Genomic DNA, 55,176 nt, shown 5'->3' with positions numbered 1-55,176 from the left:
CGAAGGGTCAGAAAATGAACTTGTCCAACGCAGAGCGCAATGAGCTCAAGACCATTCTGGACGGCCTCGCCACTGATTATCGCCGGTCAGCGAGCACACTCGCCGCCAACCTGAGGAGACCGAAATCATGAGCGATTCAGGAAAGAGGCTAATCGCGGCAGCCCGTGAAGCCCGCGCCATCGCGCGTGGGGAAATAGAGCCGGCGCAGGTCCATGCACCTGTTGAGATTGATGTCAGCGCGATCCGGGCGCGGACAGGCCTGTCGCAGAGCGCCTTTGCAGGAAGCTACGGGTTCACGCTCAATCAGGTGCGTGACTGGGAACAGAAGCGCTCGCGACCCCTGGGTGGCGTGGGCGCGTATCTCATGCTGATCGGCGAGGATCCGGATGCCATTCGCCAGATGCTGATGAAGAGCCAGTCGGGTCAGGCTGCATAAGGCGCGAAGCCTGGCGGAGCTTAGCGCCCGCGGCCCGCTCGCGCCCGTTTCGAGCCGGCCGGTCCGGCGCGGACATCGCGCTCGAACAGGCCGGCCAGCTGGTGTGTGATGGCGCCGGCCAGCTGATCCACGTCCACGATGGTCACCGCCTTGCGGTAATAGCGCGTCACGTCATGGCCGATGCCGATGGCCAGAAGTTCAACATCCGAGCGGCTTTCGATCATCTCGATCACCTCGCGCAGATGCTTTTCCAGATAGGCGGGTGAATTGGCCGACTGGGTGCCGTCATCCACCGGCGCGCCGTCGGAGATGACCATCAGGATGCGCCGCTGCTCGGGCCGGGCCAGCAGGCGCGAATGGGCCCACAGCAGGGCCTCGCCGTCGATATTCTCTTTGAGCAGGCCATCGCGCAGCATCAGACCCAGATTGGGCCGCGCCCGGCGCCAGGGCGCATCAGCGCCCTTGTAGATGATGTGGCGCAGATCATTGAGCCGGCCCGGATGGGGCGGCTTGCCCTGGGACAGCCATTCCTCCTTGGAGCGTCCGCCCTTCCACGCCTTGGTGGTGAAGCCCAGAATCTCGGTCTTGACCCCGCAGCGCTCCAGCGTGCGCGCCAGAATGTCCGCGCAGGCCGCCGCCACCAGAATGGGCCGGCCGCGCATGGATCCGGAATTGTCCAGCAGCAGCGTGACCACCGTGTCGCGGAACGCCATCTCCTGTTCCTGCTTGAAGGAGAGCGGCTGCATGGGGTCCATGATGATGCGCGGCAGGCGCGCCGGGTCGAGCACGCCCTCTTCCTGATCGAACGCCCAGGAGCGCTGCTGCTTGGCCATCAGCTTGCGCTGGAGGCGGTTGGCGAGCCGGCCCACAGCCGCCTCCAGCCCCTTGAGATGCTGGTCGAGATTGCGGCGCAGCCGGGCCAGCTCCTCGCCATCGCACAGATCTGACGCGTGGATCACCTCGTCAAAGGCGCGGGTGAAGACCTTGTAGGCGTTGGGATCCTCGCCGGACGCCTGAACCCAGTTGGGCCGCGAGGCCTGACGCGCATCGCCGGGCTCGTCATCGGCCTCGATGCGGGTCTGGCTGTCCTGGGCGTACTCAATCTCATCACTGTCCGACGCCGTGCCGCGCGCATCTTCGGGCTGGTCGTCCTCGCCGCTATCGGGTTCGGATTGCCCGTCATCATCGCCGGACTGGGGGTCCTGTTCGACCCCGGAATCATCGTCGGTCTCGTTGTCTTCGTCCTCGTCGGCCTCCTCGCCGAGCTCGTCGGTGAGGTCGAGATCGCGCAAGACCTGGCGAAGCGCTTCGGCGAAGCGGGTCTGATCGCCGGCGCTCTGCGCCAGCGCGTCCAGCGCCCCGCCCGCAGCCGCCTCCACATCCTCGCGCCAGACCTGCATCAGCCCGCGCGCATCGTCCGGCGCCGGGCGGCCGGTAATACGCTCGCGCACCAGCATGGACACGGCTTCGGCCAACGGCGCGGTCTGGCGGTCCTCGGCCTGGTTCCAGCCCTCGCGCTTGCAGCGCGCGATCAGGGCGGCGTCGAGATTGCCCGCCACGCCGCGCATGTCGCGCGCGCCCAGCGCCTCGACGCGGGCCTGTTCGGCGGCGTCATGGATGCGGCGCGCCCGCGCGCCCGGCGGGGCGGCTTGCTGGTGGCGGGCCGCATCATGCAGCGCCAGCCTCAGCGCCATGGCGTCCGCCTTGCCGCGCAAGAGCGCCGCGTCTTGCGGCGTCAGCGCTTCAGGCGGGTTGGGCAGAAGGACCTTGCCCTTGGCCAGCACATCCTTGTCGCCGCCGAATTTCACTTCCAGCTCGCGCGCACCCGACAGGGCGCGCGTCGTGGCGCTCAGGGCGCGTCTGAAGGTTTCAGCGGGACTGTCTTCGCTCATGAGCACACACTTAGCGCCCGCGCGCGCACTTGCGAACCCGGCGCGGCGCCGCAGCGCATCATTGCCCGGCCAAACCGTAGGCGCCGTGCAGCGCGCGCACCGCCCGCTCCACCAGATCGCCATCGACCAGAGCCGAAATCTTGATCTCGCTGGTGGCGGCCATGCGCACGCTCACGCCCTCGCGCGCCAGCACGCCATAGAGCGTGCGCGCCACATCGGCCCGTCCGCGCAGGCCCGTGCCCACCACGGACACCTTGGCGAGGCCGGTTTCGGAGCGGATATCGAGCCCGTCAAAGCGCGCCGCCAGTCCTTCTGCGAGCGCCAGAGCGCGCGGCAAATCGCGCCCGCTGACTGAACACTCCACCACCGACCCGCCGGCGCGCGCGCGGGCCTGGACGATCATGTCCACCGCCACATCGGCCTGCGCGAAGGCGGCGAACAGGGCTTCGGCCGCCTCCGCCCCCGGCGCGCCGTGCAGCGACAGGCGCGCCTGATCACGCACATAGGCGACGCCTGACACGACCCGGCGCTCAGCCAGGCGCGCGTCGTCCACCACGTCGGTGCCCGCGCTGGCGCCGGGCGCCAGAAAGCTGGATTTGACGCGCAGGGTCACCGCCTTGGCCTTGGCGTATTCCACCGACCGGGTCTGCAGCACTTTCGCCCCCATCGCGGCCAGCTCCAGCATGGCGTCGTGACTGATGCGCTCGACCCGCGCCGCGTCTGGCGCAATGCGCGGATCGGTGGTGAACACCCCGTCCACATCGGTGTAGATGTCGCATTCCGCGCCCACCGCCGCCGCGACGGCGACGGCGGTCAGGTCCGTGCCGCCCCGCCCCAGCGTGGCCAGGCGCCCGTTGGCGTCGAGGCCCTGATAGCCGGCCACCACCGGAATGATCCCGGCGGTCATCATCGCGTCCAGCACATCTCCGTCGATGGCGGTGATTCGCGCCGCGCCCGGCGGGCCGTCCACCAGTATGGGCAGGCTCCAGCCCATCACGGCTTCGGCCTTCAGCCCGCGGGCTTTGAGCGCCAGCGCCATCAGCGCCGCGCTCGCCTGTTCGCCGGCGCCCAGCACGGTATCGGTCTCCACCTCGCCCAGACCCCCGCCCAGCGCTTCGGCAAGACCCAGCAGCCGGTCGGTCTCACCGGCCATGGCCGAGACCACCACGGCGAGCTGACGCCCGCTGGCGGCCTCATGGGCGACGATGGAGGCTGAATGGGCAATGCGCTCAGGCCCGCCCATGGAAGTGCCGCCGAATTTCACCACCAGACGCGTCATGCCTGCTCCCGCCCGTTACCCATACTTGGCGCCGGACCGGGACGTAACCGCGCACCCGGCTCGATTCCGGGCGCGCGAGCGCCCATATTGCGTCACCTATACGTAAGCGCCCCGCGCGCGCCAACGCCGCACCGGAGTCACACATGGCCCAGGCCGCCGCCCCTGACCGTCTTGTATCCCCATCCATCGATCCCGATGAGGTGGAGAAATTCTCCCGCATCGCCGGGGAATGGTGGGATCCGGCGTCGAAATTCGCGCCGCTGCACAAATTCAATCCGGCGCGCCTGACCTGGATTCGCGAGCAATTGTGCGCCCATTACGGGCGCAGCGGCGCGGCGCCGCTGGAGGGGCTGACGCTGCTCGATATCGGATGCGGCGGCGGGCTGGTGAGCGAACCCATGGCGCGGCTGGGCGCGTCTGTCACCGGCGTCGATGCGGCGCAGGCCAATATCAAGACGGCCATGGTGCATGCCGAAGAAACCGGGCTGAACATCGATTATCGCTGGGGCGTGGCCGAGCAGTTGCTGGAGCAGGACGGGCCGGGCCAGTTTGATGTGGTGCTCAATCTCGAAGTGGTCGAGCACGTGGCCGACCCGGACGCCTTCCTGCGCGATTGCGCACGGCTGGTGAAGCCTGGCGGGATGATGATCATGGGCACCATCAACCGCACGGCCCGCGCCTTCGCCACGGCGATTTTCGGCGCGGAGTATGTGCTGGGATGGCTGCCGCGCGGCACACACCGTTTCGACAAGCTGGTGCGCCCTGACGAGGCGCGTGCAGCGCTGGAGGCTGAAGGGCTGGAGGTGCGCACGCCGGTGGGCGTGAGCTACAACCCGCTGAAAGACCGGTTCTTCATTTCCGGAGATGCGGGCGTGAATTACCTGATGGCGGCGGTGAAGCCGGCCTAGCGGCGCAGCGTCAGCGAGAAGGCGGCGAAGCCTTCATTCGTGTCCCAAGACTGGGCGGGAAGCGAATACGTGGTCTCGCGCCGCACATAGGCCAATGACAGATCCGCGCCGCCCAGACGCATGGCGATGCCGGCCTGCGCGTCGCCCACCATGGCGTAAGGGGCGACGGTCATGGCGCCAAAGCGCGTGAACCCTGAACCGGGATCGTACAGCAGGGCCTGACGATCCGCGCCAGCGAAGAACCACCAGGCCGGGCGCGACCAGCCGGCATCCTCGCCGATGAAACGGCCCAGACGCACGGTGGCGCCCGCTTGCGCGGCGGGCCCGTAATCACCGACCGACACGCCCGCGCGCGGTGACAAACCGATATCCAGACCGTCCTGGCCCGGCGCATCAAACGCGCCTTCATAGCGCAGCGTCATGCGGCGCGGACGGTCGCGCTCGCCGGCCAAAGCGTACCCGGCCGCTTCGGCATAGTCGTCGCCAAAGGCCAGTGTCATGGCGCTGGGCTCTTCGCCATTCAGGAAAGACACAGTGAACCGTCCGCCCGCCGGCGTCGCCGCCAGCAAGGTTTCGGAGGTTTCAAATCCCGCGAGCATGTCGCGCGCCACGACCGGGGCCCGCGCGCCCAGAAGTCCGGAGGCGAGGCGTGACGCGCGCGGGCGCACGCTTGCGCGCACCGTCGTGAAGCCTTCATCGCGCGCATCAAACCGCAGACCGGACACGGGCGCGCTCGAATCAAGCGCCTGGAGCGTCGCCGATCCCGGCTGGGGAGATGCGCCCAGCTCTTCAAGCAGGGGCGCGATCACCGAGGGGCGCAAATCGCCGGGAGAGGCGTGCGCAGCAATGCCTGTCAGGCCCGCGGCGAGGGCCGCGGCGCTCAGGCTGGAAGCGATGATGCGCAGAATGGTCATAGCGACCACAATCCTTCCAAAGTTCGTTCCCCGGCACGCTTGTCTGTATAACACGATCCTCGGGGCTATACAGCTGATCTGGACAAGTTTTTGGTTACCAAAATCTGAACTCGCATAGACGGCTTTGGTTCCATGCAAATCTGTCTGAAAGCCTATGAACCAGCCCTGAACCTGCCGCACAACGACCGGCGCCCCGGCCGTCGCGGCCGGGGCGCCTATCAGTCAGGCAAGGCGCATGGGCGCTATTGGCAGCCGAGGCATTCCTCGTAATCGGTGGGCGCGGCCTGCTCCATGCTGCGCTCGATCTCGGACTTTTCGCCCGAGCCGGCATAGCCGGCGCGCTGCACCGATTTGGACCGGCAGTAATACAGCGACTTCACGCCCTTCTCCCACGCCGTCCAGTGCAGCATGTGCAGGTCCCACTTATTGACGTCGCCGGGCAGGAAAATGTTCAGCGACTGGGACTGGCAGATGAACGGCGTGCGGTCGGCGGCATGTTCGATCACCCAGCGCTGGTCGATCTCGAAGGCGGTCTTGAAGATCGCCTTCTCGTCCTCGCTCAGGCAGTCGAGATGCTGGACCGAGCCTTCGTGCTCGAGAATGCTGGACCAGACGGTGGCGGTGTTCTCGCCCTTCTTGTCCAGAACCTCTTCCAGATACGGGTTCTTCACCGTGAACGAGCCCGACAGGGTCTTGTGGGTGTAGACATTGGCCGGGATCGGCTCGATGCCCGCGCTGGTGCCGCCGCAAATGATCGAGATCGAGGCGGTCGGCGCGATGGCCAGCTTGTGGGAGAAGCGCGCCTTGACGCCCTGCTCGGCGGCATCCGGGCACGCGCCGCGCTCTTCGGCCAGCTTAACCGAGGCGATGTCCGCCTGCTGGCGGATATGCTTGAACAGGATGCGGTTCCAGGACCGCGCCGTGGAGGATTCAAACGCCACGCCCAGCTTCTGCAGGAAGGAGTGGAAGCCCATCAGCCCCAGACCCACGGACCGCTCGCGCCAGGCCGAGTAGCGCGCACGCTCCATCTCGTCCGGCGCCCGGTCGATGAAGTCCTGCAGCACATTGTCCAGAAAGCGGAACACGTCCTCGATGAAGTCGGGATCGCTCTTCCATTCCTGATAGGTCTCGGCATTGATCGAGGACAGGCAGCACACCGCCGTGCGGTCACGGCCCAGATGGTCGAGACCCGTGGCCAGCATGATTTCCGAGCACAGATTGGACTGGCGCACCTTCAGCCCCAGCTTGCGCTGGTGGGCGGGCATATTGTTGTTCACCGTGTCGGAGAAGATGATGTAGGGCTCGCCGGTCTGCAGGCGCAGCTCCAGGATTTTCTGCCAGAGCTTGCGGGCGTTGACCGACTTGACCACTTCGCCGGACTTGGGCGAACGCAGTTCGAAATCGGCGTCGTCGCGCACCGCCTCCATGAAGGCGTCGGAAATATTCAGCCCGTGATGCAGGTTCAGGCTCTTGCGGTTGAAGTCGCCGCTGGGCTTGCGGATTTCGAGGAATTCCTCGATCTCCGGGTGGTGCACGTCGAGATACACCGCCGCCGAACCGCGGCGCAGCGAGCCCTGGCTGATGGCGAGGGTCAGCGAATCCATCACCCGGATGAACGGGATGATGCCGCTGGTCTGGCCGTTCTGGCCGACTTTCTCGCCGATGGAGCGCACGCCGCCCCAATACGTCCCGATGCCGCCGCCATTGGACGCGAGCCAGACATTCTCCGTCCAAGTGTTGACGATATCGCCCAGCGAATCATCCACCGAATTGAGGAAGCAGGAGATGGGCAGGCCACGGTCAGCGCCGCCATTGGACAGGACCGGCGTGGCGGGCATGAACCAGAGCTTCGACATATAGTCGTATAGTCGCTGGGCGTGCGCCACATCGTCGGCATAGGCGCGCGCCACCCGGGCGAACATGTCCTGATAGGATTCGCCGGGCAGCAGATAGCGGTCGACCAGCGTTTTCTTGCCGAAATCGGTCAGAAGCGCGTCCCGCGACGGGTCGGTCTGGACCGAGTCCACCAGGCGCAGCTTCACGGCCTTGGGCTTGCCATTCTGGGCCGGCGCACGCTGGGCGGCGGCGGTGGCGGAGACGTGGTCAAACGGCGTCATGGTCGAAGGCTCCTTCGAGGACAGCAGCGGCGCAAGAGGCCCTTGCGGCGGACGCAAAGTCCCGCGCGCTGCATGAGAATTTCAATACATTGTGTGCGGCCTCCCCGAGAGACCGCAACATATAGTGCTGAGCCTTCGCACAGGCGTCAACGCCCCAAACCGTCCGAACGCGAACTTTTTGGTAAACAAAACCTTACCAGACCCACGCCCGCGCGCAGACTCATTAAGGAAGCTGAGTGCGGCCTTAAGGCGCCGTTACCTGTGGAAAGGCGCCTTGCGCTTGGCGGCGGGCGCCGGGGCGGCTAAGAGGCGCCATGATCTCGTCTGTTTGCATCTATTGCGGCTCAAGCCCCGGCGTCCATGACGCCTATGGGCTGGCGGCGCGCGCCATGGGCGCGGCGCTGGCCCGGCGCGGCGTGCGCCTGGTCTATGGCGGCGGCCAGGTCGGGCTGATGGGCCAGCTGGCTGATTCGTGCCTCGACGCCGGCGGCATGGTCACGGGAGTGATTCCCGACTTCCTGTTCCACAAGGAAATCGCCCATGGCCGCGTCAGCGACATGCGCGTGGTCGCGTCCATGCATGAGCGCAAGCAGGTGATGGCCGACGAGTCCGACGCCTTCATCGCCCTGCCCGGCGGGCTGGGCACGCTGGAGGAATTGTTCGAGGTGTGGACCTGGTCCCAGCTTGGCCGCCACACAAAGCCGGTGGGCGTGCTCAACGCCCACGGCTATTTCGACCAGCTCCTGGCCTTCCTTGACCACATGCAGAGCGAGCAATTCGTCGAATCACGCCACCGCGCCATGCTGATCGAGCACGGCGACCCTGATTCGCTGCTCGACCGGATGGCGGCCTTCCAATACCCCGGCGTCATCGCGACTCTGACCCGCCATCAGGTGTAGGCGCGTCCAGCAGGGCGTTCAGATGGTCTTCCATCACGGACAATTCGCGGTCCCCCAACCCCCACAGAATCGCCGGATCGACCCGCGCATAGGCATGCGCCAGAATATTGCGCGCGCCCATAATGCCCCGCCAAGGCACGCCCGGCGCGCGCTGACGCACCGCCTCGGGTACATGCTTGGCCGCCTCACCGAAGATTTCAACGCAGCACGCAACAGCGTGCTGTGCCTTGATATCTGAAGCGAAGGCGGTTGCGTCCAGCCCTTGCACATGGGCGCGCGCATACCGGCTGTGAACGATCATGTCCGTGACCGAGACCCGCCAGTCACGGTCAGGCATTTACCGCCTCCCGGGTGATCTCTGCGCGCAATGCCGGGTGCAGAGAATCAGGCGTGAACAGGTCCACAGCGGCGCCAAGTTGCGCCTCGAGATCGAGCTTGAGGCCAGCGAATTCGAAAAGGCCCGGAACGCGCCCGGGCGCGAATTCGACAATGAGGTCAATATCGCTGCCGGGGCCCGCATCACCGCGCGCCTGGCTGCCGAACAGCCGCACATGCGCTACACCGCGGCTGGCCAGCCAAGGCTTGAGAGCGTCGATCCGGCTGATGAGACTGCGCTGCGTCATACGTGCAGTGTCTCATATCCTGCGGCCAGCCCCAAGCATCGCCTTGATGTCCCCGGGAACGAATCTCCACAACGCGGCTTTTCCTGATCCCTCCATGGCGATCCCGCAAAGGAGATGACGATGGACGTCCGTTGTCTGATCTGGGCCTGGATTCTGATCGCGCCGATGGTGCTGCTCTCCGTAATGTCCATGATGAAATAAGCGTCCGCGCATGATCGGGCGGTTCGCGTGGGCGCGGCGCGCCGCGTGCAGGTCCTGCGCACGCAGGGGCTTTCGCGCAGCCGCGCGCTGGCGTAACTGAAACGCCATGAGCATACAGACCGCCAAGCTGGATCAGGTGATCGACCGGTTCGACCAGGTCGAGGCGCGCCTGTCTGCGTCCACCGATTCCACAGAGATCGTGCGCCTGTCCAAGGAGCATGCCGAGCTCAAGAAGGTGGCCGACAAGGCCCGCGAGCTGAAAAACGCGCGCAGCGAGATGGCCGAGGCCGAGACGATCATCGAGGAAAGCTCTGACCGCGACATGACGGCGCTCGCCGAAGAGGAGCGCCAGCGCCTGAAAAAGGCGATCCCCGCGCTGGAACGCGAGCTGCAGCTGCTCCTCCTTCCCAAAGACCGCGATGACGAAGCCTCGATCATTCTGGAGATTCGCGCGGGCACGGGCGGGGACGAGGCGGCGCTGTTCGCCGGCGATCTGTTTTCCATGTACCAGCGCTACGCCTCGCTGCGCGGCTGGCGCATGGAGGTGGTCGACGCCAGCGAATCAGAGATTGGCGGCTACAAGGAAATCATCGCCAGCATTGACGGCGCGGGCGTGTTCGGGCGGATGAAGTTTGAGTCCGGCGTGCACCGGGTGCAGCGCGTGCCGGCGACCGAAAGCGGCGGGCGCATCCATACCTCGGCGGCGACAGTGGCGGTGCTGCCGGCGCCCGAAGAAGTGGATATCGTCATCCGCGACGACGATATCCGCATCGACACCATGCGCGCCTCGGGCGCGGGCGGACAGCACGTGAACAAGACCGATTCGGCGGTGCGCATGACCCACATCCCCACCGGGATCGTGGTGATCAGCCAGGAAAAATCCCAGCACCAGAACCGCGCCATCGCCATGCAGGTGCTGAAAACCCGCCTGTATGACAAGGAGCGCGCCGAGCGCGACGCCGAACGCGCCGCCGAGCGCAAGGGCCAGGTCGGGTCGGGCGACCGGTCTGAACGCATCCGCACCTATAATTATCCGCAGGGGCGCGTCAGCGATCACCGCATCAATCTCACCCTCTACAAGCTTGATGAAATCATCACCGGCGACGCGCTGGACGAGGTGATCGACGCCCTCATTGCCGAGGATCAGGCCGCGCGGCTCGCGGCGATGGAAGAGGCTTGAACGCGCTGACCCGGCGCGAGGCGCTGCGCGCCGGCGCGGCCCGGCTGCGCGGCGCAGGGCTTGGCGATGAGGCCGACAGCGATGCGCGCCGCCTGCTTGAAGCGGCTGGCAAGCTCAACGGCGCCGGCCTGATGGCGCGGCTGAACGAGGCGCTGCCAGAGGCGGAGGCCGCACGCTTTGAAACCCTGATCGCCCGGCGGGCCCGGCGCGAGCCCCTGTCTCACATCGTAGGCTCCGTGGGCTTCTGGACACTGGATCTGATCGTCACCCGCGACGTCCTCACGCCGCGCCCGGATACCGAGACCATCGTGGAGGCCGCGCTGGCGTCGGTGGCTGACCGCAATGCGCCGCTGGACATTCTCGACATCGCCACGGGCTCGGGCGCCATCGCGCTGGCCCTGCTCAGCGAACTGCCCAATGCCCGCGCCGTGGCCACGGATATCTCCGCCCCTGCCCTGGCCGTGGCGCGCGCGAATGCGGCGCGCAATGGTCTGGCGAAGCGCATCACCTTCATCGAAACCAGCTGGGCGGACGGGGTCGACGGCCCGTTCGACCTTCTGGTGTCCAACCCGCCCTATATCGCCAGCGCGGTGATCGGCGCGCTGGAACCGGAAGTGAAGGACTATGAGCCGCGACTGGCTCTGGATGGCGGACCGGACGGGCTCGCGCCTTACCGTCACCTGTTCGCCGAGGCGAAGCGGCTGCTCAAACCGGGCGGAACCGGCGTGTTCGAGATCGGCTTTGACCAAGGCGAAGCCGCGCTGGCGCTCGCGCGGATGAACGGGGCGCCGGACGCCACGCTGAGACGTGACCTCGCCGGGCGGGACCGCGCGGTTGTGTTCAATTGCAGTTGACCCGCGCCATGTAAAAAAGCCTTGGAATCGCCTCACGGATGCGTCTAGGGTGCGCCACGTCAGAGGCGCGGTGCGGGCCGGGATGGGGCTGCTCCGGGATTTGAGGCGGATCGCCCGCATCTGATGGTTTAGACTCAGACATGGATGCAAGCGCTGCGGCGGCCAGAGAGCCGTACAGGCCTTGCCGCCGGCGCAGCCGGTGTTTGCAAACCGGCCGTCCCGACATTCACTCCCGCCCGAAAGAGATCAGGTTTTGGCAATGAAGCGTCAACGCGGCCGCGGCCGGAAGCCCGGCCACCAGAATAATTCAAACCGGGCGTTCGAGAGCAACGGACCGGATGTGAAAATCCGGGGCAATGCCCAGCACATCTACGAGAAATACCTCCAGCTGGCGCGCGATTCCTCGTCGTCCGGCGACCGGGTGATGGCGGAAAACTATTTCCAGCATGCCGAGCACTATCTGCGCATCGTGCAGCTGACCCAGCCCCGGCGTGACGAGAGCGACAATGACGACGACCGTCAGAATGATCGTCAGCAGGATCGTCCAAACGACCGGCAGCACGAGCGTCAGAACGAGCGCCCTTCCGGTCAGCAGGCCCAGCGCCATGAACAGCCGCGCTTCGACCCCCAGCCCCGCCCCGATCATCAGGACCGCGCCGAGCGCCAGGATGGCGAGGGCAATCGCGCCCGTGGCAATGGCAACGCCGCCAACGGCCATGACGGGCAGACCGCCGCGCGCGAAGACGCGGAGTCCGCAGAGAACGCCAACCGCCAGCGCCGTCAGCGCGGCCGGCGCCGGCGTCCCGAGGACGACAATGACAACACCGGCTCCGATCCGCTGGCCGTCGTGGACCCGGAAGCCGCCAGCGCCTCGGCGCAGGCGGACAGCAAGCCTGAACAGGCCGAAGAGCCCGCCAGCGAACAGCCAGCGCCCAAGCGCGCCCGCACCCGGCGTCCCCGCAGCGACGCGGCGGCGGAAGACGCCCTGAAGGCAGCAGAAACCAAGTCAAGCGGCGGCGCCGCCGCCTGAGGTTGGACCCATCCGATTGAAACAAGGCGCGGGCGGTCCTTCAGGACCGCCCGTTTGCGTGTCAGGCTGGCCGCACATGCGCAGCCAGCGCGTCGAGGCGCGCATTGGCTTCGGCCAGACGCTGGACCGACACGGTTCCGGCCGCCATCGCCGCCCCCACCCAGTCCACCGCCCGGCGGGCGAGATCGGGATCGGGATTGGCGGAGTTGGAGATCAGGATGAGGTCATTGCCCGCCGCCAGTGCGCCGGTCAGGGCCTGTTCGCGGCTGTAGTGATTGCGGATCGCGCCCATATCGAGATCATCGGTGATCATCGCGCCCTCATAGCCCATCACCTCCCGCAGCAGCCCGTGCAGCACGCGGCGCGACAGGGTCACGGGCAAACCATCAGGATCCAGGCGCAGGTTGACCAGATGGGCGCCCATCATCAGATGCGCCCGGCCCATGCGCATCAGCCGGCCGAACGGCGCGGCTTCTTCAAAACTCCAGGTGCCGGTGATGTCGACAAACCCGTCATGACTGTCGCCGCGCGAGCGGCCATGGCCGGGGAAGTGTTTGACCGCGCAGGCAATGCCTTCCGCCTCGAACGCGTCGATGAAGGCAGAACACCATTGCGCGACGTCGCCCGCGTCGGCCCCATAGGCGCGCCCGTACTGTCCGATGGCGTTATTGCCCGCATCATGCAGGTCGGCGATGGGGGCGAGATTCATGTTGAAGCCCGCTTCGCGCAGCTCGCGCGCCGCCGTCCCGAACAGGGGCCGGGCCGCGTCGAGCCCGGCCTCGGCCAGCGCGCTGGCGCGCGGGATGCGGGTATAGCCCATATCGCCGGTCAGGCGCTGGACGACGCCGCCTTCCTGATCAATGGCGAGCCAGGCGTCGGGGGCCGCCTCGCGAAAGCGCCGGGCCAGCCCCTCCACACCCTCGCGCGTGCGGGCGTTGTGGCGCAGGAAAAGCACCCCGCCTATCCGGCCCGCGGCCAGATCGGCTTCGATGGCGTCCGCACTCGGCGCGTCAGGCGCATCGCCCAGAAACCCTAGGATCAGCGTGCGCCCGACCAGCGCCTCCATCGGGCGCAGCGCATGGCGCGCAAGCGCTTCAGCAGGCAGGCCCGCGCTGGCCGCGGCGGGCGCAGCCGCGCTCGCCGCCAGGGCGCCCATGATGTGGCGTCGCGTCAGCATGATGTCCGGATGTCCCCTTATTTCCCCAACCAACAGCTAAGCCTTATGCGGCCGCGCTGTCCAGCCGGCGCAAAAAAAGCCCGGCGTCTTGCGGCGCCGGGCGTCAATTTGGTTGGTCGACAAAGAGACGTCTCCTCCCCAGAGACACCGCTTAGAGACAAGACGGTCAGGCCCTGTCAGGTGAAAACGTGACCTAACTGTCATGTTGGCGTCAACCCCCCAATGTCATGGGGCTTTGCGCCGCCCCCGGTCAGGCGCGCTTCAGGGCGTCCAGGATGGCGCGCACGAACCCGTCGCGCGGAACGGCGAATTGCTGCTTCTGTTCCTTCCACTCATCGCGGTCGGTCATGGCTTCGGCGAGCTCCGCGCCCAGCTTCAGATCCTTGATCTGCACCTCGCCGCGGGCGCGCTCTTCCTCGCCCTCGATGACCGCGAAGGCCGCGCCGCGCCGGTCGGCGTATTTCAGCTGCTTGCCCATATTGCCTGAGCCGACAAAGGCTTCGGCGCGCAGGCCCGCCGCGCGCAGTTCGGCCGCCATGGCGAAATACTCGGCCATGCACGCCTTGTCCGCGGCGATGACGATGACCAGCGGCGCCGCTTGGGCCGCATCCAGCCGGCCCAGCGCCGACAGGGCGGCGGCAAAACGGCTGACACCGAAGCTGAAGCCCGTGGCGGGCACGGCCTGACCGGTGAAGCGCGCCACCAGATCATCATAGCGCCCGCCCGAGGCCACAGAGCCGAACTGCATCGGGCTGCCGTCCGGATAGGTCGGCGTGACCAGAAGCTCGGTCTCGAAGACCGGGCCGGTGTAATAGCCCAGCCCGCGCACCACGGACGGGTCGAACACCGCTTCGCTCTCGCTGACGCCGAGCGCGGTCAGGATGGCGTTGATCTCGCCCAGCGCCTCCACGCCCGCTGCGCCCGACCCGGCGGCGGCAGAGTTAAGGCGTTCCGTGATCTGCGCGCGCGTGCCTTTAGCCTGCGCCGCTTCGAGGAAGCCCAGCACCGTGCGCGCGCCAGCCGCATCCAGCCCGGCGCCTTGCGTGAAGTCGCCGCTCTCGTCCTTGCGGCCCTTGCCCAGCAATTGCTCCACACCTTCAAGGCCCAGCCGGTCGAGCTTGTCGATGGCGCGCAGGACCCGCATGCGCCGCGTATCGTCCGCCTGGCCAAGGCTCTCCAGCACACCGTCCAGCAGGCGGCGGTCATTGACCCGGATCACAAACTCGCCGTCTTTCAGCCCGGCCGCGCGCATCACCTCGGCGGCCAGCGCGATCATCTCCGCATCCGCCGCAGGACCGGCCGCGCCGACGCTGTCAGCGTCGCACTGCACGAACTGGCGGAAGCGGCCGGGCCCGGGCTTTTCATTGCGCCAGACCTCGCCGAACTGATAGCGGCGGAAGGGTTTGACCAGATCCTGGAAATTCTCCGCCGAAAAGCGCGCCAGCGGGGCGGTCAGGTCATAGCGCAGCGCCATCCACTGGTCGTCATCGTCCTGGAGCGCGAACACGCCCTCATTGGGCCGCTCCTCGTCGGGCAGGAATTTGCCCAGCGCATCGGCGTATTCAAACGCCGGCGTCTCCAGCGGCTCAAACCCCCAGCGCTCATAGACGGCGCTGGCGGCGCTCACCAGGGCGCGCTCGGCGCGGATGACGCTGGCGGTGCGATCTTCAAACCCGCGCGGACGGCGCGCCCTGGGGCGGAAGGCCTTGGCCATGAACACTCTCGCTGCGCTGTGGGGGCGCGTGAGCCGCGCCGTGAAACCGGTCCGGGGCTTAGCCGCCTTGAGGCGGGCGATCAAGCGGCCCGCGCCTTGCACGCCAGAGCCTGAACGCCCCCAAGGAGACCACCCCATGTCCCTGATCGCCACACTTCTGGCCGCCCTCGCCCTTTTGAGCACGCCGGACGCATCCCAATTGCAGCACACCGCCGCGGCGCTGGAGGCTGAAGCCTCCACGCGCGCCGAGTTGCTGGCGGCGTCGCCGGGAGCGCCCGCAGAGGCGCTGCCCGCTGGCGATCCCGTGCTGGAGGGTCTCGATGCGCTGTCGCTGGCGGCGGCGCGCCACGCCCGCGCCATCGATGCGGCGGGCGGCGCGCGTGATCTCGCCTGCATTTTCCGGGGCATGAGCGCGGATGCCGCCGCCTGGCCGGAGCAATTGGCCGGCATGGACCGCGCCGCCGATCAGGCGCGGGCCTATCGCGAGATTGCGCGGCTCGCCAACCACGCCGCCCGTCTGGCGCAAGAGGATATCCGGTCGGCGGCGCCCGCCTAGCGTTCCGGCAAACGCCGGAAGACCCCTCGCCGGATCGCCGCCGCGCGCTATCATCACGTGGATGATCACAGCGGTGCTTTTGACTCTCTCCCTCGCCCTGTCTGCGCCCGATCCCGGCGCACAAACAGCCTATGAGCGCGGCGCCTGGGCCGAAGCCGAGGCGGCGGCCATTGATGGTTCGAGCGCCGAGACCCGCACGCTCGCCTCCCAGGCGGCGCTCACCCCGCTCATGCTGGGTGACATGTCCGGCGCCCCCCGCGGCGACCGGCGGGCGGCCGCAAGGCGCGCGCAAGACCATGCGCGGGCCGCCATCGCCGCGGACCCGGGCTATGCGCCGGCGCATTTGCGCCTCGCCGCCGCGATCGGCTTCGAGGCGCGCTATATCAACCCTGTCCGCGCGGCGATGATGGGTCTGCCCCAGGAGGGAAAGCGCCATATCGAGACCGCCCTGTCGCTGGATCCGGACGATCCCTGGGGCGAGGGCATGTTGGGCGCCTGGCATATGGAGGTGGCGCGCCGCGCCCGGCCGGGCATGTTTGGCTCGGATGCCGGCGAGGGCCGCGAACGCTACCGCGCCGCCGCGGCGCGGGCGGGCGCTGATCCGTCCATCGCCTTCCATTTCGCCCTCGCCCTGATCGCCGCCGACCCGCACGCCCATGGCGACGAAGCGCTGGCGCTGCTGGATCAGGCCCGGGCAGCCGCTGCGCCCGGCGCGTTTGAAGATGCGATCCGGGCTCAGGCGGGCGCACTGCATGCGCTGCTCGCGCGCGACCGGGACGCTGCTCAGACCGAAGCGATCCGGCGGCTGGAGGAGTAGGCCTTACCCGCCCGTCAGCTGCAAAGCGCTGAGGCGGGCGTAGAGGCCGCCGGCCTGGGTGAGGCTGGCATGGTCGCCCTGTTCGGCGATGCGGCCCTGATCCAGCACATAGATGCGGTCCGCCTTGCGCACGGTGGACAGGCGGTGGGCGATGACCAGCGTGGTGCGCCCCTCGGCGAGGCGCTCCAGCGCCGCTTGAACCCGCGCCTCGGCTTCGGCGTCGAGGGCGGAGGTCGCTTCGTCCAGCAGCAGGATCGGCGCGTCTTTCAAAATGGCGCGGGCGATGGCGATGCGCTGGCGCTGACCGCCGGACAGGCTGGTCCCCTTGGGGCCGACGCGGGAATCATACCCGCCGGGCAAAGCCATGATGAAATCATGGGCGTCGGCGGCTTTGGCGGCTTCGATCACCGTGTCGGGGTCCGCGTCAGGGCGGCCCAGCGCGATATTGGCTGCGACCGTATCGTCAAACAGGATGATGTCCTGGCTCACCAGCGCCGCCGCGCCGCGCACGCTTTTGAGGCTCGCCTCCCGGATATCCTGACCATCAATGAGCACACGGCCCTGCGACGGGTCATAGAGCCGGGCGGCGAGGTTCAGCAGCGTGGTCTTGCCTGAGCCCGACGGCCCCACGAGGGCCACGGTTTCGCCCGCCCTCGCCTCCAGCGTGACGCCGTCAATCGCCGCGCGCACGCCGTCATAGCCGAAATGCACGTCCTCGAACCGCACCGCGCCGCCGTTGAGGACCAGAGCGGGCGCGCCGGGCGTCTCGGTGACTGTATCTGTCTCGTCGATCAGGGCGAAGACCCGGTCGAGCACGGCGAAACCTTCCTGCATCACGCCGGCCAGCGAGGCGAGGGCCCGCGCCGCCGGGCTGACCACCAGGATGGCGGCGATAATGCCCAGAAGCTGGCTGATCCCGCCCTCGCCCTGCAAGGCGCGCCAGCCCAGAATCACGAACACGCCAGCCAGCGCGATCATGCCGGCGATCTCCATCAGCGGCTCGATGCGCGCGCGCTGGCGGATCATGGACAGGAGCAGGCGGAAGCGCTCGGCGAAGCGGGCGCGGGCGCGGGCATTGACCCAGTCTTCCAGGGTGAAGCTCTTGATCATACGGGCGCCGGACAGGCTTTCATCGAGAAAGCTGGTCACATCGCCCGCCTGGGACTGGACCGCGTCGGCGCGCTTGCGGATCGCCTGGCCGATGCGCAGCACGGGCTGGCCCACCAGCGGCAACACCACCAGCACGTAGAGCGCCAGCATCCAGTCGATCCAGAACATCCAGGCAATGCCCAGGATCACCATGAACAAGTCACGGGTGAGATTATTGGCCGCGCGCACCAGGCTCTCGCGCAGCATGGTGATGTCATTGGTGAAGCGCGAGATCAGCGAGCCGGTCGCCTCGCCCTGCAGCCGCGCGAAATCGGCGGTGATGAGGCGGGCGTACATGGCGCTCTGCAGATCGCGCATGATCGACAAGGCCAGCTGATTGGTGGCGATGGTCTGGCCGTAGAGCGAAGCGGCGCGAATGATCCCCAGCGCGCCGATCAGGGCCGGCGCAGCCCACAGCACGCGCGGATCGGCCGCCTCGATCATCTGACTGGCGAGATGCACCGCCCCGGCATAGGACGAACCGGCAGCCGCCGTGATCAGGGACAGGACCACGCCCCAGCCGAACAGGGCGAACCGGCCCGGCATGAAGTCGCGCCACAGCCGGGCGGCCAGGGCGCGCGCGCCGGACCGGGTGGGCGCCGGCGGCGCAGGCAGGGCGGGCGGGGCGCTCAGGACGCCCCGCTCCGGCCCGGATCGAGCAGCTTGTGGGCGTGGATCACGAAAAAGCGCATATGGGCGTTGTCCACCGTGCGCTGGGCCGCCGCGCGCCAGGCATTGCGGGCGGATTCGTAATCGGGATAGGCGCCGACGAACTCGACGTTCGACAGATCCTTGAATTCGTGGGCGCCGGGTCCGAGGTCTTTCAGCTCGCCGCCAATGACGAGGTGCAAGAGCTGGGGCGAATCATGGGCGCTCATGGCGCGTCCTCCTGTGCGAGCCGCTCTAATAGCAAGGCATGCAGCGCCGGGCCAGCGGCCAGCGGCGCAGGCTGGCGCGGCGGGTCGCCATCATAGCGCAGCGTCACGCCGGCCCGGTCGGTGATGCGGCCGCCCGCCTCGGTGATCAGAAGATGCCCGGCGGCCAAATCCCAGTCCCATTTGGGCCGCACCGCCACCACGCCGTCAAACAGGCCCGACGCCGCCAGCGCGAGGCGCAGGGCGGCGGAGTTCACCGTGGAGGCCGTGGCGCCGATATCGCGCAGCGCCGTCAGCCGTCCCGGATCGCCCAGAATGCGGGCGCCGGCGATGGCGCCATGGCCGCTCATGCGCACCGGGCGGCCATTGAGCCGCGCGCCAAGGCCCCGCACAGCGTCCCACAATCGCTCGGTAGAGGGGTCATAGATGGCGGCGGCCACCGGAATGCCGTCCTCGATCACCGCCACAGACACCACGAACTCGGGCCGTCCCTTGATGAAGGCGCGCGTGCCGTCGATGGGATCGACCACAAACGTGCGGGCGGCGCTGAGGCGGGAGCGGTCGTCGGCGGTTTCTTCCGACAGCCAGCCATAATCCGGGCGGGCGGGGATCAGATGGTCCTTGAGCAGGGCGTCGGCGGCGAGATCGGCGTCGCTGACCGGATCGCCCGGCCCCTTGTCCCAGGCGCGCAGGCCCCGGGCGCGGAACGCCAGCGCCAGCTGGCCCGCATCGCGCGCCGCCCGCGCGATCAGGTCGCGATCGGCCTCATCGCCCGCCAATCGACAGGCCTTCGACCAGCACGCTCGGGGCGTTGACCGAGCCTTCAAACTCCAGATCCGAGCCGGGGATCAGGCGCGCGAAGATATCAACCAGATTGCCCGCCACCGTCACCTCGCTGACCGGACCGGCGCGCTTTCCACCCTCGATGGCGAAGCCCGCCACCCCCACCGACCAGTCGCCGGTATTGGCGTTGAGCGAAGGGCCGAACATTTCGGTGACCAGCAGGCCGTCGCCCGCTTCGGCGATCAGCTCATCCAGGCTCGCCTCGCCCGGCTCAAGATGGACGTTCGCTGCGCCAACGCCCGGCGGACCGCCCAGGCTGCGCGACGCGTGACCGGTGAGCGCCATGCCCAGCTGGCGGGCGCTGGCGGCGTTCATGAGCCAGGTGGTGACCACCCCGTCCTCGACCAGCGCGCGCGGGCGGCAGGCCACACCCTCACCGTCGGCCGCGCGGGCGCCAAAGCTCCAGTCGCGCAGCGGGTCTTCAATGATGTTGATCCCGTCGGCGAACACACGCTCGCCCAGCCGGTCGCGGAGGAAGGATGTGCCGCGCGCAATCGCCGGGCCGGAGATGGCGCCGAGCAGCGCTGATACGAAGACGGACGATTCGCGCCGGTCAAACACCACGGACCGCTTGCCCGACGCCACCTTGCCCGAACCGAGCCGCGCCACGGCGCGCTCCCCGGCGCTGCGGCCAATGGTGTCCGGGGATTTCAGATCGGACAGGCGGCGCGATGAATGGGAATCGTAGTCGCGCTCCATGGCCTCGCCCCGCTTGGCTATGGCGGAGACGCCGAGGCCATAGCGCGAGCCGCGCCGGGCGATCTCGAACCGGTTGGAGGCTGCCGCCGCCGAGGCGCCTGAACCCAGGCTCGCGCCCGCCGAACTCACCGTCGTGACGCCGTCCACCGACCGGGCGGCCGCTTCCAGCTCCAGTGCGGCGGCTTCAAGGCCCGCCTCATCAAGACCCGCCGGCTCATACGTGGCGATATCGGGCAGGCGGCGCGCCAGGGCGCCCGGCTCCAGCAGACCACAGTACGGATCCTCGGGGGCGATGCGGGCCATGGCGATGGCGCGCTCGATAGCGAGCGCCTGACCGGCCGCGGACAAATCGGAGAAGCTGACCCCGGCCTGACGCTGCCCGATGAACACGCGCAGCCCCGCCTCGCGATTTTCCGACCGCTCCAGGCTTTCCAGCGCGCCATCGCGCACGCTGGCCTCCAGCGATCGCGATTCGCTCAAGGCCGCCTCGGCGTGGTCGGCGCCGGCTTTGAGGGCCGCGTCGCGCAGGGTGCGGGCAAGGTCAAGGAGCGCTTCCGGATCGGGCGCGCCCTCACGGGTCGATTGGGAGGTCTGGCTCATGCCCGCCACATAGCCCGCGCAGGCGCGCGGAGCAATGCAGCCCGGTCAGGTCAGAGCCGTCAGATCAGGGCGTGGACGGCCAGCCCGGCCCCCAGCACGATATAAACGATGAGGGTCAGCAGCGCGCCCAGCACCCGGCCAAAGCTGCGGCCTGAATTGCGCGACAGGCCCCAGCCATGCAGGACGCGCCCCACAGTCAGCATGCCGCCCAGCACATGGATGGCGATCACCGGCGCGCCGAGGGCCGCCGCCGCCACCAGGCCGATCAGCGCCGCCGGGGTCCATTCGGAGCCGTTGGCGTGGGCGCGCGAGGCGCGGATCAGCCCCGCGTCGCCGCCATCGCCAATGCCCACTTGCGACTTATTGCGCCGGGCCATGACCAGCAGGCCCAGCACCAGCAGAATAAGAAGATTGAGGCCCACATAGAGCCCTGCCGCTGTCATCGCCGTCATGATGTTACCCCCTGTTGAGCCGGTCAGTCCTGTGACGCCGGTAATTTGGCCGCCTCGGCTATGGCGCCGGCCAGCACATCCGGCGCTTCCGCCCCGGACACGGCAAACCGGCCATTGAAAATGAAGCAGGGCACGCCCTGAACGCCCAGCGAGCGGTAGAATTGCTCTTCGCGCTGGACTTCAGCCGCGTCGCGGTCGGTGCTCAACAGATCGCGCACGACCTCTGCGTCCATGCCCGCCTCACCCGCCAGCGCGGCCAGCACGTCCGGCGCGCCGATATCGCGCCGCTCTTCAAAGAAAGCCTTGTGGATGAGGTCCAGAACGGTCTCGCCGAGTGCCTGACCCTGCGCCCAGCGGATCACGCGGTGGGCGTCCAGCGTGTTGGGACGGGTCTCGATGGCGTCGAAGTTGAAGACGATGCCGACGCCGGGCCCGGCCTGTTCGAGATGCGCGCGCATGGCCTTGAACCTGTCCGGCGCGCCGGGCGAGGCGGCGGCGAATTTGCGCGCCATGTAATCGCCATAAGGCACACCCGCGCGGGGCACGCCTGCATCGAGCTGAAAGGGCCGCAGCACGGTCTCGGTGACGGCATCAGGCTTCAGCGCCCGCGCCTCGCGCCAGTAGCGCAGGCCCAGCCAGCACCAGGGACAGACCGGATCGGTCACCAGATCAACGGAAACGGGGGCAGCGCTCATGGGTGTGAACCTAGCGTGATTGCGGCGGGAGGGAACAGGGCTTGCGCGCCGGTCAGGCCGGGGTTTCGCCCGCCCGCTCCAGCTTGATCCGTTCGCTGGCGCGCAGCTTCACGCTTTCGCTCTTGAGCTGGCCGCAGGCGGCGAAGATGTCGCGGCCGCGCGGCGTGCGCACCGGGCTGGCGTAGCCGGCACGGTTCACCACATCGGCAAAGCGCTCGATGGTCTCCCAGTCGGAGCACTCATAGGGGCTGCCGGGCCAGGGATTGAACGGGATGAGGTTGATCTTGGCCGGAATGCCCTTGAGCAGGCGCACCAGCGCCTTGGCCTCGGCCAGCGAATCGTTGACGCCCTTGAGCATCACATATTCGAACGTCACCCGGCGGGCGTTGGAGAGGTCGGGATAGGCGCGGATGGCGTCCAGCAGCTGGGCGATGGGGTATTTTTTATTCAGCGGCACCAGCTCATTGCGGAGCTCATCGTTGGTGGCGTGCAGGCTGATGGCCAGCATGGCGCGGGTGCGCTCGCCCAGCTCGGTGATTTTCGGGACCACGCCGGAGGTGGACACCGTGGTGCGCCGCCGGCCGATGGCCATGCCATCGCCGTCTGAAATAATGTCGATGGCGTCGCTGACCGCGTCGAGATTATACAGCGGCTCGCCCATGCCCATGAAGACGATATTCGTGATCTTGCGATCTTCGTTGGAGGTGGGCCATTCACCCAGATCGTCGCGGGCGATCATCACCTGGGCAGCAATCTCGGCAGCCGTCAGATTGCGCACCAGCTTCTGGGTGCCGGTGTGACAGAAAGTGCAGGTCAGGGTGCAGCCCACCTGGCTGGACACGCACAGCGCGCCCGAGCGGCCCACATCGGGGATGAAGACCGTCTCGGCCTCCACGCCCGGCGCAAAGCGGATCAGGTATTTGCGCGTGCCATCCACGCTGACCAGGCGCTCCACGATCTCCGGGCGCTCCAGCGTGAAACAGGCTTTCAAAGCGGCGCGCAAATCCTTGGACACATTGGTCATGGCGTCAAAATCAGTGACGCCGTAATGATAGATCCAGCGCCACAGCTGATCGGCGCGCATCTTCGCCTTCGTCTCGTCCACGCCGGCACGGGCGATTAGCGCGTCGCGCAGTTGCGCGCGCGTCAGCCCGGCCAGGCTTTGCGGACCGGGTGCGGGACGGTTGGCGAAATCAAGGTTCAGCGCTGTGCTCATGGCCGCGCGGTATAGTCCAAACGCGGCGAAAATGCGAGAGCGCAGGGCGCACCCTTGAAAGCGCGCGCGGCTTGGCGTCAAGTGCGGCCCATGAAGCTCATCTGCCATCCCCTTTCGGGCGACGCCCCGCCTATCCGCCCCGCCTCACAGAAGCGCCAGTGGATGGACGACACGCCGGAAGGCTTCGCCTATCGCTGCCTGCCGCTGGTGGTGGCCAACCAGCATGGCTGGGAGGTGTTTGCGCCTCACGGCCTGAGAGCGCGCTGGAATGGCGGCGTGCGGGTCGAGGATGTCGAGGTTCTGCTGGACCAGCCGCTGTCCATGGGGCGGTCCGGCTCGGCCATGGCCAATTTCGGGTCCGGCATCCTGACCTTCGAGATGGGATTCCTGCTGCGCACCCCGCCGGGCTGGAATATCTGGGTCCAGGGCCCCGTCAACCAGCCCAAGGACGGAATCTCGCCGCTGACCGGCGTGATCGAAACCGACTGGAGCCCCTACACCTTCACCATGAACTGGCGCTTCACCCGGCCCGGCGAGGTTCGGTTCGAGGCCGGCGAGGCCGTCGCGCACCTGTTTCCGGTGCGCCGCGATCTGTTCGAGCGCGTGCAGCCGGAATTGCGCAGCGTCCATGCCGATCCCAAGACATCGGCGCAGATGGATATCTGGCGCGAGAGCCGCACCGATTTCATGAAACGGCTGAAAACCCATGATCCCCAGGCGGCTGAGGAGAAATGGCAGAAAGGCTATTTCCGCGGCCTCCTGCCCGACGGCTCCAAGGGTCCGGCTGATCACAAGACCAAGCTGAAAGTGAAGCCGTTCACGCCGGCGCCGGACGCGGGACCGCCGAAGCGGCGGCGTTAAGCGGCAGTGGTTCAGAGGCGGCGCGGGCCGGACGATATTCGGCTTCCCTGCTTTTGAAAATTTTCCTATATTCGGCTCATGAGAGCAGTTCTTTCCCTATTTGCGTGCGCTTTGTATTGGGCGCAACCCGCAGTGGCGCAGGACATCCCCGGGCCGGTGCCGGCGGAGATTCTGCATATTGTGGATGGGGATACGGTGGGCGTGCGCGCTCATACCTGGCCCGGTCAGTATGTGGAGATCCGCGTGCGCCTGCGCGGCGCCGATGCGCCGGAAGTGCGCCGCGTCGCGTGCGAGGCTGAGCGGGCGAGAGGGCATGAGGCCACTGAATTCACGCGCGCCTGGCTGACCGCGCCGGATGGCGAGGGGTTTGCGCCGGTCATGCTCACCGAGATCGGACCGGACAGTTTCTGGGGCCGGGTGGTGGCCCGCCTGGTGCGCGCCGGGGACGGGGCGGATCTGTCAGACGATCTGATGGCGGCGGGTCTGGCCGTGCCCTTCCGTCAGCGCGGGCCGTGGTGCGACGCGCCGGAGGATGCGCCAAACGGGACAGACCCGTCTTTGCCCTGAGGGACGCCACCCTGACGCTCCGTCCGCGCCCAGACGCGCTCGTTCAGCACATAGGCGAATGTCTGGACCACCGGCTCGATCAGCCCTACCGCCAGCGCGGCGCGCCAGTCGCGGGTCAGCGCAAACACCACCGCCATCGCCACGACCATGTGGGTCAGGCCATAGCTCAAGGTCTTGAGCAGGCCCCGCGGCACAGCCGGAAAGCGGACGGGCTCAGGCGTGTGAAACAGGGCGCGGGCAAGGGCGGTCATGGCAAACCTCTCTTCTCTGTGAGAAATGAGAATGGATCGCAATTGCGGCCAGAACAAGCGCAGACGCCCTATGGGCCCATGAATAATAAGGATCGGGGCGATAGAGCGCCGCTATGGCGATCCGCCCGACCCGCGCTTAGCCCTTCAGGGCCTCGCTTTGCGCCGCGCACAGCGCTGTGACGCCGTGACGGGCGAGCGAGAACAGGGCGTCAAACTCCGCCTGACTCATGGGCCGGTCTTCGGCTGTAGCCTGCACCTCCACCACGCCGCCCGCCGAGGTGAGGACGAAATTGGCGTCGGTTTCGGCGACGCGGTCTTCCTCGTATTCCAGATCGAGGCGCGGTTCGCCCGCGATGATGCCTGCGGAGACGGCGGCGAGCTGGGCGTGGACGGGGTCGGTCTTGATCACGCCCTCCTCCACCAGCCAGAGGCAGGCCGATTTCAGCGCCAGCCAGGCGCCGGTGACCGAGGCCGTGCGCGTGCCGCCATCGGCCTGGAGCACGTCGCAGTCGATGAGAATCTGGCGCTCGCCCAGCGCCTTGAGGTCGATGCAGGCGCGTAAGGAACGGCCGATCAGGCGCTGTATCTCCTGGGTGCGGCCCGACGGCTTGCCGGAATTGACCTCGCGCCGGGTGCGCTGATGGGTGGCGCGTGGCAGCATGGAGTACTCCGCCGTCACCCAGCCGCGCCCCTGCCCGCGCAGCCAGGGCGGGGTCGCCTCGTCCACGCTGGCGGTGCACAGCACATGGGTGTCGCCCATCTTCACCAGGCAGGAGCCTTCGGCATAGGGGCTGAAGCCCATTTCGAACCGGATCGGACGCAGGGCGTCGGGCTGGCGGCCATCAGGGCGCATGTCAGTCTCCATCATTGGTGTCGAGGCCGTGGTACCGGGCCGAGCCCCAAAAGAAAAGCGGCGCCGGGCAGGTGCCCGGCGCCGCTGATGGCAGGCTTGCGCCTGACGCCGCCTAGAAGCGGGCGCGCAGGGTCAGGCCGTAGGTGCGCGGGTCGCCCGGATAGACGTTGATCGAGCCGGGCTGGCCCACCGATTCGAAATTGCCCTGCTGATACTCTTCCTCGAGCACGTTGCGGACCCAGAACTGCATCTGCCAGGCCCCGTCGGTGGCGCCGAAGCCCACCGAGGCGTTGACCAGGTCCACCGCGCCGACCGCGCGCTGCGGGTTGAAGTTGCCCGCAAGGGTGCGCTCGCTCGTGTAGGAGTAGTCAGCCCGCACGAAGCCTTCCAGCGTGTCGCTGAGCGGCTGGGTGTACATGGCGCTCAGCACCGCCGTCAGCTCAGGCGTCTGGCGATCCTGACCGGACGAGTTCTGCGTCGTTACAGGCAGGCCGGTCACGGCGTTCAGCGAGCGGCCGCACTGGCCAGGCGGCACGTCGGCCGGCGACGGGAAGATGCCCGCGACAACAGTCTGGGACGGATAGCAAGCGTTGGAGTCGAAGGAATTGAACACCGACTCGAACATGTAGGTGAAGCCACCCGACAGGGACAGTCGATCGGTGGGACGCGAGATGAACTCGAATTCCAGGCCGGTCAGCTGCACTTCACCCGCGTTTTGCAGGCCGAAGCCCGAGCCAGTGAAGATGTTCGCCTGGAAGTCTTCCAGGGTCTGCCGGAACAGCGCAACATTGACCTGGGTCGTGTTGTTGAAGACGAGCGCCTTGGCGCCGATTTCGATCGACGTCGAGATTTCCGGCTCGAACTCGAACACGCCCGTCAGCGCCGCGTTGGCCGAGACGTTGAATCCGCCCGCCTTGAAGCCGCGCGAATAGCTGGCGTAGACATTGGTGTTGTCGCTCAGCTGATAGGCGAGGATCAGATTGCCCGAGATGTTGTCCTCGGTGCGGTCATCGGTGAAGCCCGGCGCCGGCGGGTTGAACTGCAGCGGCGTCAGAGCCAGGAACGGGTTGACGGCCGGATCGGTGGAACCGGCGGCGGCGAAGGCCTGGATCGCGGCGAACTGGGCCGGGAAGTTGGCGGCGAAGAAGGCGATGTTGGCCGGGGTCGGCGCCAGACCGGTCTGGGTCTGGAACGCCTGGGCGAAGATCACCTGCTCGCCCAGACCGACCAGGTTGATCGAGGACCACGGATCGAAAATATCGATATTGGCGACGATGTCCTTCGTCTCGCGGGTATAGCGCAGGCCGCCCGTGACGGTGAACCGGTCGGTGACGTGGTAGTCGACCTGACCGAACACCGACCAGGAGGTGGTGTTGTACACATAGTCCTCTTCGCGCAGGCCCTGGCCCTGGGCCAGGAACAGGCCCGGAGGCGCGCCCACAAGCGCTTCCACCGCGGTGATGCCGCCGCCGGTCAGAGCGTCCGCGAAGGGACGCAGCTGCGACCCGTACGGCGTCTGGTTGTTATGGCGCAGCGTGTTGTCATAGTAGAATGCGCCCGCCAGCCAGTCGAACTGCCCGCCGCCATCAGACGTCAGGCGGATTTCCTGGGTGAAGGTGTCGTAGCGCTGGGTGATCAGACGGTCGCCGGCCAGATCGAGGTCGGTGAAGTCCGCGTCGATGTTCTGGTGTTCGAAATAGTTCCGGAACGCCGTGATCGAGGTGAGGGTGAAGCCCTCGAACTGGTGATCGATCTGCGCCGACACGCCGCTATTGCGGTTCTGCGTGAACACGTCGTTGTCGATCGCGATCTGATAGTTGAACGGATCGGGCGGCAGGAGCGTCCCGCCCAGAGCCGGAATCGCGCCCAGCGAGGCCGGAGCGTAGAAGGAGAACGGCGCCGCGCAGCACTGCTCGTCAATTTCCGAATAGTCCCCGATGAAACGCACCTGTGTATTGTCGGACACTTCCCAGAGCAGCTGGGCGCGGGCGCTCCAGCGGTCCCGGTCGTTGAGTTCACGCCCGTCGGTGACATTATCGACAAAGCCGCCGCGCGTATTGCGGTTGCCGTCGATGCGGAACGCCAGACGATCCTCGACCAGCGGGCCGGTGACGGTGGCGCGCAGGATGCGGCCTTCATAATTGCCGAAGGTCACCTCGCCCTGGCCGCCGAACTCAAATTCCGGGGCGCGGGAGACGAAGCTGATCACGCCGGCGGGCGTGTTGCGGCCGAACAGGGTCGACTGCGGGCCGCGCAGCACTTCGATCCGCTCCAGCGAGAGGAAGTCGTTGATCGCGGCGCCCTGGCGCGCCATGAACACGCCGTCGACGAACACGCCCACCGACGCCTCGAGACCCGGGTTGAACGTATCGGTGCCCAGTGAGCGGATGGTGAAGGTCTGGTTGGTCGAGGAGGCGGCCTGACCGACTTCGAGAGACGGCACCAGGAATTGCAGATCGCGCGCATCGCGGACCTGCGCCACTTCAATGGTTTCGCCTGTGACCACGGCGACCGCGACAGGCACTTCCTGCAGGGTCTGCTCGCGCTTCTGGGCTGTCACGGTGATGACATCGACCTGCGCCTGAGCGGCGGTGGTGACGAGGCCAGCGGCCAGCGCGGTCGCGCCAAGCACGCCCGCTTTGGTGAATCGATTCATGTCGGGCTTCCTCCCCCTGATGATGGCGCCGGGGCAACCGTGAACCGGCTGTTCTCCCGTACATCACAAATCCTAAGCAGGCTTTACACCATTGTCATGCGCTCATCTTGCGCGAGCGCCTTTATCCATGCGCGCCCCGGCGCGACCGTGGCGCAAAGGCCACAGCCTGCACGCACTCCACCGGCAGGCGTTAACCTTGACGCAGGGCAGGCCTATCGCTTCCGAGCCAGCGCCGCGTAGATCAATCCGGCCAGACCGCCCAGCGCCGCCTGGGCGGCCTGACCGGCCAGGCTGCGGGCGCCGGCGATGGGTTGAATCCCGAAGAAGACCGGCTCCATGGCCGCCAGCATGACGCCCATGGCGATCAGCCCGGCGCCGCCATAGACCAGCAGGCGCGGCAAGGGCGTGAAGCGGACGACCAGCCCGCCCGCCAGAAAGGCGATGGCGAAGGCGATGGCGATGAGCGCGCCATAGATCGGCGCAAGACCCGCGATGTCAGCCGCGATCATGCCCAGCGCGTCGCCGCTGGTGACCGGGGCGCCGATATCTGCCAGCGCGGCGAGCACGAAGCCGGTCTGGGCGGCGGTTCCCGCCAGCGCCATGAAGACAACAGCGGCCAGCCAGGCGGCGGCGATGCGGATGACGCCCATGACGACAGTCTCCCCGAAAATCGGCGCGAACGGCAGGTGCGCGCCCGGCTCCACCGGTCTATGTTGGACCAGATGACGCGAAAACGGAATGCGTTGGCGCGCTGAACGTGCGCCTGACGTGCTCGAAGATCCGGGAGGCCCGCCATGAACAGATTGTCCTGCGCCCTGACGGCGGTCGCACTGGCCCTGATTGCGGGCGCCTGCTCCCAGCCCGCTGCGGCCCCGGCGCCGGATGCAGACCCGGCCCGCTATCAGGTTGAGGTCTTCGCTCAAGGCCTGAATTTCCCCTGGGGGCTCGCCTTTCTGCCCGGCGGAGGCCTTCTGGTGACCGAGCGCAATGGCGCGGTGCGGCTGGTTGCTCCGGATGGATCTATTGCCGCTGAACCCGTGTCAGGCGGACCGGACGATGTATTCGTCGGCGGACAGGGCGGGCTGCTGGATATCGCGCTGGCGCCGGATTTCGATGAGAGCGGCCTGGTCTATCTCAGTTATTCGGCTGGGACCGGCGCCGCCAACCATCCCGCGCTCTATCGCGCCCGGTTCGACGGGACGGCCCTTGTCGAAGGCGAGACAATATTCCGCGCGGTCCCGGACCGGTCTACCGAGCATCACTATGGCGGGCGCATAACCTTCCTGCCCGACGCCAGCGTAATCCTGACCCTGGGCGACGGCTTCGCCTATCGCGAACAGGCGCAGGTCCGTGATGATCATCTGGGCGTGATCGTGCGCTTGGGCCCCGGTGGATCGGCGCCGTCCGACAATCCCTTCTTCGCAGACGGCGGACCGGCATCCTTCGTCTACAGCTATGGCCACCGCAATGTGCAGGGCGTCGCCCATGACCCGGAAACGGGCCGGCTCTGGTCGCACGAGCACGGACCGCAGGGCGGCGATGAACTCAACCTCGTCGAGCCGGGCGTCAATTATGGCTGGCCCATCGTCAGCCAGGGCCTCGACTATACCGGCGCGCTCATCAGCCCTTACAGCAGCCTGCCGGACTATCCGGCGCCGGCTCATGTCTGGACGCCTTCCATCGCGCCCTCCGGCCTCGCCCTGCATGAGGGCGATCTCTACGTCACCGCGCTGGCCGGGCAGGCCCTGCACCGGCTGGAAATTGATGGCGATGGCGCGGTGGTGCGCGAAACCCGGCTGCTGGCCGAGCGCGGCGAGCGGCTGCGCCACGTATTGAGCGGGCCGGACGGCGCGCTATGGGTTCTGACCGATGCCGCGGACGGGGCTATCCTCCGGGTGCGCCTCAGCGAATAAGCTGCGCGCCAGGACTGACTGGTGTTTCTTTCGTGAAAGGTGTTCACTTCCGCGCCGCACGACTCGCCAGCACAAGGCGGGCGCAAGGGGGAGGATACTTATGCTCAAACGGATCCTGATCGGCGCGCTGGCGCTGGTGCTGGCCGCCGCCATCGCCGGCGCCGGCTGGTATTACCGGCCCTGGTCGCCCTATTCGCCCGCGAGCATTCGGGCCATGGACAATCCGGACGCCTATCCGCAGACCTTCCAGCGCTTGGACTCCATCCTGCCCTCTCGCCCCATTGCGGCGGCAACGCCTGCGCCCTTGCCCCGCGCGGTCGCGCCATTGGCGCTGTCCTATGAGTGGATGGGCGAGGAGAAGGCCCTCGAAACTTACTTCGAAGAGGCGGACGTCATCGGCCTGACGGTCCTGCGCGACGGGGTCGTCACAGCGCAGGAGTTTCGTCTGGGCGCAGATTCCAGCACGCGCTTCACCTCCTGGTCGGTGGCCAAGACGGTCATCGCCGTGCTCATCGCCAAGGCGATGGAGGACGGGCTGATCGACAGTCTGGATGATCCGGCTGGCCAGTATGCGCCGCAGTTCGCCGGAACCGATTATGGCGCGGTGAGCCTGCGCCATTTGCTGATGATGTCGGCAGGAGTGGATTTCAACGAGGAATACTCGCCCGAGCGGCCCTCTGATGTGCGCCCGCTTTTCTTCAACGCCTTTATTCTGGGGCGCAATGTGGATGCGATGGTGGGCGAGATCGCCAGCAATCGCGCGCCCGGCGAGGACAATCACTATGTCAGCCCGAACTCCCACGTGCTCTCGGCGGTGGTGCGCGCGGTGTATGACGCGCCGCTGGCTGAGATTGTGGAGCGCGAACTGTGGGCGCCGCTGGGCATGACGGGTGAGGCGAGCTGGCTGCAGAACCTGGCCGGGGATCGCGGCGTGCCCATTGGTTATTGCTGCCTGCAGGCCACCAGCGAGGATTATGCCCGCTTCGGCCAGTTCCTGTTGCAGAACGGGGTGTGGGACGAAAATCGCCTTTTGCCTGAGGGCTTTGTGGAGATGGCGAGCCGGCCCAACGCGCCGTTTCAGGAGCCGGGCGCGACGCCCTATCCAGGCCGCGGCTATGGCCTGCATGTCTGGGTCCCGGAAGACTATGACGGGGAGTTCTATGCGGCGGGCGTATTCGGCCAGTATATCTGGGTCGACCGGCGGCGCGGCGTGGTCATCGCCCTGAACGCCGGCGATCCGGGTTTCGCGCAGCGCTATTTTGAGTCCGCCGCTGTGCTGCGGGCGATCGCGGAGCATGTCTCGCCGCTGGCGCCTCAGACCGATCTTGCGTCCCTGGATGACGAGGGCGACGGCGGGATCGAGCCGTGAGCGCGGTGTATGACTACATCATCGCCGGAGCGGGATCGGCGGGATGCGTGCTCGCCAATCGCCTGTCTGAAGACCCCTCGGTCACGGTCTGCCTCATCGAGGCGGGCGGCAGCGACAAAAAGGCGATCGTCCAGACGCCGATGCTGCTGCAGTTCGCGATCACGGAAGAATCCATCAACTGGAACTACTGGACGCAGCCCCAGCGCCAGCTGAATGGCCGCAAGCTCTACTGGCCGCGCGGCAAGGCGCTCGGCGGGTCCTCGTCCATCAACGCCATGCACTATATGCGCGGCGCCCTGGAGAATTACGACGAATGGGAGCGGGTTTACGGCGCGGACGGCTGGGGCCGCGAGGCGGTGCTGGAAGCGTTCAAGCGCGTCGAGCACAACGAAAACCATGGCGAGCCCTGGCACGGTCAGGGCGGACCGCTGAACGTCAAGACCATCGCCCCGCTCAACCCGTTGACCCAGCGCTATTTCGAGGCCTGCCGCCAGCGTCAACTGCCTGAAAATCCCGACCATAACGGCGCGGCGCAAGAAGGCTTCGGCCCCTATCAAGTGACGCAGAAAGGCGCCAAGCGCTGCTCGGCGGCGGACGCCTTCCTCAAACCTGTGCTGGGCCGGCCCAATCTGACCGTGATTACCGGCGCGCTGGCGCGGCGCATATTGATCGAGAACGGCCGCGCCGCCGGACTGCAGATCGAGGCGGATGGCGACATCCAGACCCTGAGCGCGCGGCGCGAGGTCATCGCGTCGGGCGGGGCGGTCAATTCGCCCCAGCTACTGATGCTGTCTGGCATCGGCCCCGCGGATCATTTGCGCGAGCAAGGGATTTCGGTCGAGGCGGACCTGCCCGGCGTGGGCGCCAATCTGCAGGACCATCTCGACATCATGGCGCGGGCCTCGACCAAGACGCCCACCTCCATCGGCTATTCCTGGCGCAAATTCCCCGCCACGGCGCGCGATGTTCTGCAATGGGCGCTCACAGGAACAGGCAAGTTTACAATCAATCCGGTGCAGGGCTGCGGGTTCGTGAAATCGAGCCGGGCCAGGGATTTACCCGATATTCAGCTGGTCTTCATCCCGGCGCGCGGCAGCCCCCACGGGCGCGAGACCATGACCGGGCACGGCATGATGGTGCATGCCTGCCACCTCTATCCGCAAAGCCGGGGCAGCTTGCGTCTCGCCAGCGCCGATCCGCGCGATCCCGTCCTCATCGACCCCAACTACATGGATCACGAGGAGGATGTGGAGGTGATGACCGATTGCCTGGAGATCGCCCGCGACATTCTTCTGAGCGACGCCTTTGACGGCGAGTTCAAGGAACTGGAATTGCCCGCCTCGAGCACAGGAACCCGTGCCGAACTGCTCGATCATGTGCGGGCGAACGCCGAAACGCTCTACCATCCCACCTCCACCTGCGCGATGGGGAATGGCGAGCTGGCCGTCACCGACGCCCGGTGCCGGGTGCGCGGGGTAGACGGCCTGCGCGTGGTGGATGCGTCTGTCATGCCGCGCGTGGTGGGCGGCAACACCAATGCGCCCACCATGATGATCGCCACCCGCGCCGCCGACATGATCCTGGCCGATCACAGCTGAAACAAGGGACCACACCCATGAGCGACACCGCAGCCATTGCGCGTATGAACGCCCTTCTCAAAGCCCAGAAGGCCGCCTTCGAGGCCGAGCGCCACCGCCCGGTGGGCGAACGCAAATCCGACCTGAAAAAGCTGGAAGCCATGGTCAAGGCGCGCGGCGAGGATTTCGCCGACGCCATCGACGCCGATTTCGGCCGCCGCTCCAGGGCCGAGACCGCCATCGGCGAGGCCGGCTTTGTCATCGCCAGCGCCAAGCATGCGCGCCAGCATCTCAGCCATTGGGCGGCGGCGCGGCGCAAGCCCGTGCCCATGACGCTGGCGCCGGGCAAGGCCTATGTGCGGCGCGAGCCCAAGGGCGTGGCCGGGATCGTCTCGCCCTGGAATTACTCCATGCAGCTGGCTTTGGCGCCGCTGGTGGCGGCGCTGGCGGCGGGCTGCCGGGCCATGATCAAGCCCAGCGAATTCACGCCCCGCACCGCTGAGCTGCTCCACGAGACCCTGTCTGAGCTTTTCAACGAAGATCATGTCGCGGTGATCACGGGCGGGCCGGATGTGGCCAAGGCCTTCTGCGCCCTGCCGTTTGACCATCTCTTCTATACCGGCTCGACCCCGGTGGGGCGGCTGGTGGCCAAGGCGGCGGCGGAGAACCTCACCCCGGTGACGCTGGAGCTGGGCGGTAAATCGCCCGCCGTGATCGCGCCGGATTTCGATCTGGACCAGGCCGCCAAAACCATCGCATGGGGCAAGTATTTCAATGCCGGCCAGACCTGCGTGGCGCCGGACTACGCCCTCGTCCCGCGCGGCGGTCAGCGCGAGTTTGGCGAGGCGGTGATGCGCGAGGCCGATACGATGTGGCCTGATGTGGCGGGCAATGGCGACTACACGGCCATCATCTCCGAAAAGCATCACGCGCGCCTGACCGATATGGTGGAGGAAGCCAGACAGGCCGGGGCGCAGGTGATTCAGGCGGACTTCGATGCGGCCAAGGCGGGCAACACGCGCATTTTCCCGCCCACCGTGGTGATCGACCCGCCGCTGGACAGCGCCCTGATGCGTGAGGAGATTTTCGGCCCCGTCCTGCCCGTGCTGGGCCATGACGGACTGGCGGATGCGGCCCGCTTCATCAACGAGCGTGACCGGCCGCTGGCGCTGTATGTGTATTCAAAATCGAACGCCACGGCGCGCGATTTTCTGGCCCGAACGATGTCTGGCGGGGCAGGTGTGAACCTGCCCATGCTGCATCTGTCGGTGGAGGATATGCCCTTTGGCGGCGTCGGCGCATCGGGTCAGGGCGCCTATCACGGCGAAACGGGATTCCTGACCTTCACCCATGAGCGCGCCGTGTTCGAAGCGCCGGTCTGGCATCCCAGCCGCCTGGTCTTCCCGCCCTATGGCAAGGTGTTTGAATTCTTCAAGAAATTGCAGGCTGGCTAGAGCATTTTCAGCGAAAGCGGGAACCGGTTTAGCGGTTCGAAAATGCGAAAAAGCAAGCTTTAGGGCTCGCCTGACGGATCGCGTGCCCGCTGCGGCGTGATCGGGGCGCGGAAACCCTGGGCATCCGTGCGGTCGCCGGCGATCCGGTCCATTTCGCGCGTGATAGCGGGCTGCTCGATGACGGCGCGTCGGGCGGCGGCCAGCTCGGTCAGGATGCGCCGGATCTGGCTGCCGCCGGCCCCCAGCTGGGCCAGTTCGAACTCCAGCCGGCTCATGTCTTCCAGGAAGCGCGGCGGGGTGGCGCCGAAACCAGTAAGTCCAAAGCGCGCCAGATCAATTTCGCCCGCCGGGCCATGTTCGGGGCAGTCGCCGGCCTCCCGATTGGCGTCTGAGGACGACAGGCAGAAGGAATCGCGCACCACAAGGCGCGAGGCCACTGCGCCCTGGATCATGCGGTAATCATCCGGGTCCAGCGTGATCGCCATCCGCGACATCAGGGCGTCGATATCCAGTTCAGGTTCGCCTGCAGCGCCCGGCTCGGTGCGTTCAGGCTGAAGCGTCGCCACCGGGGCGTCCGTGTCGGCCGGATCGGGCGCCGGGGCGGGGACAGATTGCGCGCTATCCGGCCTGGAGGGCGCGGGCCGGGGCGCGGCGCTGTCCACAGGCCTGTCCCCGCTTTGCGCGCGTTCAAGGACCACGCCTTCGGAGTCAAGCGGCGCGGTTTCGGAGTCATGAGGCCGGGTTTCGGGGTCATCAACGGGATCGGATGGCGCAGACGGCGTCTCGGCCTCGATTTCGGGCGCCTCGACCGGCTCGGAGTCGAGGTCAGACTGTGAATTCGCCTCAGCCGTCTCGCTGGCGTCACCCGCGCCCGCATCGCCATCGCCCGAACCCTGACCGGCGCCCTCGCCCTCGCCGCCGCCTGGCATTCCGTCCGGACCGGCGTCATCGGACAGGGGCGGCTCGAAGAGCGGCGCGTCGCTCTGGGCGCCGTCGGCGACGAACACGTAGAAGGCACCCGGGCCTGACGCGGCGGGCGCGGGCTCGGGCGGGCGCACGACGGGGGGCAGGGCGATCAATCCGGCCAGTGCCAACAGGTGGAGCGCACCCGCGCCGGCCAGGCCCGCCGCGCGCGGGGTTCGGGCGGCAGCGCGCCAGTCCGAAGGCCCCGGCCCGGCAGGCGGGCGGGCTGTAGGGGGATTTTCGCTCACAGCGACCAGACATGGCCGAGGCGCGCGCCCGCTTCAATTAAATTCACAGTGAGATTTGACCCTGGCTGACCGCTCAGCGCTGCGCCACCGGCTCGGCGCTGACGAACAGGGCGCCGGACTGGCGCGGGCCGGCATGGAAAACCCAGGCGGCGGCGATGAAGCAGAGCCCGGCGAGCAGGACGCCGGTCAGGCGGGTTCCATTCGTGTGGCGGCTCATCTTTCATCCTCCCGGTCAACGCGCGTTCATGCTGATGAACACCCGATGAAGGCAGATTTCTCCCGGGCCGGGGCGGCGCAAGGGCCGGATTGGGGCCGGTTCAAGATCAATCAAGGCCATTTGCGGGCGCCGGACCGGGATGCAGACGCGTCCGCGCCGCTCTAGACTGGGGCTCCAAGACCAAGGGAGAGCGCTGATGCGCGCCGCATGCCTGGGACCAGAGGGCAGTTTCACCCATCGCGCGGCGCTGACGCTGGCCGATGGGGCGGAGCTGATTCTGCTTGAGTCCATCGAGGCGGTGCTGGCCGCCCTCGAGGCCGGCGACGTGGAGCTGGCCGTGGCGGCCATCGACAGCGCCGCCGGTCCGGTGGCGCCGGTTCAGGCTTTTGTCGAACAGGGCCACGCGCAGATCACCGGCCGACTGGCGCTGGCGGTCAGCTTCAATCTCTATCGCAGCCCCGGCGATGACGCCCCGCTCACCGGCGTGTTCGGTCATGAAAAGGCGCTCGCCCAGATCGCCGGCTTTCTGTCGGCGCACCGCCTGCACGGCGAAGCCATGGCGTCCAACACGGCCGGCCTTGCCCGCCTGCGCGATGATCCGCGGCCGGGATGGGGCGCGGCGGGGCCGCCGGGCCTTGAAACCGCGTACCGGCTTGTCGTAACGCACATCCAGCTCGAAGGCGCGCACGCCAACGAGACGCTCTTCGTCCGCCTGCGCCGCCCCGGCGCCGGCCCATCAAGGACCTGACGCCCATGCCCGACACGAACGCCGCCGATCTGATGCGCGTCTCTGAAGCTCTCAAACGGGTCAAGCCCTCGGCCACCATCGCGGTGAGCCAGAAGGCGCGCGAGCTGAAAGCGCAAGGCGTGGACGTGATCGGTCTGGGCGCGGGCGAACCCGATTTCGACACGCCCGACCATATCAAGCAGGCGGCCATCGACGCCATCGCCCGCGGCGAAACCAAATACACCGATGTGGATGGGCTGCCGGCGCTGAAACAGGCGATCTGCGCCAAGTTCAAGCGCGATAACGGGCTCGATTACACCCCCGCCCAGGTCAATGTGTCGCCCGGCGGCAAGCCGGTGATCTATAACGCGTTCGCCGCCACGCTGGATGCGGGCGACGAGGTGGTGATCCCCACGCCCTACTGGGTGAGCTATCCGGAAATGGCCGCGCTGTGCGGCGCCACGCCGGTGTTCGCCGAAGCGGGCGTCGCCGACGGGTTCAAGCTGAAGCCCGAAACCCTGGACCGGGCGATCACGGCGCGCACCCGCTGGGTGCTGCTCAACTCGCCGTCCAACCCCACGGGCGCGGCCTATACAGCGGACGATCTCAAAGGCCTGGCCGAGGTGCTGCGCGCCCACCCCCACGTGCTCATTCTGACTGACGATATGTATGAGCACATCGTTTATGACGACTTCCAGTTCGCCACGATCGCGCAGGTCGCGCCGGACCTCCATGACCGCACGCTGACCATGAATGGCGTGTCGAAAGCCTATGCCATGACCGGCTGGCGCATCGGCTATGCGGCGGGACCGGAAAAGCTCATCAAGGCCATGGCCAAGGTGATGAGCCAGACCACGTCCAACCCCTGCTCGGTCAGCCAGTGGGCCTCGGTGGCGGCGCTGAACGGGCCGCATGATTTCCTGATCCCGCGCAACGCCGCCTTCAAAAAGCGCCGCGATTCCATGCTGGCCAAGATCGATGCCGCGCCGGGCCTGACCGCGCCGACGCCGGAAGGCGCCTTCTATATCTTCGCCGATTGCGCTGGCCTGATCGGCAAGACCAGCGCGGGCGGCATGGCGCTCAACACCGATCTCGATGTGTGTGAAGCGCTGCTCACCGAAGCCCATGTGGCGGTGGTGCCGGGCACGGCGTTCGGGGCGGCGCCGGGCTTCCGCCTGTCCTACGCCACCGATGACGCGGCGCTGGAAGAGGCGGGCAAACGCATTGCAACTTTCTGTCAGGGCGCGCGTTAACGCCATAGACCCCGCCTATGGCCCGTGTCGGTGAAACCAGTTGGACGCCGGACAGGCCGGCGGGGCATTATGAAGCCATCAGATTCAAGCCACCCGAAGGAGGCATCCGCAAATGGACATCAATATGGGCCTGTCGAAAGACCAGCGCGAAACCATGGCGAAAGCCGTGCTGGCGCTGCTGGCCGACACCTACGCGCTGTATTTCAAGACCCACGCCTATCACTGGAACGTGACGGGGCCGCGCTTCCACGATCTGCACGCCATGTTCGAGACCCAGTATACCGAGCTGTGGGCGGCCACCGACGACATCGCCGAGCGCATCCGCGCGCTGGGCGTGCTCGCCCCGGTCTCCTATGACGAGATGGCGGCCGCGGCCAGCATCAAGCATGACGCCAAGACCCCGGACGCCAACGCCATGCTGGCCAATCTGGTGGCCGGCCACGAACAGGTGGTGCGCACGGCGCGCGCCGCGCTGAAACTCGCCGAGGAACACGGCGACGAGGCCACCAGCGATCTGGTCGCCCCGCGCATCACCGCCCACGAAAAAACCGCCTGGATGCTGCGCGCCACGCTGGGGTGAACGGCGGCCACTGCGAGACGGACAAGGCCTCTGCAGCGCACGCTGCGGGGGCTTTTTCTTGAGCTGATGGTGGAGCGCCGGCGCAAAAGAAAAGGGCCGGTCCCGCGGATCGCGGTGACCGGCCCAGTTTAGCATACCCGTTCGGGGAGGAGACGGTATGCACAAAGGGAAAGACGGGAAAACCGCCGTTCGGCTTCGTATATGCGCAGGTGCCCCGGCGGTTTCAAGGCAGGTTGCGGTATAGCCGCCATGCAAAATTGCCGCACTGCAATAATGGCGTTAGATTTTTGCCGCATAGCCGTCACAAAGCGGCGCTGACGGTCTGACCGGGCGAGCTCAGCCGCAGCCGCGGGCCGCGACCCGGGAGAGCGTGTCGAGACCCGCTTTCAGGTCCGTTAGGCGCGCACGCGCTGTCGCCTCACCGGTCATGATAGGGTATGGCGGTATCTGACGGTTCAAAGACGTGAAGGATGTCTCACGCGTGCTCGACCACTTCAAGCGTTTCGCCGCCTATAATGCCTGGGCCAACGCCCGGCTCTATGACGCCGCCACGGCGCTCAAGGATTTTGAGCGCAAGCGCGATGTGAAGGCGTATTTCCGCAGCCTGCACGGCACGTTGAGCCATGTCCTGGTGGCCGACCGCATCTGGCTGCGCCGCCTGACGGGCGAGGGCGACGCGCCCGCGCGGCTGGATGAAGAGCCCTACGCCCTGTTCGAGGATCTGCGCGCGGCGCGCGAAGCCGAGGACCAGCGCCTGAGCGGCTATATCGCCGGCCTGAGCGTGGACGATCTGGAGCGGGTACTGGAGTACGCCAACACGCGAAGCGAGGCCAAGGCGCTGCCGGTGAAGGTGATCCTGACCCATGTGTTCAATCACCAGACCCATCATCGCGGCCAGGCGACCCATATCCTGCGCCAGCTGGGCGTGGCCGAGCCGCCGGCGCTGGATCTTTTGTATTTCGCCCTGCCGTCAGGCTAGACGTTCCTGAAGCGCCGCGATCCAGCGCTCCAGCCGGCGCTGATTGACCTTGAAGTCAAAGCGCCTCCTCCAAGCCAGCTTGATAGCGTTGCAATCAATGCCTAATCTTCGCTCGCCCCGATGGAGGACCCCGTGGCCAGCATCACGATTCGCAACCTTGACGACGGGCTGAAACGCCGCTTGCGCACCCGCGCGGCCGAGCATGGCCGGTCAATGGAGGAAGAAGCGCGGGAGATCCTGCGCCAGGCCATCGGGAAGCCAGCCGGGCCAGCGAATCTTGGCGAGGCCATTCACCGCCGGTTTGCTGCACTGGGCGGGGTAGACCTGGACCTGCCGCCACGTGAGCCGATGCCCGAGCCGCCGCGGTTCGACTGAGGCGGCTGCAATGATCTTGATCGACACCAATGTCATTTCGGAACTGATGCGTGCGAACCCAGCACCCGAGGTGCTGGCATGGTTCGGCAACCAGAATGCCATGGCGCTGCACATGAGCGCCGTGAGCGAGGCCGAGTTGCGGCGCGGCGCGGCGATCCTGCCCGGTGGCAAGCGCCGCGACCGGCTGATCGCCGGGATAGACGCGATGATCGCGGAGGATTTCGCGGGCCACATCCTGCCCTTCGACAGCGCCGCCGCCATGGCCTTCGCGGCCATCTATTCGGACCGCCGCAACGCGGGCCGGCCCATCAGCTTCCCCGACTGCCAGATCGCCGCCACGGCTCGCGCCCACGGCGCCGCGATGGCGACTCGGAACGTTGCCGATTTCGAAGGGTGCGGAGTTGATGTGATCGACCCGTGGGCGAACGCGGGAGAGCGTGATCCGGCCTGACTGCGTCAGGCGGCGCGCTCAGAGCCGGTCCTGCAGCGCCGCGATCCAGCGCTCCAGCCGGCGCTGATTGACCTTGAAGTCGTAGCGCCCGACTTCCGCCCGCGAATACGCCGCCAGCGCCGCGCCCTCGCCCGCCGCCACGGCCTGAACCGTGATGCGGTCGGGAAATTTGAACACTTTGGAACGCTGGACATATTCGGCCTGACCCCCGCCATCGCGCATGCGCACGGTGCGCTCCTCCCCCAGCGCAATGGCGTCCACCGCGGAGAGTAGGGCCTGCGGCGTGCAGGTGAAGACCGGGCTCACGGCGTCGGGCTCGGCCGCGCTGACGAAGCCGGGCGGCAGAACCAGCCAGCGGCGCGGGCGCGTATCCGGTATCAGGGCGGCGAAATCCAGCGGGAAGGGCGAATGGCTCATGGGTCGGCTCCTTGAAGCGGCGGCGGGGCGCTTGCGGGCGGGGACACAGACTGACCCGGAATCGCCGCCCGGACCACCCTCGTCGCGGCGCCTAGAATTTTTCCGGGCGCAGGACTTCAACCTCGTTCATGTAGACGATACCGGAATAGTCGGTGAAATAGCGCTGCGCCGTGGTGCGCGCGATGCGCTCGGCGGCGTCGCGGCTGGCCACGATCACTTCGATGCGCACGATGTTGAAGCCGGGGGCGATGCCTGGCCGGTCCGTCCCGTGCAGGCCATGCTCGCCTTTGCCGGCGCCTTCAGTGACGGTGTAGCCCTTGGCGCCCTCCGCCTCGATGATGGCGATGACCCGGTCGCGCAACAGGCGCTCGACGACCAGGATGATCTTGGTGGCCTTGTGAAACGCGGTCATGGCGGTCTCCTGACGCTAGAGATCGAAGACAAGCTGGGCGAGGGCGACATAGAGCGAGATGCCCACGGCGATCGCCACCGGCGTGCCGATGCTGGTGGAGGCCCCGATATAGGCGGACGGATTGGCGCCGGGTATGCCCGCGCGCAAGGTCGGCGGGCCGGAAATATCCGAGCTGGAGCCCGCCATCACCGCCAGCAGCACCACCCCGCCAGGCGAGAAGCCCGTGGCCACATGCGCCACATAGCCGAGCGCGAAGGCCGCCAGCCCGTGAATGATCGGGGAGATGGAGGCGTAGAGGGCGTACCAGTGGGCGACCTTCGCCAGCTCTGACAGGCGCGCCCAGGCCTCCATGCCCAGGATCAGCATCAGGATGGACAGTAGACCGCGGAACATCGGGTCGTAGAAGTCTTCCACCACGCCGGCGGGCTGTGTGATCAGGCCCAGCGCCATGCCCAGCAGCAGGGCCGAGATGGCCGAACCGCGCAGGCTGTCGAGCACGATCGCCTTGATGTCCGCCCTGGCGCCGCCGGGGGAGCGCCGCTGGCGGGCGATCCCGGCCAGAACAATCGCCGCCAGAAGCGCCGGCAAATCCATGAAGGGATACAGCGCCGGGGCCCAGGCTTCATAGGCGATGCCCTCCTCATCCAGCACCACCATGGCGGCGGCGAGCGAGGAGGCTGACACCGCCCCGAACAGGCCGGCGGTCGCATAGCCGTCATCCGCCTTCAGACCGGGCAGGCGCGTGAGCACCGCCGCCCCCGCAGCTACAATCGCGAGCCCCAGCACCAGGGCGAACAGGCCCGGCAGCACCATGCTGGCGAGATCGGCCTCGCGAATCTCCATGCCGGCCCTGAGCCCGATGGTCATCAGCAACATGAAGACGATGAAGCGGTAGATCGGATCGGGAATGGTCAGCTGGCTGCCCAGCGCGGCGATCACCATCCCGCCGATCAGGAAAGCGAGGGTGGGCTTTTGCAGCTGGGCGGCGAAGGTGGCGGCGAAGTCGAGCAGAATGTCCATGAAAGGCTCCCGGCGCAGGCGGCGGCGTGTCGGGCGGGGAAGCTAGTCATGGACACATTTATATAAATTACATAGTTTGGGCGTTATCGTTCGCATTATCGGAATGATTTGGAGGGCGCTATGAATTACAAGCACTTGCGCTATTTCGCCGCCGTGGCCCATGAGGGCCGTCTGACCCGCGCGGCGCAGCGCCTGAACCTGTCCCAGTCCGCCCTGTCCACCCAGATCCGCCAGCTGGAGGCGCAGCTGGGCCATGACCTGTTCGAGCGCCGGGGCCGCACGCTGGTGCTGACCGAGGCGGGGCGGGTGGCGCTGGACTATGCCGATGCGATCTTCAGCGCCGGAGAGGAGCTGGAGGCGGTCATGCGCGCGGGGGCCGGGGCGCCGCGCCGGGCCTTGCGGATCGGAGCGCTGGCGACGCTGTCGCGCAATTTCCAGATGGATTTGCTGGCGCCGGTGCTGGCCGGCGGCGGGGTGGAGATTCAGCTGCGGTCCGGCTCCATGGGCGAGCTGATGGCGGAGCTGGCCGCGCATAACCTGGACCTGGTGCTGGCCAATCAGGCGCCGCTGCGCGAGGCTGACAGCGTCTGGACGGTGCACACCCTGGCGCAGCAGCCCGTGAGCCTGGTGGGGACGCCGGACCGGGTCGCAGAGACCCGCGATCTGCCGTCCCTGCTGGCGGCGCACCCGCTCATCGTGCCCTCGCGCCTGAGCGGCGTGCGCTCGGGGTTTGATGCGCTGATGGTGCGCCTGGGCCTGCGCCCGGAGATCATCGCCGAAGTCGATGATATGGCGATGGTGCGCCTGATGGCGCGTCAGGGCGCGGGCCTGGCCGTGGCGCCGCCCATCGTGGTGCGCGACGAGCTGGCCAGCGGCCGTCTGGTGGAGGCGGTCACCCTGCCCGGGCTGACCGAGGCGTTTTGCGCCATCACGCTGGAGCGGCGCTTTCCCAATCCACTGGTCGGCGCCATTCTGGCGCGCACGCTGGCGCCGGGACCGCAGGACGCCCTTGCAGGCTTCCTGTCACAGACTTAACTGGAAACGTGACGCGCACCACCCTAATCACAGCGCGCAGCCGCGTTTGACCAATCCCCGGGGGACCCAGCCGACATGACCGAGTACGCCCTTGAGGTGAGCGGCCTGACCAAAAGTTTTGGCGGCCAGCCAGCGGTGCGCGACGTGTCGTTCCGCGCCGCGCGCGGGGAAATCACCGGCTTTCTGGGCCCCAATGGTGCGGGCAAGACGACCACGCTGCGCATGTCGCTCGGCGTGATCGCCCCGGATTCCGGCACGGCGCGCCTGTTCGGCCGCACGCCGGACGCGGCGGGGATGGACCGGGTGGGCTTCCTGCCCGAAGAGCGCGGCGTCTACCGCAAGATGACCGCCGAAGCCGTGATCGTGTTCTTCGCAAGGCTCAAGGGCGTCCCGGCGGGCGAGGCGCGCAAGCGCGCGCGCGCCTATCTGGAGCGCTTTGGCCTGGCTGAAGCAGGCCGCAAGAAGATCAAGGAATTATCCAAGGGCATGGCCCAGAAGGTCCAGATCATCGCGGCCATCGTGCATGAGCCGGACTTCATCATTCTCGACGAGCCGTTCTCGGGCCTCGATCCCGTCAACCAGTCCCTGCTGGAACAGGTGATCCGAGAACAGGCCCAGGCCGGGCGCACGGTTTTGTTCTCCACCCATGTGATGGAGCATGCCGAGCGCCTGTGCGACCGCATCATCCTGATGGCGCGCGGACAGAAAGTCTTCGACGGCACGGTGGAGGAGGCGCTGGCCCGCGTGCCGCGCCAGATTCTGCTGGGCGCGCCAGCGGACTGCGATCTGCCAGGCGTGCTCAGCGCATTCGGGACGCTGGAGCGGATGGGCGAGGAAGACGGCGCCGTGCTGTGGCGCCTGGTGCTGGCGCCGGGCGCGGACGCCCAGGGCGTGCTGCGCGCGCTGGTGGATTCGGGCGTGCGCCTGACCCGGTTCGAGCCGCGCCGCGCCCATCTTCATGACGCCTTCGTCGCCCTGGTGGGCGAGGAGGCCGCCGGTCCCGCCGAGCCCGCCCCCGAGGAGGCCTGAGCCATGCGCGCCATTTTGCTGATCGCCCGGCGGGAATACCTGTCTTATGTGGGCACCTGGGGCTTCTGGCTGTCGCTGCTGGCAGTGCCGGCCTTCGCCGCCATCGGTGCGGGCGTGCCCGCCCTGATCCAGGGCTCCCAGCCGGTGCGCTATTTCTCGGTCATCGACGAGACCGGGCGGGGCGTGGACGACATGATCCGCGCGCGGCTGGATTCCGAACGCCGCGGCGAGATCCGCCAACGGCTGGAGATGATGGCGCGCGCCAGCGCTGGCGATGATGGCGCGCGGGCCGCGCTGGAGGCGTTTGAATCTGATCCCACGGGCCTGGACGGTCTGGACGGCGCGGTCGCTGCGGCCGGTCTGGAAAGCGCGCGCGGCGTGCTGACCGCCGGATCCTCGCGCCGCTTTCTGGTGGACGCGCCCGGCGCCACGCTGGACGATTTACGGCCCTATCTGACGGGCGACTCCACCGTCTCCACGCCCGAGGGCGAGCGGGCGCTGTTCGCGGTTTTCGTCATGCGGCCCCACCCGGAGCGCGGGATCGCCATCGATTATGTCTCGGCCAATCTGACCAGCACGGGGCTGCGCAGCGACATCACCGCCTTCGTGCGCGATTATCTGCGCCGCGACGCGCTGGAAACCCGCGGCCTCAGCGCGCTGGAAGCTGACGCGCTGCTGACCCTGAACCCCGAGGTGACGACGCTGGACGCAAGGCCCGGCGCCGCCGTGGACGCCGAAGTGACCACCGCCGACCGCGCGCCCTATGTGGTGGCGGTGGTGATCGCCTTCGTCTTGTGGCTGGCCGTGTTCTCGGTGGCCAACATGCTGCTGACCAGCCTGATCGAGGAGAAGGGCGGCAAGATCATCGAAGTACTGATGTCCACCGCCCGCTTCCAGGACATATTGATCGGCAAGCTGGCCGGGGTGGCGGCCATGTCCTTCACCCTGTTTGCGGTCTGGGGCGTGGTGGGCGCAGGGCTGACCCTGTTCGCCGGCGCCGCCCTGTCCGGGGCCGATCCGCGCATGATGGAGGTGATTGGCGCCGCCGCCGATCCGCAGCTCCTGCTGGCGGCGTTCATCTTCTTCACGGCCGGTTATCTGATGTTCGGAGCGATCTTCCTGGCGCTGGGATCGCTGTGCGACACGCTGCAGGACGCCCAGACCCTGATGGGCCCGGTGATCTGGATGCTGATCCTGCCGATCCTGTTCCTGTTCTTCTCGCTGGAGGCGTCGGATTCGCTGGTGGTGCGCGCCGCCAGCTGGGTGCCGCTGTGGACGCCCTTCCTGATGATGGCCCGCCTGCCCTCCGACCCGCCGCTCTGGGAGCTGTTGGGCTCGGGCGCGCTTATGCTGATCACCACGGCGCTGGTGCTGTGGGGCGCGGGGCTGGTGTTCCGTCAGGGCGCGCTGGGGCAGGCCAATGCCGACAGCTTCAAGCGCTGGTTCCGCTTCGGCCGGGGACGCAAGAAGGCGGAATAGCCCGGCTTCAGCCGCGCCGGCGCAAGCGGCGCAGGCGCCGCCAGAAGCGTTTGCGCTCGGGCCGGGGCTGGGGCTTGAGATTGCGCACGAATTCCTCTGCGCAGGCGCGCCATGAGAAGCCTTCCGCGTATTCGCGGCAGCGCGCCCGGTCCATGGTCAGGGCCTCCAGGCACGCCGTGCGCAGATCATCATTGACCGCGCCCGCGCCGGAGCCGGGGATGATGTCCTTGGGTCCCGGCGCGATATAGGCCGCCACCGGCGTGCCACAGGCCATCGCCTCCAGGATCACCAGACCAAACGTGTCGGTGAAGCTGGGGAACACCATCACATCGGCGTCGGCGAAATAGCGCGCCAGCTCCACGCCGGACTTGGAGCCGGGGAACACGACTTTGGGATATTTGCGCTTGAGTTCGTCCAGCTGAGGGCCCGGCCCGACGATGACCTTCGTGCCAGGCAGGTCGGTTTTCAGGAAGGCCTCGATATTCTTCTCCACCGCCACCCGGCCGATATAGACGAAGATCGGACCCTCCATCCCGGCATAGACGCTCTCACCGCCCATATGGCGCTTTTCCGGGTGGAAGAGCTCGGTGTCCACGCCGCGCGTCCAGGGCGTGATATTGTTAAAGCCGCGCTTGGACAGCTCGTCGCGCATGGTGGGCGTGGCCACCATCATCCGGTTGCCGGCATTGTGGAAGCGGCGCATGAAGGCATAGCCCGCCGACAGCGGAATGAACGGAAAGCGCGCGTGCACATATTCGGGAAACTGGGTGTGATAGCTCGTTGAAAAGGGCAGCTTCCACGACAGGCAGATGCGCCGCGCCACATGGCCCAGCGTGCCCTCGGTGGCGATATGGATAGCTTCAGGCTCGAACGCCTTGAAGCGCGCTTCGAGATCATCGCGCGCGCCCAGCGCCAGCTTGATATCGGGATAGGTGGGCAGCGGAATGGTGCGGAAACCGAGGCCCGGGTGGATCACCTCCACCTCATGGCCCATGGCCCGGCACTCATCCACCGTGCGCGACAGGGTGCGCACCACGCCGTTCACCTGGGGCTCCCAGGCGTCAGTGACGACAAGAATGCGCAGCGGCGAATCGTCCATCAGGCAGGCTCCGGCCCTGTTGACTATGACAGGGCGCGTGTCTAGCGCGTTTTGTCCGGGAGGCGAAGCGATCCCGGCGCCGCAGGGGCGAGGTCGTCAAGGTCGACCGACAGGGCGTCGCTGAGGCGGCGCAGCGTGGCGACGGGCTGCGTCAAGCGCTGAACCATCCCTCGCGCCGTCGCGTTCCACCCTTGCAAAGCCTTGTCCGGACATGGGTTCGCGGCGCCGCCATCAGCGTGATTCACTTGCGTGGGAAACGCGCGCATGCGCAATGTCGCGGGTAAAAACATCCCTTGGGAGGTTCACGCCATGGCTGTATCCGCTGCTCGCGCAGACCTGCGCCCCGCCGCCATCGACTGGGATGGTCTGGACGCCCTGAAATATGTGGATGAGCGTGAAACCGCCAGACGGATCGACGCCCTGGTGGGTCTGGACGTAGCTGCCCGTGCGGGCGTCGGCAAGGCGGCGGTGGGGCTGGTGGAGCAAGCCCGCAAGGCGCGGCGCAGCGCCGGTCTGATGGAAAGCTTTCTTCAGGAGTTCGGCCTGTCCAACAAGGAGGGGCTGGCCCTGATGTGCCTCGCCGAGGCGCTGCTGCGCGTGCCCGACGCCAAGACCGCCGATGCGCTGATCGCGGAGAAGCTCGGCTCGGGCGCCTGGGCCGAGCATGCATGGAAGTCGGACAACTGGCTGGTCAACGCCTCCACGCTGGGCCTGATGCTCACCGGATCGCTGATGGATGTGGAGCCGGCCGCCCAGCGCGATCCCGCAGGCTATTTCCGCCGCCTCACCGGGCGGGTGGGCGAGCCGGTGATCCGCAGCGCGGTGCGCCAGGCCATGCGCATTCTGGGCGAGCAATTCGTGCTCGGCCGCAACATGGCGGGCGCCCTGAAGCGCGGGCGGGCCTGGAAGAGCGCGGGCGGAATCAAGCCGCTGTTCAGCTTTGACATGCTGGGCGAGGCGGCGCGCACCGATGCCGACGCCGCGCGCTATCATGACCGCTATATGGGCGCCATCGCCGCCGTCGCGGCGAAACGTCAGGACGGGCCGGTTGAGGGTGTGGACGGGGTCAGCGTCAAGCTGTCCGCCCTGCATCCGCGCTACAGTGCGGTGAAGCTGGCCGATGTGATGGATCAGCTTTATCCCAAGCTGCTGGAGCAGGCGCAGGCGGCGCGCGCCGCAGATATCGGCTTCTGCCTGGACGCGGAAGAGGCCGACCGTCTGGTGCTGTCGCTGAAAATTCTGGAGCGTCTGGCCCATGAGCCGTCGCTGGCGGGCTGGAACGGGCTGGGTCTCGCCGTGCAGGCCTATCAGAAGCGCGCCCATGCGGTGATCGAGCGCCTGATCGCGCTGGCGGACGCCAGCGGGCGCCGGCTGATGGTGCGTCTGGTCAAGGGCGCCTATTGGGATACCGAGATCAAGCACGCCCAGATGGCCGGCCATGAGGATTTCCCCGTCTGGTCCACCAAGCCCGCCACCGATCTCAATTTCCTGGCGTGCGCGCGCCTCATGCTGGGCGCGCGCGGCGCGATCTACGGTCAGTTCGCCACCCATAACGCGCATACGCTCGCTGCCGTACGCGCACTGGCCGCCGAAGCGGGCCATGCCGATTACGAATTCCAGCGCCTGCACGGCATGGGCGAGCCGCTCTATGACGCGGCAGCCGAGGCGTATGACGATCTCGCCCGCGTGCGCGTCTATGCGCCGGTGGGCAGTCACGAAGACCTGCTGCCCTACCTGGTGCGCCGCCTGCTGGAAAACGGCGCCAATACCTCCTTCGTGCACAGCTTCCTCGACCCCGATGTGCCTGCCGAAGACGTGGCCCGGGGGCCGTTCGCGGCCGCCGCGACGCTGGACCGCCATCCCTTTATCCCCGCCCCGCCCGCGCTGTACGGCGAGAGCCGGATCAATGCCGCGGGCGTAGATCTGAGCCAGGCCCGTGTGCGCGCCCGCCTGGCCGAGGCCCAGAAGACGTTCGATTCCGGGGCGCCCTGGCCCTGCGGACCCATCATCAAAGGCGAAGCGGTGACCGGCGGCGGCATTACGCTGTGCAGCCCGGCCGATTTCGCCTTCGCGGTGGCTGAGGTGCGCGATGCGGGCGAGGCTGACATCACCCGCGCGCTGGACGCCGCCCGCGCCGCCCAGCCTGGCTGGGACGCCTTGGGCGGGCCCAAACGCGCCATGATCCTGCGCGATATGGCCGACGCGCTGGAGGCCGAGACTGACCGGCTGATCGCCCTGATGACGCGCGAGACCTGCAAGACGCTGGCCGATGGCGTGGCCGAAGTGCGCGAGGCGGTGGATTTCCTGCGCTATTACGCCGCCGAGGCCGAGACCAAGTTCGCCGCCCCCGTGCGCCTGCCAGGACCCGCCGGTGAGACCAATCATCTGGGCCTCGCCGGGCGCGGCGTGTTCGTTTGCATCAGCCCGTGGAATTTTCCGCTGGCGATTTTCACCGGCGAGCTCGCGGCCGCGCTGGCTGCGGGTAATACCGTGCTGGCCAAACCGGCCGAGCAGAGCCCGCTGATCGCGTTCGAGGCTGTTAAGATATTCCACAAGGCCGGGCTTCCCGCCGACGTGCTGCACCTTCTGCCCGGCGATGGCCGGGTGGGTTCGGCGCTGACCGGGCTGGAGGAGATTGACGGCGTCGCCTTCACCGGGTCGACGCAGGTTGCGCGCCTGATCAACCGGGCGCTGGCGGCCAAGGACGGGCCCATCGTGCCGCTGATCGCCGAAACCGGCGGGCTGAACGCCATGTTCGTGGACACCTCGGCCCTGAAGGAACAGGTGATCGACGATACGATCCATTCCGCCTTTGGGTCGGCGGGCCAGCGCTGCTCGGCCATGCGCCTGATCATCCTGCCCCAGGAAAGCGCTGACGGCCTGATCGAAGGTCTGAAAGGCGCCATGGACGCACTGCAACTGGGCGATCCGTCGGACCCCGCCACCGATATCGGGCCGGTCATCGACGCCGGCGCCGTGGCCATGCTGGACGCCCATCTCGACGCCATCACGGGCAATGGCGCGCGCCTGCTTCATCGCGCGCCGCTGGACCCGGCGGTGAAAGCGAAGGGGCTGTTCTTTGCCCCCGCGCTGGTGGAGATCGACACGCTGGACCAGATCACCGAGGAGAAGTTCGGTCCGGTCCTGCACGTCATGCGCTACAAGCGCGCGGACCTGCCGAAGATCGCCGCCCAGCTCGCCGCCAAGCGCTATGGGCTGACGCTGGGCGTCCATTCGCGTCTGGAGCGCTTCATGGAGATGGTGCGCGCGGCTGTGCCGGCGGGCAATGTCTATGTGAACCGGTCCATGATCGGCGCGGTGGTGGGCGTCCAGCCCTTCGGCGGCGAGGGCCTGTCGGGCACCGGCCCCAAGGCGGGCGGGCCGAACTACCTCGTGCGCTTTGCGGCTGAACGGGTGATCACCATCAACATCGCCGCCCAGGGCGGGGACCCGGAATTGTTGAGCTTGTAGGGCGGACTTTGTCCAGGCGGCCTCCGATTAGCTTAGTCAAGTTGACTTAGCTAATCGGAGGCCGCCATGGCCCGCACCGTGACCGTGCATGAAGCCAAAACCCATCTGTCGCGCCTGTTGCGCGCGGTGGAGGCGGGCGAGGAGATCATCATCGCGCGTGGCGACACGCCGGTGGCGCGCCTGATCCTGGCAGACCCCGCCCCCGCCTTGCGTCACCAACCGGGGGAATGGGCGGGAATGTTCGGCGTCAGCGAAGACGCGCTTGATGCGCTCGCCGAGCCCATGAGCGAGGCGGAGATCGCTGAATTCGAGCGGGTCGACAACACGCTCGCCTCATGACGTTGATGCTCGATAGCGCCGTCCTGATGTGGTGGCAGTTCAACTCGCCACGGCTGAGCGGTCAAGCGCGGGCTGCGCTGGATGAGGCTCAAATCCTCCTTGTCAGTCCGGTCAGCGTATGGGAGCTGGCCATCAAGGCCGGTTCGGGCAAGCTTCCGGTTGATACGGATTTCTGGCCTGCGCTGGAAGTCCGCCTCGCGCGCCCGCCTTTCAAGCTGATCGAGGTGACGCTTGAGGACGCGATCAGCGCCGGTTTCCTGCCGCGCCATCATGGCGACCCCCTCGACCGGATGCTGGTGGCGCAGGCCATCGCCCGCCGCGTACCCCTGGTCAGCCCGGACGCGGCGCTGGACGCCTATGCCGTCCAGCGCATCTGGTAATCGCCCAGCGCCTGAACGCTACTCCGGCAGATCAAAGCTCATCAGCAGCGTGCGCTGGGTGGCGCTGAAATTATCGTCGGACAGGAGGTAGAGGCGCTGGCGGCCATGGATCGTCACCACGGCGGCGGCTTCGAAATTGTCGACCGTCATGTCCGGCGTGATTTCACCGAGAAACTCGGCCTCGGGCCGGTTGCGCGGATCGAGAATGGCGGCTTCACTGATGCGGCTGATACGGATGCGATTGCCCACATCGCGCCGCCAGAAGCGCTGCACGGCCAGAAGCTGGCCGTCACCGAGCTCGGCAAACGCCACCAGCCCGAAGCCCGGCGCCAGCTGGACCGCGTGCCGTGTCGCCTCCGCGCCCGGATCGGAGAGGTCATAGCGGAAGACCGTGTGCACGCCGGTGACGCCTTGCGGATACTCCACCCCCACCCAGGCGAAGCCCGACTGGACGGCGAGGGCTTCCAGAGAACCGTTGTCCGCAAAATCGTCCGCGCCCGGCGGTGGGGGCAGGCGGATGGCGTTCGCTGACCCGATCAGCGACCAGTCCTCCCCCAAATGATAGGATTCCACCCGGTGGTGACGCTCGAAGCTGACGAGATAGACGCCGCTTGACCAGTGGGAGACGCCCTCGGCGTCGGCCCAACGGCCCTCAAACGGCGCGCCTTCAGAATCACGCAGCGGCGCCATGCGGGCGTTGTCCAGCGCCGCAGGCGCGCCGTCCGCGTCATGGATGATGTCGGCGACCAGCCATTGCCCGCGATCGGAGACGGCCAGCAGGCGCGTGCCGTCTGCGCTCAACTCCAGCGCCGAAAACCCGCCAAAGGCCGGATCATCGGACGTCAGGACGAGCCCGCCGCGATAGGTGAGCTGGCCGGCATCGCGGCGGTCCGGGTCATCGGGATAGAGCGGGACGGCGACCGCCTCGATCGTGACCGAGCGCTCTTCGCTTCGCGTATCGCCCGCTTGCGCGCCGCAGGCGGCGGTCAGCGCCAGTGCCGCCGCCAGCCACAGGGGTTTGAAAGGCATCATCGCTCCGGCCCGCCCTGATCTGCAGCGCCTGCGCGCCTGAACAGGAGAAGTATCGCCCGGTTCGGTGACGGTTTTTTGCCCGGCGCGGTCCGGATCAGGCCGCCTGCACCGGCTTCACCGCGCTTTCGGGCAGATCCACCCCGAACACGCGCTGATAGAATTCCGCCAGGATGGGGCGTTCCAGCTCGTCGCACTTGTTGACGAAGGTCAGGCGGAAGGCCAGGCCCGGATCGCCGAAAATCGCGGTGTTTTCAGCCCAGGTCAGCACGGTGCGCGGGCTCATCACGGTGGACAGATCCCCCGCGACGAAGGCGTTGCGCGTCATCTCGGCGACTTTCACCATGTCGGCGATTTGCTTGGCGCCCTCGGGCGTTTGCGCGCTCTCGCCGATCTTGGCCGCCACGATGGCGCGCTCGGTCTCGGCGGGCAGATAATTGAGCGTGGCGACGATGGACCAGCGGTCCATCTGGCCCTGATTGATCTGCTGGGTGCCATGATAAAGCCCCGTCGTATCGCCCAGACCCACCGTGTTGGTGGTGGCGAACAGGCGGAAATGGGAATGGGCGCGGATCACCCGGTTCTGGTCCAGCAGGGTGAGCGAGCCCGAGGCTTCCAGCACGCGCTGGATCACGAACATCACGTCAGGGCGGCCCGCGTCATATTCATCGAACAGGAGGGCGACCGGGCGCTGTACGGCCCAGGGCAGAATGCCTTCCTGGAACTCGGTCACCTGCTGGCCGTTGCGCACCACGATGGCGTCCTTGCCCACCATGTCGATGCGGCTGACATGGCTGTCGAGATTGACCCGGATCATCGGCCAGTTGAGGCGCGCGGCCACCTGCTCCACATGGGTGGATTTGCCGGTGCCGTGATAGCCCTGGATCATGACGCGCCGGTTGAAGGCGAAGCCGGCCAGAATGGCGCGCGTGGTCCCCGGATCAAACACATAGGTGGGGTCAATCTCCGGCACGTGCTCGCCGCGCGTAGAGAAGGCCGGCACCTGGAAGCCCGGGCTGAACCCGAACAGGGACTTGCAGCCGGCGGTCGTATCAGGCTGGGCGGAAATCAGGGCGTCGTCGGTCATGTGCGGTCCGGATTCATTCTGGCGGGAGGAACAGGTCAGGTGCGTATCAGGAGCCTTAACTAGCGCGCGAGCGAACCCGGCGCCACCGCCGAGGCGCCATCACGCCATCCCGGCATTCTTCAGAATCTGATAGCTCGCCACCACCCTTTGCAATTGCTCTTCCATGGAGCGGTCGCCGCCATTGGAGTCCGGGTGATAGGCGCGCACCAGCTCGGCATAGCGCTTGCGCACCTCGCCGCGCGTGGCGGTGCGCTCCAGACGCAGGGTTTCCAGCGCGCGCTGGTGCAGGCGGCCGAGGCCCGGTTCCGGGTCCGCCGCGCGCTCCCGCGCCCGCTCGGCGCCGGGCGGCGGGCGGTCGCCGAACAGGGAGAAGGGGTCCACGAACCCGTCCTGGAAATTCTTCGCTGCGCGCTCGGCGCGCTTGCGCGTCCCGGATCCGGCAGCGAAATTCCAGGTGGGGCGGTGGCCGTACTGATCGGCGCGCGCATAGGCGCGGGCCTCCTCCTCGCTCATGCCTTCAAAGAAATTCCACGCCTTGTTGTACTCGGCGGCGTGGGGGGCGCAGAACTGATAATACTCGCCGGGCAGGGCCGGATTCTTCGGCGATCGGGCTGTGGCCTTGGCGCGGCATTGCGGATAATCGCACAGGCGCTCGCGCGGCCCGGCCGCGTCACGCGGGGGCTTGATCCGGATGTCGACAAACCGCGGGCGGTATTTGTAATCGCCGTCCATGATGCCAAGTATGGGGTGCGTCCGGTTTGCGGGCAATGAACGGGTGACACGCATGACCACAATCGCGCAGCAGATCGAGACCGCCCTCAGCGCCGCTTTCGCGCCGGCGCAGCTGGCCGTCATCGATGACAGCCATCTCCATGCCGGACATGCCGGGGCGCGGCCGGGCGGGGAAAGCCATTTCACGGTGCAGATCACAGCGGACGCCTTCGCCGGTCAGAGCCGGGTGGCGCGCCACCGTCTGGTCAATACGGCGCTGGCCGATCTGCTGGCCGGGCCGGTGCATGCGCTGGTGATCAAGGCCAAAGCGCCGGGGGAGTGAGAATTAATTCTCCCAGCGCCGCGCTTCCTCGATGATGAAGCTGGCGAAGGCGGCGACGCGGCGTGAGCCGCGCAGCTCTTCGGGATAAATCAGATAGGTCTCGAAATCCGGTCCGCTCACCTCGGGCAGGATGCGCAGGAGATTGGGGTTCTCGCGCGCCACATAGTCGGGCAGGCCGGCGATGCCGAGCCCGGCCTCGCACAGGCGCATCACGCCCTTGATGGTATTGACCTCGGCGATGGGCTCGCGCGGCTTGCGCCCGTCGCGCCCGATCATCAGCGGCCAGCCCAGTTGCGGGATCGGGGCGAGATGGCGCGGCCCGTAGGCGATGACGCTGTGATCGTCGAGATCATCCTCGCTCAAAGGGGCGCCGCGCCGGGCCAGATACGCGGGGGAGGCATAGAGATGCTGGCCCGCATCCATCAGCTTGCGCTGGATCACGTCTTTCTGGGTCGGCGCCCAGGGCCGGATCGCCACATCGGCCTCCAGCCGCGCGATATCGAGCTCGTGATCGGTCAGCAGCAGGCGCAGCCGGATATTGGGGAAGGCGGCGTGAAACCCCGCCAAGCGCGGCGCCAGCCAGATGGAGCCCAGCGCCGTGGGCGCGGTGATGCGCAAGAGCCCGCTGGGCTCGTCGCGCACGTCTTGCACCGCGCCTTCGGCCAGCGCGACGCGGCCCGCGATATCGCCGGCAGCCTCGAACAGAACCCGGCCCGGCTCGGTCAGCAAGAGCCCGCGCGTGTGGCGGTGGAAGAGCTTGACGCCGAGACTGTCTTCCAGCGCGGAGATCTGCCGGCTCACCGCCGACTGGGACAGGTTCAGGGTCTCAGCAGCCCCGGTGAGCGAGCGCGCCTCGGCGGCGGCGTGGAAGGATTTCAGCTTGTCCCAGTCCATGTGTTGCCCGC

At 67.4% G+C, this 55,176-nt stretch carries 57 protein-coding genes (1 of these 57 running past the window's edge); 28 read left to right on the top strand and 29 right to left on the bottom strand.

All coding sequences use genetic code 11. The annotated features are described in order from the left end of the window. Positions 1-131, top strand: the 3' portion of a protein-coding gene (locus tag L2D01_01170) for a type II toxin-antitoxin system RelE/ParE family toxin (protein WBQ10396.1). The gene continues 247 nt to the left of window position 1, outside the view; 131 of the gene's 378 nt are visible here — the last part of the coding sequence; its start codon lies beyond the left edge, outside the window; its stop codon occupies positions 129-131. Beyond that, complete coding sequence (locus L2D01_01165; protein ID WBQ10395.1) at positions 128-436, top strand: hypothetical protein; 309 nt, start codon at positions 128-130, stop codon at positions 434-436. The genes L2D01_01170 and L2D01_01165 overlap by 4 nt, the downstream gene beginning before the upstream one ends. A 20-nt stretch (positions 437-456) precedes the next feature. Here the strand turns inward: L2D01_01165 and cobT are convergent, their stop codons facing one another. Next, positions 457-2,328 carry a cobaltochelatase subunit CobT gene (gene cobT / locus L2D01_01160; protein WBQ10394.1) on the bottom strand — a complete coding sequence of 624 codons (1,872 nt, stop codon included), beginning with the start codon at positions 2,326-2,328 and terminating at the stop codon, positions 457-459. A gap of 58 nt (positions 2,329-2,386) precedes the next feature. Then, positions 2,387-3,607, bottom strand: coding sequence for an aspartate kinase (locus L2D01_01155; protein WBQ10393.1), 1,221 nt, complete (start codon positions 3,605-3,607; stop codon positions 2,387-2,389). A gap of 143 nt (positions 3,608-3,750) precedes the next feature. On the opposite strand from L2D01_01155, the gene ubiG reads away from it, so the two are divergent. Continuing rightward, positions 3,751-4,515, top strand: a complete 765-nt coding sequence (gene ubiG / locus L2D01_01150; GenBank protein WBQ10392.1) for a bifunctional 2-polyprenyl-6-hydroxyphenol methylase/3-demethylubiquinol 3-O-methyltransferase UbiG — start codon at positions 3,751-3,753, stop codon at positions 4,513-4,515. Here the strand turns inward: ubiG and L2D01_01145 are convergent. Together L2D01_01145 and L2D01_01140 are read right to left on the bottom strand one after the other, a co-directional pair. Next, positions 4,512-5,429 (bottom strand): DUF2219 family protein, encoded by a 918-nt coding sequence (locus L2D01_01145; GenBank protein ID WBQ10391.1) that lies wholly within the window; start codon positions 5,427-5,429, stop codon positions 4,512-4,514. The two genes, ubiG and L2D01_01145, sit on opposite strands and share 4 nt — an antisense overlap. A gap of 242 nt (positions 5,430-5,671) precedes the next feature. Next, a complete protein-coding gene (locus L2D01_01140; protein ID WBQ10390.1) occupies positions 5,672-7,546 on the bottom strand; it encodes a ribonucleoside-diphosphate reductase subunit alpha in 1,875 nt (624 codons plus the stop codon). Between the two features lie 314 nt (positions 7,547-7,860). Between L2D01_01140 and L2D01_01135 the strand changes: the two genes are divergently transcribed. Then, on the top strand, positions 7,861-8,445 hold the full coding sequence (locus L2D01_01135; GenBank protein WBQ10389.1) for a TIGR00730 family Rossman fold protein: 585 nt from the start codon (positions 7,861-7,863) through the stop codon (positions 8,443-8,445). Here L2D01_01135 and L2D01_01130 read toward each other — a convergent pair. Then, entirely contained in the window at positions 8,414-8,782 is a 369-nt protein-coding gene (locus L2D01_01130; protein ID WBQ10388.1) for a DUF86 domain-containing protein, read from the bottom strand. The genes L2D01_01135 and L2D01_01130 overlap by 32 nt on opposite strands. Then, the gene (locus tag L2D01_01125) at positions 8,775-9,068 is read right to left on the bottom strand and encodes a nucleotidyltransferase family protein (GenBank protein ID WBQ10387.1); all 294 of its coding nucleotides are present in this window, start codon (positions 9,066-9,068) and stop codon (positions 8,775-8,777) included. Before L2D01_01125 ends, L2D01_01130 begins: the two co-directional genes overlap by 8 nt. A 307-nt stretch (positions 9,069-9,375) precedes the next feature. Here L2D01_01125 and prfA point away from each other — a divergent pair, with 307 nt between their 5' ends. From prfA to L2D01_01110, 3 genes are all read left to right on the top strand, one after another. Further along, a complete protein-coding gene (gene prfA, locus L2D01_01120) occupies positions 9,376-10,449 on the top strand; it encodes a peptide chain release factor 1 (GenBank protein WBQ10386.1) in 1,074 nt (357 codons plus the stop codon). Continuing rightward, positions 10,446-11,303: a peptide chain release factor N(5)-glutamine methyltransferase gene (prmC, locus tag L2D01_01115; GenBank protein ID WBQ10385.1), complete on the top strand. Its 858-nt coding sequence runs from the start codon at positions 10,446-10,448 to the stop codon at positions 11,301-11,303. Before prfA ends, prmC begins: the two co-directional genes overlap by 4 nt. A 259-nt stretch (positions 11,304-11,562) precedes the next feature. Next, positions 11,563-12,333, top strand: a complete 771-nt coding sequence (locus tag L2D01_01110) for a DUF4167 domain-containing protein (protein WBQ10384.1) — start codon at positions 11,563-11,565, stop codon at positions 12,331-12,333. A gap of 61 nt (positions 12,334-12,394) precedes the next feature. On the opposite strand, the gene L2D01_01105 is transcribed toward L2D01_01110, so the two are convergent. Both L2D01_01105 and hisS read right to left on the bottom strand, forming a co-directional pair. Then, entirely contained in the window at positions 12,395-13,510 is a 1,116-nt protein-coding gene (locus tag L2D01_01105; protein WBQ10383.1) for a hypothetical protein, read from the bottom strand. Positions 13,511-13,760: 250 nt separating this feature from the next. Further along, positions 13,761-15,224 (bottom strand): histidine--tRNA ligase, encoded by a 1,464-nt coding sequence (hisS, locus tag L2D01_01100; protein WBQ10382.1) that lies wholly within the window; start codon positions 15,222-15,224, stop codon positions 13,761-13,763. A 136-nt stretch (positions 15,225-15,360) separates the two neighbouring features. Here hisS and L2D01_01095 point away from each other — a divergent pair, with 136 nt between their 5' ends. Together L2D01_01095 and L2D01_01090 are read left to right on the top strand one after the other, a co-directional pair. Further along, positions 15,361-15,780: a hypothetical protein gene (locus L2D01_01095; protein WBQ10381.1), complete on the top strand. Its 420-nt coding sequence runs from the start codon at positions 15,361-15,363 to the stop codon at positions 15,778-15,780. A gap of 61 nt (positions 15,781-15,841) precedes the next feature. After that, entirely contained in the window at positions 15,842-16,597 is a 756-nt protein-coding gene (locus L2D01_01090; GenBank protein WBQ10380.1) for a hypothetical protein, read from the top strand. A gap of 3 nt (positions 16,598-16,600) precedes the next feature. Here the strand turns inward: L2D01_01090 and L2D01_01085 are convergent, their stop codons facing one another. The 7 genes from L2D01_01085 to rlmN form a co-directional block, all read right to left on the bottom strand. Then, entirely contained in the window at positions 16,601-18,292 is a 1,692-nt protein-coding gene (locus L2D01_01085) for an ABC transporter ATP-binding protein/permease (GenBank protein ID WBQ10379.1), read from the bottom strand. Positions 18,293-18,375: 83 nt separating this feature from the next. Next, positions 18,376-18,624: a DUF4170 domain-containing protein gene (locus L2D01_01080; GenBank protein WBQ10378.1), complete on the bottom strand. Its 249-nt coding sequence runs from the start codon at positions 18,622-18,624 to the stop codon at positions 18,376-18,378. Further along, positions 18,621-19,400, bottom strand: a complete 780-nt coding sequence (locus tag L2D01_01075) for a 3'(2'),5'-bisphosphate nucleotidase CysQ (GenBank protein ID WBQ10377.1) — start codon at positions 19,398-19,400, stop codon at positions 18,621-18,623. The genes L2D01_01080 and L2D01_01075 overlap by 4 nt, the downstream gene beginning before the upstream one ends. Further along, entirely contained in the window at positions 19,387-20,763 is a 1,377-nt protein-coding gene (locus tag L2D01_01070) for a TldD/PmbA family protein (protein WBQ10376.1), read from the bottom strand. The genes L2D01_01075 and L2D01_01070 overlap by 14 nt, the downstream gene beginning before the upstream one ends. 59 nt (positions 20,764-20,822) lie before the next feature. Next, on the bottom strand, positions 20,823-21,215 hold the full coding sequence (locus tag L2D01_01065; GenBank protein WBQ10375.1) for an MAPEG family protein: 393 nt from the start codon (positions 21,213-21,215) through the stop codon (positions 20,823-20,825). Between the two features lie 23 nt (positions 21,216-21,238). Next, positions 21,239-21,910: a DsbA family oxidoreductase gene (locus tag L2D01_01060; protein WBQ10374.1), complete on the bottom strand. Its 672-nt coding sequence runs from the start codon at positions 21,908-21,910 to the stop codon at positions 21,239-21,241. Positions 21,911-21,962: 52 nt separating this feature from the next. Further along, complete coding sequence (rlmN, locus tag L2D01_01055; protein ID WBQ10373.1) at positions 21,963-23,126, bottom strand: 23S rRNA (adenine(2503)-C(2))-methyltransferase RlmN; 1,164 nt, start codon at positions 23,124-23,126, stop codon at positions 21,963-21,965. A 90-nt stretch (positions 23,127-23,216) separates the two neighbouring features. Between rlmN and L2D01_01050 the strand changes: the two genes are divergently transcribed. Together L2D01_01050 and L2D01_01045 are read left to right on the top strand one after the other, a co-directional pair. Continuing rightward, on the top strand, positions 23,217-23,987 hold the full coding sequence (locus tag L2D01_01050) for a DUF6065 family protein (protein WBQ10372.1): 771 nt from the start codon (positions 23,217-23,219) through the stop codon (positions 23,985-23,987). A gap of 132 nt (positions 23,988-24,119) precedes the next feature. After that, the gene (locus L2D01_01045) at positions 24,120-24,554 is read left to right on the top strand and encodes a hypothetical protein (GenBank protein WBQ10371.1); all 435 of its coding nucleotides are present in this window, start codon (positions 24,120-24,122) and stop codon (positions 24,552-24,554) included. On the opposite strand, the gene L2D01_01040 is transcribed toward L2D01_01045, so the two are convergent. The 4 genes from L2D01_01040 to L2D01_01025 all read right to left on the bottom strand — a co-directional run bounded on the left by L2D01_01040 (position 24,488) and on the right by L2D01_01025 (position 28,964). Further along, positions 24,488-24,805: a DUF2061 domain-containing protein gene (locus L2D01_01040; protein ID WBQ10370.1), complete on the bottom strand. Its 318-nt coding sequence runs from the start codon at positions 24,803-24,805 to the stop codon at positions 24,488-24,490. The two genes, L2D01_01045 and L2D01_01040, sit on opposite strands and share 67 nt — an antisense overlap. 136 nt (positions 24,806-24,941) lie before the next feature. Further along, positions 24,942-25,658, bottom strand: coding sequence for a ribonuclease PH (rph, locus tag L2D01_01035; GenBank protein ID WBQ10369.1), 717 nt, complete (start codon positions 25,656-25,658; stop codon positions 24,942-24,944). A 112-nt stretch (positions 25,659-25,770) separates the two neighbouring features. Further along, positions 25,771-28,314 carry a TonB-dependent receptor gene (locus tag L2D01_01030; GenBank protein ID WBQ10368.1) on the bottom strand — a complete coding sequence of 848 codons (2,544 nt, stop codon included), beginning with the start codon at positions 28,312-28,314 and terminating at the stop codon, positions 25,771-25,773. Positions 28,315-28,526: 212 nt separating this feature from the next. Beyond that, positions 28,527-28,964, bottom strand: a complete 438-nt coding sequence (locus tag L2D01_01025) for a hypothetical protein (protein WBQ10367.1) — start codon at positions 28,962-28,964, stop codon at positions 28,527-28,529. A gap of 144 nt (positions 28,965-29,108) precedes the next feature. Between L2D01_01025 and L2D01_01020 the strand changes: the two genes are divergently transcribed. From L2D01_01020 to L2D01_01005, 4 genes are all read left to right on the top strand, one after another. Continuing rightward, positions 29,109-30,227 (top strand): PQQ-dependent sugar dehydrogenase, encoded by a 1,119-nt coding sequence (locus L2D01_01020; protein ID WBQ10366.1) that lies wholly within the window; start codon positions 29,109-29,111, stop codon positions 30,225-30,227. Between the two features lie 100 nt (positions 30,228-30,327). Next, positions 30,328-31,596, top strand: a complete 1,269-nt coding sequence (locus tag L2D01_01015) for a beta-lactamase family protein (GenBank protein WBQ10365.1) — start codon at positions 30,328-30,330, stop codon at positions 31,594-31,596. A 47-nt stretch (positions 31,597-31,643) separates the two neighbouring features. Continuing rightward, positions 31,644-33,194, top strand: coding sequence for a GMC family oxidoreductase N-terminal domain-containing protein (locus L2D01_01010; protein WBQ11660.1), 1,551 nt, complete (start codon positions 31,644-31,646; stop codon positions 33,192-33,194). Between the two features lie 17 nt (positions 33,195-33,211). Then, entirely contained in the window at positions 33,212-34,627 is a 1,416-nt protein-coding gene (locus L2D01_01005; GenBank protein WBQ10364.1) for a coniferyl aldehyde dehydrogenase, read from the top strand. Positions 34,628-34,686: 59 nt separating this feature from the next. Here the strand turns inward: L2D01_01005 and L2D01_01000 are convergent, their stop codons facing one another. Next, positions 34,687-35,838, bottom strand: a complete 1,152-nt coding sequence (locus L2D01_01000) for a hypothetical protein (protein ID WBQ10363.1) — start codon at positions 35,836-35,838, stop codon at positions 34,687-34,689. 73 nt (positions 35,839-35,911) lie between these two features. After that, entirely contained in the window at positions 35,912-36,055 is a 144-nt protein-coding gene (locus tag L2D01_00995; GenBank protein ID WBQ10362.1) for a hypothetical protein, read from the bottom strand. Between the two features lie 196 nt (positions 36,056-36,251). Between L2D01_00995 and L2D01_00990 the strand changes: the two genes are divergently transcribed. The 6 genes from L2D01_00990 (at position 36,252) to L2D01_00965 (ending at position 40,420) form a co-directional block, all read left to right on the top strand. After that, positions 36,252-36,803, top strand: a complete 552-nt coding sequence (locus L2D01_00990; protein ID WBQ10361.1) for a hypothetical protein — start codon at positions 36,252-36,254, stop codon at positions 36,801-36,803. A gap of 5 nt (positions 36,804-36,808) precedes the next feature. Next, the gene (locus L2D01_00985) at positions 36,809-38,035 is read left to right on the top strand and encodes a pyridoxal phosphate-dependent aminotransferase (GenBank protein WBQ10360.1); all 1,227 of its coding nucleotides are present in this window, start codon (positions 36,809-36,811) and stop codon (positions 38,033-38,035) included. 112 nt (positions 38,036-38,147) lie between these two features. Continuing rightward, entirely contained in the window at positions 38,148-38,615 is a 468-nt protein-coding gene (locus tag L2D01_00980) for a DNA starvation/stationary phase protection protein (protein WBQ10359.1), read from the top strand. Positions 38,616-39,096: 481 nt separating this feature from the next. After that, complete coding sequence (locus L2D01_00975) at positions 39,097-39,594, top strand: DinB family protein (protein ID WBQ10358.1); 498 nt, start codon at positions 39,097-39,099, stop codon at positions 39,592-39,594. Between the two features lie 132 nt (positions 39,595-39,726). Beyond that, positions 39,727-39,969, top strand: a complete 243-nt coding sequence (locus L2D01_00970) for a plasmid stabilization protein (protein ID WBQ10357.1) — start codon at positions 39,727-39,729, stop codon at positions 39,967-39,969. A 10-nt stretch (positions 39,970-39,979) separates the two neighbouring features. Further along, positions 39,980-40,420, top strand: coding sequence for a type II toxin-antitoxin system VapC family toxin (locus tag L2D01_00965; protein ID WBQ10356.1), 441 nt, complete (start codon positions 39,980-39,982; stop codon positions 40,418-40,420). A gap of 18 nt (positions 40,421-40,438) precedes the next feature. On the opposite strand, the gene L2D01_00960 is transcribed toward L2D01_00965, so the two are convergent. The 3 genes from L2D01_00960 to L2D01_00950 all read right to left on the bottom strand — a co-directional run bounded on the left by L2D01_00960 (position 40,439) and on the right by L2D01_00950 (position 42,269). Further along, the gene (locus L2D01_00960; protein ID WBQ10355.1) at positions 40,439-40,837 is read right to left on the bottom strand and encodes a DUF1499 domain-containing protein; all 399 of its coding nucleotides are present in this window, start codon (positions 40,835-40,837) and stop codon (positions 40,439-40,441) included. Positions 40,838-40,928: 91 nt separating this feature from the next. Further along, on the bottom strand, positions 40,929-41,249 hold the full coding sequence (locus tag L2D01_00955) for a hypothetical protein (protein WBQ10354.1): 321 nt from the start codon (positions 41,247-41,249) through the stop codon (positions 40,929-40,931). Between the two features lie 15 nt (positions 41,250-41,264). Then, positions 41,265-42,269 (bottom strand): sodium-dependent bicarbonate transport family permease, encoded by a 1,005-nt coding sequence (locus L2D01_00950; protein ID WBQ10353.1) that lies wholly within the window; start codon positions 42,267-42,269, stop codon positions 41,265-41,267. A gap of 120 nt (positions 42,270-42,389) precedes the next feature. Between L2D01_00950 and L2D01_00945 the strand changes: the two genes are divergently transcribed. From L2D01_00945 to L2D01_00935, 3 genes are all read left to right on the top strand, one after another. Further along, the gene (locus tag L2D01_00945) at positions 42,390-43,304 is read left to right on the top strand and encodes a LysR family transcriptional regulator (protein WBQ10352.1); all 915 of its coding nucleotides are present in this window, start codon (positions 42,390-42,392) and stop codon (positions 43,302-43,304) included. Positions 43,305-43,379: 75 nt separating this feature from the next. Beyond that, positions 43,380-44,333 (top strand): ATP-binding cassette domain-containing protein, encoded by a 954-nt coding sequence (locus L2D01_00940; GenBank protein WBQ10351.1) that lies wholly within the window; start codon positions 43,380-43,382, stop codon positions 44,331-44,333. Positions 44,334-44,336: 3 nt separating this feature from the next. Then, the gene (locus L2D01_00935) at positions 44,337-45,812 is read left to right on the top strand and encodes an ABC transporter permease (protein WBQ10350.1); all 1,476 of its coding nucleotides are present in this window, start codon (positions 44,337-44,339) and stop codon (positions 45,810-45,812) included. Positions 45,813-45,819: 7 nt separating this feature from the next. Here L2D01_00935 and L2D01_00930 read toward each other — a convergent pair whose 3' ends face one another. Beyond that, positions 45,820-46,911, bottom strand: coding sequence for a glycosyltransferase family 1 protein (locus tag L2D01_00930; protein ID WBQ10349.1), 1,092 nt, complete (start codon positions 46,909-46,911; stop codon positions 45,820-45,822). Positions 46,912-47,220: 309 nt separating this feature from the next. Here L2D01_00930 and putA point away from each other — a divergent pair, with 309 nt between their 5' ends. The 3 genes from putA to L2D01_00915 all read left to right on the top strand — a co-directional run bounded on the left by putA (position 47,221) and on the right by L2D01_00915 (position 51,101). Continuing rightward, a complete protein-coding gene (putA, locus tag L2D01_00925) occupies positions 47,221-50,382 on the top strand; it encodes a bifunctional proline dehydrogenase/L-glutamate gamma-semialdehyde dehydrogenase PutA (GenBank protein WBQ10348.1) in 3,162 nt (1,053 codons plus the stop codon). A gap of 66 nt (positions 50,383-50,448) precedes the next feature. Further along, positions 50,449-50,721: a type II toxin-antitoxin system prevent-host-death family antitoxin gene (locus L2D01_00920; GenBank protein ID WBQ10347.1), complete on the top strand. Its 273-nt coding sequence runs from the start codon at positions 50,449-50,451 to the stop codon at positions 50,719-50,721. Beyond that, positions 50,718-51,101, top strand: coding sequence for a type II toxin-antitoxin system VapC family toxin (locus tag L2D01_00915; protein WBQ10346.1), 384 nt, complete (start codon positions 50,718-50,720; stop codon positions 51,099-51,101). The genes L2D01_00920 and L2D01_00915 overlap by 4 nt, the downstream gene beginning before the upstream one ends. A gap of 18 nt (positions 51,102-51,119) precedes the next feature. Here L2D01_00915 and L2D01_00910 read toward each other — a convergent pair whose 3' ends face one another. The 3 genes from L2D01_00910 to L2D01_00900 all read right to left on the bottom strand — a co-directional run bounded on the left by L2D01_00910 (position 51,120) and on the right by L2D01_00900 (position 53,949). Then, positions 51,120-52,130, bottom strand: a complete 1,011-nt coding sequence (locus tag L2D01_00910) for an esterase-like activity of phytase family protein (GenBank protein ID WBQ10345.1) — start codon at positions 52,128-52,130, stop codon at positions 51,120-51,122. A 97-nt stretch (positions 52,131-52,227) separates the two neighbouring features. Further along, on the bottom strand, positions 52,228-53,217 hold the full coding sequence (cobS, locus tag L2D01_00905; GenBank protein ID WBQ10344.1) for a cobaltochelatase subunit CobS: 990 nt from the start codon (positions 53,215-53,217) through the stop codon (positions 52,228-52,230). A gap of 99 nt (positions 53,218-53,316) precedes the next feature. After that, entirely contained in the window at positions 53,317-53,949 is a 633-nt protein-coding gene (locus tag L2D01_00900) for a J domain-containing protein (GenBank protein WBQ10343.1), read from the bottom strand. A gap of 52 nt (positions 53,950-54,001) precedes the next feature. On the opposite strand from L2D01_00900, the gene L2D01_00895 reads away from it, so the two are divergent. Then, positions 54,002-54,271: a BolA family transcriptional regulator gene (locus tag L2D01_00895; GenBank protein WBQ10342.1), complete on the top strand. Its 270-nt coding sequence runs from the start codon at positions 54,002-54,004 to the stop codon at positions 54,269-54,271. A 3-nt stretch (positions 54,272-54,274) separates the two neighbouring features. On the opposite strand, the gene L2D01_00890 is transcribed toward L2D01_00895, so the two are convergent. Continuing rightward, positions 54,275-55,165 carry a LysR family transcriptional regulator gene (locus L2D01_00890; GenBank protein ID WBQ10341.1) on the bottom strand — a complete coding sequence of 297 codons (891 nt, stop codon included), beginning with the start codon at positions 55,163-55,165 and terminating at the stop codon, positions 54,275-54,277. Positions 55,166-55,176: the final 11 nt, after the last annotated feature.

The sequence above is a fragment of the Hyphomonadaceae bacterium ML37 genome (assembly GCA_027627685.1).
Classification (GTDB): domain Bacteria; phylum Pseudomonadota; class Alphaproteobacteria; order Caulobacterales; family Maricaulaceae; genus Oceanicaulis.
Note: the sequence above shows the minus strand (reverse complement) of the source record. Positions and strands in the feature narration are given on the sequence as shown.

Excerpts from the sequence above, each read along its gene's own strand:
- L2D01_01155 (WBQ10393.1), bottom strand. The coding sequence starts at position 3,607 with ATGACGCGTCTGGTGGTGAAATTCGGCGGCACTTCCATGGGCGGGCCT.
- L2D01_01110 (WBQ10384.1), top strand. The coding sequence starts at position 11,563 with ATGAAGCGTCAACGCGGCCGCGGCCGGAAGCCCGGCCACCAGAATAAT.
- L2D01_01015 (WBQ10365.1), top strand. The coding sequence starts at position 30,328 with ATGCTCAAACGGATCCTGATCGGCGCGCTGGCGCTGGTGCTGGCCGCC.
- L2D01_01065 (WBQ10375.1), bottom strand. The coding sequence starts at position 21,215 with ATGACGGCGATGACAGCGGCAGGGCTCTATGTGGGCCTCAATCTTCTT.
- putA (WBQ10348.1), top strand. The coding sequence starts at position 47,221 with ATGGCTGTATCCGCTGCTCGCGCAGACCTGCGCCCCGCCGCCATCGAC.
- L2D01_00940 (WBQ10351.1), top strand. The coding sequence starts at position 43,380 with ATGACCGAGTACGCCCTTGAGGTGAGCGGCCTGACCAAAAGTTTTGGC.
- L2D01_01060 (WBQ10374.1), bottom strand. The coding sequence starts at position 21,910 with ATGAGCGCTGCCCCCGTTTCCGTTGATCTGGTGACCGATCCGGTCTGT.
- L2D01_01020 (WBQ10366.1), top strand. The coding sequence starts at position 29,109 with ATGAACAGATTGTCCTGCGCCCTGACGGCGGTCGCACTGGCCCTGATT.
- L2D01_00900 (WBQ10343.1), bottom strand. The coding sequence starts at position 53,949 with ATGGACGGCGATTACAAATACCGCCCGCGGTTTGTCGACATCCGGATC.
- L2D01_00990 (WBQ10361.1), top strand. The coding sequence starts at position 36,252 with ATGCGCGCCGCATGCCTGGGACCAGAGGGCAGTTTCACCCATCGCGCG.
- L2D01_01030 (WBQ10368.1), bottom strand. The coding sequence starts at position 28,314 with ATGAATCGATTCACCAAAGCGGGCGTGCTTGGCGCGACCGCGCTGGCC.
- L2D01_01070 (WBQ10376.1), bottom strand. The coding sequence starts at position 20,763 with ATGAGCCAGACCTCCCAATCGACCCGTGAGGGCGCGCCCGATCCGGAA.
- L2D01_00980 (WBQ10359.1), top strand. The coding sequence starts at position 38,148 with ATGGACATCAATATGGGCCTGTCGAAAGACCAGCGCGAAACCATGGCG.
- L2D01_00945 (WBQ10352.1), top strand. The coding sequence starts at position 42,390 with ATGAATTACAAGCACTTGCGCTATTTCGCCGCCGTGGCCCATGAGGGC.
- rph (WBQ10369.1), bottom strand. The coding sequence starts at position 25,658 with ATGCGCCCTGATGGCCGCCAGCCCGACGCCCTGCGTCCGATCCGGTTC.
- L2D01_00890 (WBQ10341.1), bottom strand. The coding sequence starts at position 55,165 with ATGGACTGGGACAAGCTGAAATCCTTCCACGCCGCCGCCGAGGCGCGC.
- prfA (WBQ10386.1), top strand. The coding sequence starts at position 9,376 with ATGAGCATACAGACCGCCAAGCTGGATCAGGTGATCGACCGGTTCGAC.
- L2D01_01080 (WBQ10378.1), bottom strand. The coding sequence starts at position 18,624 with ATGAGCGCCCATGATTCGCCCCAGCTCTTGCACCTCGTCATTGGCGGC.
- L2D01_01025 (WBQ10367.1), bottom strand. The coding sequence starts at position 28,964 with ATGGGCGTCATCCGCATCGCCGCCGCCTGGCTGGCCGCTGTTGTCTTC.
- L2D01_00960 (WBQ10355.1), bottom strand. The coding sequence starts at position 40,837 with ATGAGCCATTCGCCCTTCCCGCTGGATTTCGCCGCCCTGATACCGGAT.
- L2D01_00895 (WBQ10342.1), top strand. The coding sequence starts at position 54,002 with ATGACCACAATCGCGCAGCAGATCGAGACCGCCCTCAGCGCCGCTTTC.
- L2D01_00950 (WBQ10353.1), bottom strand. The coding sequence starts at position 42,269 with ATGGACATTCTGCTCGACTTCGCCGCCACCTTCGCCGCCCAGCTGCAA.
- L2D01_00910 (WBQ10345.1), bottom strand. The coding sequence starts at position 52,130 with ATGCCTTTCAAACCCCTGTGGCTGGCGGCGGCACTGGCGCTGACCGCC.
- L2D01_01145 (WBQ10391.1), bottom strand. The coding sequence starts at position 5,429 with ATGACCATTCTGCGCATCATCGCTTCCAGCCTGAGCGCCGCGGCCCTC.
- ubiG (WBQ10392.1), top strand. The coding sequence starts at position 3,751 with ATGGCCCAGGCCGCCGCCCCTGACCGTCTTGTATCCCCATCCATCGAT.
- L2D01_01040 (WBQ10370.1), bottom strand. The coding sequence starts at position 24,805 with ATGACCGCCCTTGCCCGCGCCCTGTTTCACACGCCTGAGCCCGTCCGC.
- L2D01_00915 (WBQ10346.1), top strand. The coding sequence starts at position 50,718 with ATGACGTTGATGCTCGATAGCGCCGTCCTGATGTGGTGGCAGTTCAAC.
- L2D01_01095 (WBQ10381.1), top strand. The coding sequence starts at position 15,361 with ATGTCCCTGATCGCCACACTTCTGGCCGCCCTCGCCCTTTTGAGCACG.
- L2D01_00930 (WBQ10349.1), bottom strand. The coding sequence starts at position 46,911 with ATGGACGATTCGCCGCTGCGCATTCTTGTCGTCACTGACGCCTGGGAG.
- L2D01_00955 (WBQ10354.1), bottom strand. The coding sequence starts at position 41,249 with ATGACCGCGTTTCACAAGGCCACCAAGATCATCCTGGTCGTCGAGCGC.
- rlmN (WBQ10373.1), bottom strand. The coding sequence starts at position 23,126 with ATGAGCACAGCGCTGAACCTTGATTTCGCCAACCGTCCCGCACCCGGT.
- L2D01_01090 (WBQ10380.1), top strand. The coding sequence starts at position 15,842 with ATGATCACAGCGGTGCTTTTGACTCTCTCCCTCGCCCTGTCTGCGCCC.
- L2D01_01135 (WBQ10389.1), top strand. The coding sequence starts at position 7,861 with ATGATCTCGTCTGTTTGCATCTATTGCGGCTCAAGCCCCGGCGTCCAT.
- cobS (WBQ10344.1), bottom strand. The coding sequence starts at position 53,217 with ATGACCGACGACGCCCTGATTTCCGCCCAGCCTGATACGACCGCCGGC.
- L2D01_01130 (WBQ10388.1), bottom strand. The coding sequence starts at position 8,782 with ATGCCTGACCGTGACTGGCGGGTCTCGGTCACGGACATGATCGTTCAC.
- L2D01_00995 (WBQ10362.1), bottom strand. The coding sequence starts at position 36,055 with ATGAGCCGCCACACGAATGGAACCCGCCTGACCGGCGTCCTGCTCGCC.
- L2D01_01165 (WBQ10395.1), top strand. The coding sequence starts at position 128 with ATGAGCGATTCAGGAAAGAGGCTAATCGCGGCAGCCCGTGAAGCCCGC.
- L2D01_00920 (WBQ10347.1), top strand. The coding sequence starts at position 50,449 with ATGGCCCGCACCGTGACCGTGCATGAAGCCAAAACCCATCTGTCGCGC.
- L2D01_01005 (WBQ10364.1), top strand. The coding sequence starts at position 33,212 with ATGAGCGACACCGCAGCCATTGCGCGTATGAACGCCCTTCTCAAAGCC.
- cobT (WBQ10394.1), bottom strand. The coding sequence starts at position 2,328 with ATGAGCGAAGACAGTCCCGCTGAAACCTTCAGACGCGCCCTGAGCGCC.
- L2D01_01085 (WBQ10379.1), bottom strand. The coding sequence starts at position 18,292 with ATGCCGGGCCGGTTCGCCCTGTTCGGCTGGGGCGTGGTCCTGTCCCTG.
- hisS (WBQ10382.1), bottom strand. The coding sequence starts at position 15,224 with ATGGCCAAGGCCTTCCGCCCCAGGGCGCGCCGTCCGCGCGGGTTTGAA.
- L2D01_01050 (WBQ10372.1), top strand. The coding sequence starts at position 23,217 with ATGAAGCTCATCTGCCATCCCCTTTCGGGCGACGCCCCGCCTATCCGC.
- L2D01_01125 (WBQ10387.1), bottom strand. The coding sequence starts at position 9,068 with ATGACGCAGCGCAGTCTCATCAGCCGGATCGACGCTCTCAAGCCTTGG.
- L2D01_00965 (WBQ10356.1), top strand. The coding sequence starts at position 39,980 with ATGATCTTGATCGACACCAATGTCATTTCGGAACTGATGCGTGCGAAC.
- L2D01_00935 (WBQ10350.1), top strand. The coding sequence starts at position 44,337 with ATGCGCGCCATTTTGCTGATCGCCCGGCGGGAATACCTGTCTTATGTG.
- L2D01_00985 (WBQ10360.1), top strand. The coding sequence starts at position 36,809 with ATGCCCGACACGAACGCCGCCGATCTGATGCGCGTCTCTGAAGCTCTC.
- L2D01_01140 (WBQ10390.1), bottom strand. The coding sequence starts at position 7,546 with ATGACGCCGTTTGACCACGTCTCCGCCACCGCCGCCGCCCAGCGTGCG.
- L2D01_01105 (WBQ10383.1), bottom strand. The coding sequence starts at position 13,510 with ATGCTGACGCGACGCCACATCATGGGCGCCCTGGCGGCGAGCGCGGCT.